Origin of the sequence: Streptomyces sp. NPDC046805, assembly GCF_040645355.1 — a bacterium.
Taxonomy (GTDB): Bacteria; Actinomycetota; Actinomycetes; order Streptomycetales; family Streptomycetaceae; genus Streptomyces.
In genome coordinates, this window is sequence record NZ_JBEYYC010000025.1 from 1 (window position 1) to 56,161 (window position 56,161).

The 56,161-nt window shown below is 71.3% G+C and carries 51 protein-coding genes (1 of these 51 cut by a window edge); 18 read left to right on the forward strand and 33 right to left on the reverse strand.

The features are described 5' to 3' along the window. Window positions 1-640 precede the first annotated feature (640 nt). The gene (gene trpS / locus ABZ910_RS24860; protein WP_361368951.1) at window positions 641-1,642 is read left to right on the forward strand and encodes a tryptophan--tRNA ligase; all 1,002 of its coding nucleotides are present in this window, start codon (window positions 641-643) and stop codon (window positions 1,640-1,642) included. Between the two features lie 25 nt (window positions 1,643-1,667). On the opposite strand, the gene proC is transcribed toward trpS, so the two are convergent. The 4 genes from proC to ABZ910_RS24880 all read right to left on the reverse strand — a co-directional run bounded on the left by proC (window position 1,668) and on the right by ABZ910_RS24880 (window position 5,261). After that, complete coding sequence (proC, locus tag ABZ910_RS24865; protein WP_361368953.1) at window positions 1,668-2,480, reverse strand: pyrroline-5-carboxylate reductase; 813 nt, start codon at window positions 2,478-2,480, stop codon at window positions 1,668-1,670. Window positions 2,481-2,655: 175 nt separating this feature from the next. Further along, window positions 2,656-3,468, reverse strand: a complete 813-nt coding sequence (locus ABZ910_RS24870; protein ID WP_361368955.1) for an ABC transporter permease — start codon at window positions 3,466-3,468, stop codon at window positions 2,656-2,658. Beyond that, window positions 3,465-4,271, reverse strand: a complete 807-nt coding sequence (locus ABZ910_RS24875) for an ABC transporter ATP-binding protein (RefSeq protein ID WP_361368957.1) — start codon at window positions 4,269-4,271, stop codon at window positions 3,465-3,467. Before ABZ910_RS24875 ends, ABZ910_RS24870 begins: the two co-directional genes overlap by 4 nt. A 210-nt stretch (window positions 4,272-4,481) precedes the next feature. Further along, window positions 4,482-5,261, reverse strand: a complete 780-nt coding sequence (locus tag ABZ910_RS24880) for a class I SAM-dependent methyltransferase (RefSeq protein WP_361368959.1) — start codon at window positions 5,259-5,261, stop codon at window positions 4,482-4,484. 189 nt (window positions 5,262-5,450) lie between these two features. On the opposite strand from ABZ910_RS24880, the gene ABZ910_RS24885 reads away from it, so the two are divergent. Continuing rightward, window positions 5,451-5,930 carry an SAM-dependent methyltransferase gene (locus ABZ910_RS24885; RefSeq protein WP_361368961.1) on the forward strand — a complete coding sequence of 160 codons (480 nt, stop codon included), beginning with the start codon at window positions 5,451-5,453 and terminating at the stop codon, window positions 5,928-5,930. Window positions 5,931-5,972: 42 nt separating this feature from the next. On the opposite strand, the gene ABZ910_RS24890 is transcribed toward ABZ910_RS24885, so the two are convergent. The 5 genes from ABZ910_RS24890 to ABZ910_RS24910 form a co-directional block, all read right to left on the reverse strand. Further along, complete coding sequence (locus ABZ910_RS24890; protein ID WP_361368962.1) at window positions 5,973-6,491, reverse strand: EamA/RhaT family transporter; 519 nt, start codon at window positions 6,489-6,491, stop codon at window positions 5,973-5,975. 82 nt (window positions 6,492-6,573) lie between these two features. After that, complete coding sequence (gene ilvD, locus ABZ910_RS24895; RefSeq protein WP_361368964.1) at window positions 6,574-8,427, reverse strand: dihydroxy-acid dehydratase; 1,854 nt, start codon at window positions 8,425-8,427, stop codon at window positions 6,574-6,576. 152 nt (window positions 8,428-8,579) lie between these two features. Continuing rightward, window positions 8,580-9,191, reverse strand: coding sequence for a TetR family transcriptional regulator (locus ABZ910_RS24900; RefSeq protein ID WP_361368965.1), 612 nt, complete (start codon window positions 9,189-9,191; stop codon window positions 8,580-8,582). After that, window positions 9,188-10,018 (reverse strand): sugar phosphate isomerase/epimerase, encoded by an 831-nt coding sequence (locus ABZ910_RS24905; RefSeq protein ID WP_361368967.1) that lies wholly within the window; start codon window positions 10,016-10,018, stop codon window positions 9,188-9,190. The genes ABZ910_RS24900 and ABZ910_RS24905 overlap by 4 nt, the downstream gene beginning before the upstream one ends. Before the next feature lie 148 nt (window positions 10,019-10,166). Next, complete coding sequence (locus tag ABZ910_RS24910) at window positions 10,167-11,099, reverse strand: Ppx/GppA phosphatase family protein (protein ID WP_361368968.1); 933 nt, start codon at window positions 11,097-11,099, stop codon at window positions 10,167-10,169. A 71-nt stretch (window positions 11,100-11,170) separates the two neighbouring features. On the opposite strand from ABZ910_RS24910, the gene ABZ910_RS24915 reads away from it, so the two are divergent. Next, window positions 11,171-12,034, forward strand: coding sequence for a hypothetical protein (locus ABZ910_RS24915; protein ID WP_361368970.1), 864 nt, complete (start codon window positions 11,171-11,173; stop codon window positions 12,032-12,034). A 60-nt stretch (window positions 12,035-12,094) separates the two neighbouring features. Here the strand turns inward: ABZ910_RS24915 and ABZ910_RS24920 are convergent, their stop codons facing one another. Continuing rightward, a complete protein-coding gene (locus tag ABZ910_RS24920) occupies window positions 12,095-13,828 on the reverse strand; it encodes a hypothetical protein (RefSeq protein WP_361368972.1) in 1,734 nt (577 codons plus the stop codon). A 217-nt stretch (window positions 13,829-14,045) separates the two neighbouring features. Here ABZ910_RS24920 and radA point away from each other — a divergent pair, with 217 nt between their 5' ends. Both radA and disA read left to right on the forward strand, forming a co-directional pair. Next, window positions 14,046-15,455 (forward strand): DNA repair protein RadA, encoded by a 1,410-nt coding sequence (radA, locus tag ABZ910_RS24925; protein ID WP_361368974.1) that lies wholly within the window; start codon window positions 14,046-14,048, stop codon window positions 15,453-15,455. 117 nt (window positions 15,456-15,572) lie between these two features. After that, the gene (disA, locus tag ABZ910_RS24930) at window positions 15,573-16,697 is read left to right on the forward strand and encodes a DNA integrity scanning diadenylate cyclase DisA (protein WP_361368976.1); all 1,125 of its coding nucleotides are present in this window, start codon (window positions 15,573-15,575) and stop codon (window positions 16,695-16,697) included. Between the two features lie 57 nt (window positions 16,698-16,754). On the opposite strand, the gene ABZ910_RS24935 is transcribed toward disA, so the two are convergent. After that, window positions 16,755-17,591 carry a hypothetical protein gene (locus ABZ910_RS24935; protein ID WP_361368978.1) on the reverse strand — a complete coding sequence of 279 codons (837 nt, stop codon included), beginning with the start codon at window positions 17,589-17,591 and terminating at the stop codon, window positions 16,755-16,757. A 205-nt stretch (window positions 17,592-17,796) separates the two neighbouring features. On the opposite strand from ABZ910_RS24935, the gene ABZ910_RS24940 reads away from it, so the two are divergent. The 5 genes from ABZ910_RS24940 to cseC all read left to right on the forward strand — a co-directional run bounded on the left by ABZ910_RS24940 (window position 17,797) and on the right by cseC (window position 22,312). Next, entirely contained in the window at window positions 17,797-18,672 is an 876-nt protein-coding gene (locus tag ABZ910_RS24940; RefSeq protein WP_361368980.1) for an A/G-specific adenine glycosylase, read from the forward strand. A 188-nt stretch (window positions 18,673-18,860) separates the two neighbouring features. Further along, window positions 18,861-19,400 carry a SigE family RNA polymerase sigma factor gene (locus ABZ910_RS24945; RefSeq protein ID WP_361368982.1) on the forward strand — a complete coding sequence of 180 codons (540 nt, stop codon included), beginning with the start codon at window positions 18,861-18,863 and terminating at the stop codon, window positions 19,398-19,400. Beyond that, window positions 19,388-20,038 (forward strand): hypothetical protein, encoded by a 651-nt coding sequence (locus ABZ910_RS24950; RefSeq protein ID WP_361368984.1) that lies wholly within the window; start codon window positions 19,388-19,390, stop codon window positions 20,036-20,038. The genes ABZ910_RS24945 and ABZ910_RS24950 overlap by 13 nt, the downstream gene beginning before the upstream one ends. Window positions 20,039-20,152: 114 nt before the next feature. Beyond that, window positions 20,153-20,860, forward strand: a complete 708-nt coding sequence (cseB, locus tag ABZ910_RS24955) for a two-component system response regulator CseB (protein ID WP_361368986.1) — start codon at window positions 20,153-20,155, stop codon at window positions 20,858-20,860. A 12-nt stretch (window positions 20,861-20,872) separates the two neighbouring features. Beyond that, window positions 20,873-22,312, forward strand: coding sequence for a two-component system sensor histidine kinase CseC (gene cseC, locus ABZ910_RS24960; RefSeq protein ID WP_361368988.1), 1,440 nt, complete (start codon window positions 20,873-20,875; stop codon window positions 22,310-22,312). Between the two features lie 38 nt (window positions 22,313-22,350). On the opposite strand, the gene ABZ910_RS24965 is transcribed toward cseC, so the two are convergent. The 3 genes from ABZ910_RS24965 to ABZ910_RS24975 all read right to left on the reverse strand — a co-directional run bounded on the left by ABZ910_RS24965 (window position 22,351) and on the right by ABZ910_RS24975 (window position 25,072). Beyond that, window positions 22,351-22,794 carry a VOC family protein gene (locus ABZ910_RS24965; protein ID WP_361368989.1) on the reverse strand — a complete coding sequence of 148 codons (444 nt, stop codon included), beginning with the start codon at window positions 22,792-22,794 and terminating at the stop codon, window positions 22,351-22,353. A 58-nt stretch (window positions 22,795-22,852) separates the two neighbouring features. Then, window positions 22,853-23,275 (reverse strand): helix-turn-helix transcriptional regulator, encoded by a 423-nt coding sequence (locus ABZ910_RS24970; protein ID WP_361369148.1) that lies wholly within the window; start codon window positions 23,273-23,275, stop codon window positions 22,853-22,855. A 201-nt stretch (window positions 23,276-23,476) separates the two neighbouring features. Beyond that, entirely contained in the window at window positions 23,477-25,072 is a 1,596-nt protein-coding gene (locus ABZ910_RS24975; RefSeq protein WP_361368991.1) for an MDR family MFS transporter, read from the reverse strand. 123 nt (window positions 25,073-25,195) lie between these two features. Here ABZ910_RS24975 and ABZ910_RS24980 point away from each other — a divergent pair, with 123 nt between their 5' ends. After that, entirely contained in the window at window positions 25,196-25,816 is a 621-nt protein-coding gene (locus ABZ910_RS24980) for a TetR/AcrR family transcriptional regulator (RefSeq protein ID WP_361368992.1), read from the forward strand. Window positions 25,817-25,944: 128 nt separating this feature from the next. Here the strand turns inward: ABZ910_RS24980 and ABZ910_RS24985 are convergent, their stop codons facing one another. Then, a complete protein-coding gene (locus ABZ910_RS24985) occupies window positions 25,945-26,541 on the reverse strand; it encodes a M23 family metallopeptidase (RefSeq protein ID WP_361368994.1) in 597 nt (198 codons plus the stop codon). A 427-nt stretch (window positions 26,542-26,968) separates the two neighbouring features. After that, window positions 26,969-27,631 carry a deoxynucleoside kinase gene (locus ABZ910_RS24990; protein WP_361368996.1) on the reverse strand — a complete coding sequence of 221 codons (663 nt, stop codon included), beginning with the start codon at window positions 27,629-27,631 and terminating at the stop codon, window positions 26,969-26,971. Window positions 27,632-28,118: 487 nt separating this feature from the next. On the opposite strand from ABZ910_RS24990, the gene ABZ910_RS24995 reads away from it, so the two are divergent. From ABZ910_RS24995 to ABZ910_RS25005, 3 genes are all read left to right on the forward strand, one after another. After that, the gene (locus ABZ910_RS24995) at window positions 28,119-29,189 is read left to right on the forward strand and encodes a PDDEXK nuclease domain-containing protein (RefSeq protein WP_361368997.1); all 1,071 of its coding nucleotides are present in this window, start codon (window positions 28,119-28,121) and stop codon (window positions 29,187-29,189) included. 69 nt (window positions 29,190-29,258) lie between these two features. Then, a complete protein-coding gene (locus ABZ910_RS25000) occupies window positions 29,259-32,381 on the forward strand; it encodes an NACHT domain-containing protein (protein WP_361368999.1) in 3,123 nt (1,040 codons plus the stop codon). A gap of 138 nt (window positions 32,382-32,519) precedes the next feature. Then, window positions 32,520-33,140 (forward strand): HAD family acid phosphatase, encoded by a 621-nt coding sequence (locus ABZ910_RS25005; protein WP_361369001.1) that lies wholly within the window; start codon window positions 32,520-32,522, stop codon window positions 33,138-33,140. Between the two features lie 86 nt (window positions 33,141-33,226). Here the strand turns inward: ABZ910_RS25005 and ABZ910_RS25010 are convergent, their stop codons facing one another. After that, window positions 33,227-35,752: an ATP-dependent Clp protease ATP-binding subunit gene (locus tag ABZ910_RS25010; protein WP_361369003.1), complete on the reverse strand. Its 2,526-nt coding sequence runs from the start codon at window positions 35,750-35,752 to the stop codon at window positions 33,227-33,229. Between the two features lie 430 nt (window positions 35,753-36,182). On the opposite strand from ABZ910_RS25010, the gene ABZ910_RS25015 reads away from it, so the two are divergent. After that, window positions 36,183-36,866, forward strand: coding sequence for an SCO3374 family protein (locus ABZ910_RS25015; protein ID WP_361369150.1), 684 nt, complete (start codon window positions 36,183-36,185; stop codon window positions 36,864-36,866). On the opposite strand, the gene ABZ910_RS25020 is transcribed toward ABZ910_RS25015, so the two are convergent. The 10 genes from ABZ910_RS25020 to ABZ910_RS25065 all read right to left on the reverse strand — a co-directional run bounded on the left by ABZ910_RS25020 (window position 36,845) and on the right by ABZ910_RS25065 (window position 44,983). After that, a complete protein-coding gene (locus ABZ910_RS25020) occupies window positions 36,845-37,180 on the reverse strand; it encodes an Lsr2 family protein (protein WP_361369004.1) in 336 nt (111 codons plus the stop codon). The genes ABZ910_RS25015 and ABZ910_RS25020 overlap by 22 nt on opposite strands. Window positions 37,181-37,412: 232 nt before the next feature. Further along, entirely contained in the window at window positions 37,413-37,958 is a 546-nt protein-coding gene (locus ABZ910_RS25025; RefSeq protein ID WP_361369006.1) for an amino-acid N-acetyltransferase, read from the reverse strand. A 9-nt stretch (window positions 37,959-37,967) separates the two neighbouring features. Next, a complete protein-coding gene (locus ABZ910_RS25030) occupies window positions 37,968-38,381 on the reverse strand; it encodes a BlaI/MecI/CopY family transcriptional regulator (protein WP_361369008.1) in 414 nt (137 codons plus the stop codon). A gap of 183 nt (window positions 38,382-38,564) precedes the next feature. Beyond that, window positions 38,565-38,744: a hypothetical protein gene (locus ABZ910_RS25035; RefSeq protein ID WP_361369010.1), complete on the reverse strand. Its 180-nt coding sequence runs from the start codon at window positions 38,742-38,744 to the stop codon at window positions 38,565-38,567. A 52-nt stretch (window positions 38,745-38,796) separates the two neighbouring features. Further along, window positions 38,797-39,384, reverse strand: coding sequence for a hypothetical protein (locus tag ABZ910_RS25040; protein ID WP_361369152.1), 588 nt, complete (start codon window positions 39,382-39,384; stop codon window positions 38,797-38,799). A 152-nt stretch (window positions 39,385-39,536) separates the two neighbouring features. After that, window positions 39,537-40,334, reverse strand: coding sequence for a type III pantothenate kinase (locus ABZ910_RS25045; protein WP_361369012.1), 798 nt, complete (start codon window positions 40,332-40,334; stop codon window positions 39,537-39,539). 5 nt (window positions 40,335-40,339) lie between these two features. Next, the gene (nadC, locus tag ABZ910_RS25050; protein WP_361369014.1) at window positions 40,340-41,317 is read right to left on the reverse strand and encodes a carboxylating nicotinate-nucleotide diphosphorylase; all 978 of its coding nucleotides are present in this window, start codon (window positions 41,315-41,317) and stop codon (window positions 40,340-40,342) included. Between the two features lie 5 nt (window positions 41,318-41,322). Further along, window positions 41,323-43,041, reverse strand: a complete 1,719-nt coding sequence (locus ABZ910_RS25055; RefSeq protein ID WP_361369016.1) for an L-aspartate oxidase — start codon at window positions 43,039-43,041, stop codon at window positions 41,323-41,325. After that, window positions 43,038-44,039, reverse strand: a complete 1,002-nt coding sequence (gene panC, locus ABZ910_RS25060) for a pantoate--beta-alanine ligase (RefSeq protein WP_361369018.1) — start codon at window positions 44,037-44,039, stop codon at window positions 43,038-43,040. The genes ABZ910_RS25055 and panC overlap by 4 nt, the downstream gene beginning before the upstream one ends. After that, window positions 44,036-44,983 (reverse strand): DUF2520 domain-containing protein, encoded by a 948-nt coding sequence (locus ABZ910_RS25065; RefSeq protein ID WP_361369020.1) that lies wholly within the window; start codon window positions 44,981-44,983, stop codon window positions 44,036-44,038. The genes panC and ABZ910_RS25065 overlap by 4 nt, the downstream gene beginning before the upstream one ends. Before the next feature lie 194 nt (window positions 44,984-45,177). Between ABZ910_RS25065 and ABZ910_RS25070 the strand changes: the two genes are divergently transcribed. Further along, window positions 45,178-46,368, forward strand: coding sequence for a beta-eliminating lyase-related protein (locus ABZ910_RS25070; protein ID WP_361369022.1), 1,191 nt, complete (start codon window positions 45,178-45,180; stop codon window positions 46,366-46,368). A gap of 146 nt (window positions 46,369-46,514) precedes the next feature. On the opposite strand, the gene ABZ910_RS25075 is transcribed toward ABZ910_RS25070, so the two are convergent. The 3 genes from ABZ910_RS25075 to ABZ910_RS25085 are packed head-to-tail and all read right to left on the reverse strand — an operon-like array spanning window position 46,515 to window position 49,124. Continuing rightward, on the reverse strand, window positions 46,515-47,147 hold the full coding sequence (locus ABZ910_RS25075; protein ID WP_361369024.1) for an AAA family ATPase: 633 nt from the start codon (window positions 47,145-47,147) through the stop codon (window positions 46,515-46,517). A gap of 40 nt (window positions 47,148-47,187) precedes the next feature. Beyond that, on the reverse strand, window positions 47,188-47,859 hold the full coding sequence (locus ABZ910_RS25080; protein ID WP_361369025.1) for a response regulator transcription factor: 672 nt from the start codon (window positions 47,857-47,859) through the stop codon (window positions 47,188-47,190). A 59-nt stretch (window positions 47,860-47,918) separates the two neighbouring features. Beyond that, window positions 47,919-49,124, reverse strand: coding sequence for a sensor histidine kinase (locus tag ABZ910_RS25085; protein ID WP_361369027.1), 1,206 nt, complete (start codon window positions 49,122-49,124; stop codon window positions 47,919-47,921). Between the two features lie 247 nt (window positions 49,125-49,371). Between ABZ910_RS25085 and ABZ910_RS25090 the strand changes: the two genes are divergently transcribed. After that, window positions 49,372-50,304 carry an SAM-dependent methyltransferase gene (locus ABZ910_RS25090; protein ID WP_361369154.1) on the forward strand — a complete coding sequence of 311 codons (933 nt, stop codon included), beginning with the start codon at window positions 49,372-49,374 and terminating at the stop codon, window positions 50,302-50,304. A 59-nt stretch (window positions 50,305-50,363) separates the two neighbouring features. On the opposite strand, the gene ABZ910_RS25095 is transcribed toward ABZ910_RS25090, so the two are convergent. From ABZ910_RS25095 to ABZ910_RS25105, 3 genes are all read right to left on the reverse strand, one after another. Further along, window positions 50,364-51,515 carry an NADH-quinone oxidoreductase subunit D gene (locus ABZ910_RS25095; RefSeq protein ID WP_361369029.1) on the reverse strand — a complete coding sequence of 384 codons (1,152 nt, stop codon included), beginning with the start codon at window positions 51,513-51,515 and terminating at the stop codon, window positions 50,364-50,366. A 114-nt stretch (window positions 51,516-51,629) separates the two neighbouring features. After that, on the reverse strand, window positions 51,630-52,949 hold the full coding sequence (locus ABZ910_RS25100) for a hypothetical protein (protein WP_361369031.1): 1,320 nt from the start codon (window positions 52,947-52,949) through the stop codon (window positions 51,630-51,632). Between the two features lie 131 nt (window positions 52,950-53,080). Further along, complete coding sequence (locus ABZ910_RS25105; RefSeq protein WP_361369033.1) at window positions 53,081-54,211, reverse strand: alpha/beta hydrolase-fold protein; 1,131 nt, start codon at window positions 54,209-54,211, stop codon at window positions 53,081-53,083. Between the two features lie 229 nt (window positions 54,212-54,440). Here ABZ910_RS25105 and ABZ910_RS25110 point away from each other — a divergent pair, with 229 nt between their 5' ends. Beyond that, window positions 54,441-56,161: the 5' portion of a phosphatidylglycerol lysyltransferase domain-containing protein gene (locus ABZ910_RS25110; protein WP_361369035.1), read on the forward strand. The gene runs 166 nt beyond the window's last position; only the first 1,721 of its 1,887 coding nucleotides appear in the window; it begins with the start codon at window positions 54,441-54,443; its stop codon lies beyond the right edge, outside the window.

A 56,161-nucleotide genomic window follows, 5' to 3' on the forward strand; every position in this document is an offset into this window, starting at 1 on the left:
CACCCTCTCGGGCTTTCCTCCGGGCGCTTCCCTTCGGTGTTTCCGACTCTATCAGATCTTTTTCCGATCCGATTTCCTCGGTGCTTTCCAGGTTCCCACTCTCGCGTTTCCCTTTCCGGCGGTTCCGACTCTATCAGACTCTCTTTCGTGTCTGACCCCCGGTCAGCGGGGTTTGCCTTCCCGGCCTCGCGGCCGTTCCGACGAGTGAGACTTTAGCGGATTCCCGGCTCCGTTGCTAATCGGGGCCTGCGTCCTTTCGAACGCGGATTCCTCATTTCGCAAATACGCACGCCAAACGCACGACGACGGGTCGCCGATAGTGGGGCTGGTACTTGCGGAATGGCTGTCCGGGGACCGACTGGAATCGGCGCTCACGTCGGACAACTCGGAGTACTTTACGCACCGATGGGAGGCGTGTCAACCCCCCTCCGGAAGATCTCCTTCCGGCGTAGTGTGTGCGCCGTGATGACGCGTACGCGCACCCAGCAGTGGTGGGCCGCCTGACGGCGGCCGTACACGCGTATGCACTCAGCGGCCGCCCCCTCGGCGGCCGCTTCTCGTTTCTCCCTCCAGAGCTCCCGGGGGCCGGCCGACCGGGACGGCGGCTCGTCCAGCAGCTCGACCAGGAGATGGAGAAGAGATGACACGGGTCTTCAGCGGGATCAAGCCGACCGGGCACCTGACGCTCGGGAACTACCTGGGGGCCATGCGGCGGTGGGCCGACGTGGACCAGCACCAGTCGGACGCGCTGTTCTGCGTCGTCGATCTGCACGCGCTGACCGTGCACCACGATCCGGCGCGGGTGCGCAGACTCAGTCGGCAGGCGGCGACGCTGTTGCTGGCGACGGGGCTCGATCCGAAGCTGTGCACCGTGTTCGTACAGAGTCATGTGGACGAGCACGCGCGGCTGTCGTACGTGCTGGAGTGCGTGGCGACCGACGGTGAGATGCGGCGGATGATCCAGTACAAGGAGAAGTCGGCGCGTGAGCGGGCGCGGGGCGGGAGTGTGCGGCTGTCGCTGCTGACGTATCCCGTGCTGATGGTGGCGGACATCCTGGCGTACGGCGCGGACGAGGTGCCGGTGGGGGACGACCAGGCTCAGCACGTGGAGCTCGCGCGGGATCTGGCGGTGCGGTTCAACCAGCGGTACGGCCATACGTTCGTGGTGCCGAGGACGAAGCGTCCCGAGGTGGCGGCGCGGGTGATGAACCTGCAGGAGCCGGCGTCGAAGATGGGGAAGTCGGACGACTCGGGCCCCGGCATCGTCTATCTGCTCGACGAGCCGGACGTGGTGCGCAAGAAGGTCATGCGGGCCGTGACCGACAGCGGGCGGGACGTCGTGTACGACCGGGAGGCGCGGCCGGGCGTCGCGAACCTGCTGGAGATTCTGGCGGCGTGCACGGGTGGGGAGCCGGAGGCCTTGAGCGGTGCATATGCGTCGTACGGGGCGTTGAAGAAGGACACCGCGGAGGCCGTGGTCGAGCTCCTCGGGCCCGTACAGGCCAGGCACAGGGAGCTGTGCGCGGATCCCGCGTATGTGGAGGGGGTGCTGTGCGACGGTGCGGAGAGGGCGCGGGCGATGGCCCGGCCGACCGTTGACGCGGCTTACCGGGCGATCGGGCTCTTGCCTGCAGTGGTGTGATGCGCCGCTCGACCCCGCGCAGGGGTCAGTCCTTGTTGCCGGAGGCGAGTTCGCGGCTGCGGTCGCGGGCGGCTTCGAGGGCGGCGATGAGGGCGGCTCGTACGCCGTGGCTCTCGAGTTCGCGGATGGCGTTGATGGTGGTGCCCGCGGGGGAGGTGACGTTCTCCCGGAGCTTGACCGGGTGTTCGCCGCTGTCGCGGAGCATCACCGCGGCGCCGATCGCGGACTGGACGATGAGTTCGTGGGCCTTGTCGCGGGGCAGCCCCAGGAGGATGCCGGCGTCGGTCATGGCCTCGACCAGATAGAAGAAGTACGCCGGGCCCGAGCCGGAGAGCGCGGTGCAGGCGTCCTGCTGTGACTCGGGGACGCGGAGCGTCTTGCCCACGGCGCCGAAGATCTCCTCGGCGTGGGCGAGATGTTCGGCGGTGGCATGGGTGCCGGCGGAGATGACGGACATGGCCTCGTCGACGAGGGCGGGGGTGTTCGTCATGACGCGGACGACCGGAGTGCCCGCGGTCAGGCGCTCCTCGAAGAAGGAGGTGGGAATGCCCGCCGCTCCGCTTATGACCAGGCGGTCGGCGGGGATGTGCGGGGCGAGCTCGTCGAGAAGGGTGCCCATGTCCTGCGGCTTGACCGTGAGGATCAGGGTGTCGGCGGTCTTGGCGGCCTCGGGGTTGGTGACCGGGGTGACTCCGTAGCGCGCGCGGAGTTCCTCGGCTCGCTCGGGGCGGCGCGCGGTGACGAGGAGGTCGGCGGGGGCCCAGCCGGCCCGGAGCATTCCGCTGAGCAGCGCCTCACCGATCTTGCCGGTGCCGAGGACTGCGACTTTCTGGGTCATGGCTTGGGGTGCCCTCCGGGAGTTGCGACGTCCGGCTTCATCCTCGCATCGGCGGAGGGGGTGCGGGGTGTGTGTCCGGTGGGCGGACGGGCGCGCGTCCGACGGGCGAGCGTCGGGTGCGAGAGTCCCGGCGCTCGAACTCACCTCGCCTGCATGGCGTCCGTCGCTTCAGGGGTCATGTCGTACGTCGCCTCAGGGTCGCCGCTCCCAGGCACAGCACCAGTACGGCGCAGGCCCCCACGACCAGGACGTCCCGTACGAAGGTCGCTGTCATGTCGGTGTGGTGGAGGACCTCGTTCATGCCGTCGACCGCGTAGGACATGGGGAGCACGTCGGAGACGGCTTCGAGGACGGGGTGCATGTTGGAGCGCGGGGTGAACAGGCCGCAGAGGAGGAGCTGGGGGAAGATCACCGCGGGCATGAACTGCACCGCCTGGAATTCCGAGGCCGCGAAGGCCGAGACGAAGAGACCGAGGGCCGTCCCGAGCAGGGCGTCGAGGAGGGCGACCAGCAGGAGCAGCCAGGGCGAGCCGGTGACGTCCAGACCCAGGAACCAGACCGCCAGCCCGGTGGCCAGCGCCGACTGGATGATCGCGAGGGCGCCGAAGGCCAGGGCGTAGCCGGCGATGAGGTCGCCCTTGCCGAGGGGCATCGCCAGGAGCCGTTCGAGGGTGCCCGAGGTGCGTTCGCGCAGGGTGGCGATGGACGTGACCAGGAACATCGTGATGAGGGGGAAGACCCCCAGGAGGGATGCGCCGATGGTGTCGAAGACGTACGGGCTGCCGTCGAAGACGTAGCGCAGCAGGAACAGCATCACGCACGGGATGAGGATCAGCAGCGCGATCGTCCGCGGGTCGTGGCGGAGTTGGCGCAGGACGCGGGTCGCGGTGGCGGTGGTGCGGGAGGCACTCAGGGCGCGTGGCTTCGTGGGCGCCGGCGTCGGCGTGCCGGGGGTCGTCGTCGTGCTCGTCGTACGCGTCGTGCTCATCGGGTTGCCTCCTTTTCGCGGCCTGCTGCGGCCGCCTCGTCGACCAGGTGCAGGAAGGCCGCCTCGACGGTCTCGGCGCCCGTACGGGTACGGAGCGCGTCCGGGGTGTCGTCCGCGAGGATCTCGCCCTCGCGCATGAGCAGGAGGCGATGGCAGCGCTCGGCCTCGTCCATGACGTGGGAGGAGATGAGGAGGGTGGCGCCGCGAGTGGCGGCGATGGAGTGGAAGAGGTTCCACAGGTCGCGGCGCAGGACCGGGTCGAGGCCGACGGTGGGTTCGTCGAGGACGAGGAGCTCGGGGGTGCCGAGAAGGGCCACGGCGAGGGAGACGCGGCTGCGTTGGCCGCCGGAGAGGTTGCCGGCGAGCGCGTCGGCGTGGCTGGTGAGGTCGACGTCGTCGATGACCCGGGTGACGTCAGCCCGGCGGCGCTCGGCGGCGGCGCTGCCGGGGTCGAGTATCGCGGCGAAGTAGTCGAGGTTCTGGCGGACGGTCAGGTCGTCGTAGACGGAGGGGGCTTGGGTGACGTAGCCGATGCGGGTGCGGAGGGAGGGGTGGCCGGCGGGGCGGCCGAGGACGTCGAGGGTGCCGGTGACCTTGGCCTGGGTGCCGACGATCGCGCGCATGAGGGTCGACTTGCCGCATCCCGACGGGCCGAGCAGGCCGGTGATCTGGCCGCGCGGGACGGTGAAGTCGAGGTCGCGCAGGACGGTGTGGGGGCCGCGTACGACGGTGAGGGCGGAGGCGTTGACGGCCGGGGTGCTGACGGCCGGGGTCTCGGGCGGGTCGGCCGAGTAATTCATCATGCGATGAATAATGCTCCGGGTGGAAGGAGCCGTCAAGCGGTGCCGCCGAGCGACGTACCGACATGTGTGTGCGGCGGCAACGGAGTTGGGGGCGGCCACGCGGAACGGAGAGCGAGGCCGGGGAAGGTGAGGGAGACGGCCCTGCGGCCGGAGGGTGCGGAAGGTCCGGAGGACGGATGACGCTCCGGTCAGGTACGGATGACGCTCCGGTCAGGTGTTGAGGGCGACGAGCAGGAGGACGTCGTACGTCTCCTCGACGATGCCGTCCGGGAAGACCTTCAGCAGGTGGGCGCGCTCCTCGTCGAGGAAGGCGGTCCTGCGTTCCTCCGGGGTGACGAGGAAGAACGAGTGGCTGCCGATGTTGGCGAGGTGCGTGTCGACCGGGACGCGGCGGCTCCAGCGGACGGAGCGGCGGGTGAAGCGGAGGCGGCCGGTGGGGTCGGCGTGCTCCATGGGGCGGTCGGACTTGCGCCTCTCGGCGGCGATGTCGACACCGAAGAAGCGGCCGGAGCGTTCGGCGGCCTCGGCGATCCAGCCGATGTCGTGGGCGTCGGTGTTCCACCACAACGCCAGCGCGCCGCCCGGGCGCAGGACGCGCAGCGCCTCCGGCACCGAGCGGGCCGGGTCGGTCCAGTGCCAGGCCTGGGCGTAGGTGACGAAGTCGGCGCCGGCGTCGGCGAGAGGAAGCGCGTTGCCGTTGCCCCGGACGACGGGGACGCCGGGGAGAGCGCGGTGGAACTCGGCCGCCATGCCCGCGCCGGGCTCCACCGCGACCACGTCGGCACCGCGGGCGTGCAGGAGCGCGGTCGCGATACCGGTGCCGGCGCCGACGTCCACGACCCGGGCGCCGGCGAAAGCGCGGCCGGCGAGCTCCTCGACGGTGTCGAAAAGGGCGGGCGGGTAGGAGGGGCGGTTCGCGGCGTACTGGGACGCGGCGGCGTCGAAGGAGCGGGCCCGATCGGCGGCCGAGGGCCGAGGTGGGGTGGTCATGCGGCCATGGTGATGCGAGTGGGGCGGCGGCGACAGCGCTCGCGGAAACCGCTCGGGCCCGCCAGCAGCACGTACAACTGCTCGGGCACCGTTCCGCGCGAAGCGGGGGCGCAAGGGGGTCGTGCGTCGGTACGGTGCCGCCCGGGGTTCTTCCTTGATCCACTGATACGTGACGGAGGAGACGCGGGCATGACGGAGCGGGGCGGGAACGTGGTGGTGGCCGAGCCGGTGGGCCGGGTGGTCGGCGGACGGGCGGAGGTCCGCGACGACGAGTGGGGGGAGGTCAGGGCGGTGATACGCGTCGACGGCGAGCGGTTCGGCGCCGAGGCGCTGGCCGGTCTGGACACCTTCTCCCACCTCGAGGTCGTCTATCACTTCGACCGGGTGCCGGAGGAGAAGATCGAGACCGGGGCCCGCCATCCGCGCGGCAACACCGACTGGCCCGAGGTCGGCATCTTCGCCCAGCGCGGCAAGAACCGGCCGAACCGCATCGGGGTGTCCCGTTGCCGGGTGCTGCGGGTGGACGGGCTGGACGTGCACGTCGCGGGGCTGGACGCGGTGGACGGGACGCCGGTGCTGGACATCAAGCCGTACATGGCGGAGTTCGGTCCGCAGGGCGCAGTGAGTCAGCCGGAGTGGGCTACGGCCGTCATGCGGGAGTACTACTGACGCTGCTGACGCACCGCTGAACCGCTGACGCGGCCGCTTCGGCTAGCGCCGGCGCTTCTTCTTCGCCGGGTTCCCCGCGCGCCGGGCCGAGCGGCGTGCGTACTGCTCGCGCGCGCTGTCGTACTCGGCACGGTGGAGCCTCTCGCCGGGGGCCTCGGTGAGGGAGCGGACGAAGTACGCCAGGAGCGCGCCGACGAAGCCGATGGCGAGCAGGCCGCGGAGGGACGCCTGACGGTCGGGGTCCGGGCGCTTGCCGAAGCCCTGCCAGGTGTTGCGGAAGGCGAGCGCGCTGCAGATCGCGAACATCGCGACGATCAGTACGGCCACGAAGGGGCCGGTGTCCGCGATCTCCAGCCCCTCGTAGGCGAGGCTCAGGACGAGGCAGGCGGCGACGGCCGCGGCGAGCGAGCCCGCGGCCACGCCGACCCGGCGGGCCGCGTAGCCGTGGTCGCGGTGCACCCAGGACGTGCCGAAGAAGCGGAGGGGCTCGGGGCGGGGGCCGCTCGAGGCCGTGCCGGTGGAGCCCGCGGGGGAGTCCTGGGTGCCGGGTGCGTCGCTCACCGGTCGATTATGGCGGCGGGGTGGGAGCGGGCTTCCTGGGGGGGGTCAGGCGCAGCGGTCGGCCATGGAGCCGTCGCCGCGCTCAGCCCAGCTTGGAGACATCCCGCACCGCGCCCTTGTCCGCGCTGGTCGCCATCGCCGCGTACGCGCGCAGGGCCGCCGAGACCTTGCGGTCGCGGTCCCTCGGGGCGTACGTGCCGGCCAGCGCCTGCTCGCGCCGCGCCAACTCGGCCTCGTCCACGAGGAGTTCGATCGTGCGGTTCGGGATGTCGATGCGGATGCGGTCGCCGTCCTCGACGAGGGCGATCGTGCCGCCGGACGCGGCCTCGGGGGACGCGTGGCCGATGGACAGACCGGACGTGCCGCCGGAGAAGCGGCCGTCGGTGATCAGGGCACAGGTCTTGCCCAGGCCGCGGCCCTTGAGGAAGGAGGTCGGGTAGAGCATCTCCTGCATGCCGGGGCCGCCCTTGGGGCCCTCGTAGCGGATGACGACCACGTTGCCGTCGGTGACCTGCTTGTTCAGGATCTTCTCGACGGCCTCCTCCTGCGACTCGCAGACGACCGCCGGGCCCTCGAAGGTCCAGATCGACTCGTCGACGCCGGCCGTCTTCACCACGCAGCCGTCGACCGCCAGGTTGCCCTTGAGGACCGCGAGTCCGCCGTCCTTGGAGTACGCGTGCTCGGCGCTCCGGATGCAGCCGCCCTCCGCGTCCTCGTCCAGGGCCTCCCAGCGCTCCGACTGGGAGAAGGCCTCGGCGGAGCGGACGCAGCCGGGGGCCGCGTGCCACAGTTCCACGGCCTCGGGGGACGGGGAGCCGCCGCGGACGTCCCAGGTCTTCAGCCAGTCGTCCAGGGACGGGCTGTGGACCGCGTGCACGTCCTCGTTGAGCAGGCCCGCGCGGTGCAGCTCGCCCAGCAGGGCCGGGATGCCGCCGGCGCGGTGCACGTCCTCCATGTAGTACGTGCGGTCCTTGGCGACGTTGGGCGCGACCTTCGCCAGACACGGGACCCGGCGGGAGACCGCGTCGATCTGCTCCAGGCCGAAGGGGACGCCCGCCTCCTGGGCCGCCGCCAGCAGGTGCAGGATCGTGTTCGTGGAGCCGCCCATCGCGATGTCCAGGGCCATGGCGTTCTCGAAGGCCTGGAAGGTGGCGATGTTGCGGGGCAGGACGGTGTCGTCGTCCTGGTCGTAGTAGCGGCGGGTGAGGTCCATGACCGTGCGGGCCGCGTCCTCGTACAGGCGCTTGCGGGCCGTGTGCGTGGCGAGGACCGAGCCGTTGCCGGGGAGGGAGAGGCCGATCGCCTCGGTCAGGCAGTTCATCGAGTTGGCGGTGAACATGCCGGAGCAGGAGCCGCAGGTCGGACAGGCGTTCTCCTCGATACGGAGGATGTCCTCGTCCGAGATCTTGTCGTTCACGGCGTCGGAGATCGCGTCGACCAGGTCGAGCGTGCGGACCGTGCCGTCGACGAGCGTGGCGCGGCCGGACTCCATGGGGCCGCCGGAGACGAAGACCGTCGGGATGTCCAGGCGCAGCGCGGCCATGAGCATGCCCGGGGTGATCTTGTCGCAGTTGGAGATGCAGACCAGGGCGTCGGCGCAGTGGGCCTCGACCATGTACTCGACCGAGTCGGCGATGAGGTCACGGGAGGGGAGGCTGTAGAGCATGCCGCCGTGGCCCATGGCGATGCCGTCGTCCACGGCGATCGTGTTGAACTCGCGCGGGATGCCGCCCGCCTCCCTGATCGCCTCGCTGACGATCCGGCCGACCGGCTGGAGGTGGGTGTGGCCGGGCACGAACTCGGTGAAGGAGTTGGCGACGGCGATGATCGGCTTCCGGCCGATGTCCGCACCGGGTACACCGGAGGCGCGCATCAGGGCGCGGGCGCCCGCCATGTTGCGGCCGTGGGTGACTGTGCGGGACCTCAGCTCGGGCATCGTCGCTCGCTCCTTCGCGGTTCAGGGAGTGCGGTCACAGGTCGACGGACTCCTGATTGCTGACGAGCGTACGCCGCTGATCCAGGGTTCGGGACGAGGTGTCCGGAATGCGGGACGGTGGTCTCGTCCGCGCTGGGTTGACGATCGCCGGCTCAGGCGCCCGTCAGATGCCCCTGCACCACCGGCGCCACCCGCGCCACGATCTGCTCCAGGTCCGCCGAGGCCAGCGGCTCCACCTTGATGACGTACCGCAGCATCGCGCACCCCACCAGCTGCGCGGCCGCGAGCTCGGCGCGCAGTTCCGCGTCCGGCAGGTCCAGCTGTACGGCGATGCGGCGCAGCAGCTGGGAGGCGACCAGGCGGCGGAAGACGGCGGCCGCGGTCTCGTTGGTGACGGCGGAGCGCACGATCGCCAGCAGGGGCGTACGGGTGGTGGGGTTCTCCCAGATGCCGAAGACGAAGCGGGTGAGCCGCTCGCCGATCCCGTCCAGGGGACCGTCGGCGATCGCCGACGGTGCGTCCAGTGCGGGCGCGAAGGCGACCGAGACGGCCGCCTCGAAGATCTGCTCCTTGGTGCCGAAGTAGTGGTGGACCAGGGCGGAGTCGACGCCGGCGGCCTTGGCGATGCCGCGTACGGACGTCTTCTCGTAGCCGCGCTCGGAGAACTCCTCGCGGGCCGTGGCCAGGATGCGGTCGCGGGTGTCGGCGGACTCGGTGCGAGGGGGGCGGCCGCGGCGGCGCGCGCCGGCGCCGGCGCCGGTCATGGCCGGGGCACCTTCAGCGCGGAGGCCAGGTGCAGGCGCGTGAAGGCCAGGGCCTCCGCCAGGTCGGCCTCGCGCTCGGCGCTGGACATGGCGCGCCGGGTGTTGACCTCGATGACGACATGGCCGTCGAACCCGCTGAGCGCGAGCCGCTCCAGCAGTTCGGCGCAGGGCTGGTTGCCGCGGCCGGGGACCAGGTGCTCGTCCTTGGCCGATCCCCTGCCGTCGGCGAGGTGGACGTGGCCGAGGCGGTCGCCCATGCGGTCGACCATCTGGAGGGCGTCGGTGCGGGCCGTCGCCGTGTGGCTGAGGTCGATCGTGAAGTGGCGGTAGTCGTCCTTGGTGACGTCCCAGTCGGGGGCGTACGCGAGCATCTCGCGGTCGCGGTAGCGCCACGGGTACATGTTCTCGACGGCGAACCGCACGTCCGTCTCGTCGGCCATCCGCCAGATGCCGTTCACGAAGTCACGGGCGTACTGCCGCTGCCAGCGGAACGGCGGGTGGACGACGACGGTGCTCGCGTCGAGCTTCTCGGCGGCGGCGCGGGCTCGCTGGAGCTTGGTCCAGGGATCGGTGGACCACACGCGCTGGGTGATCAGCAGACAGGGGGCGTGGACGGCCAGGATCGGGATCCCGTGCTGGTCGGACAGGCGGCGCAGCGCCTCGATGTCCTGGCTGACGGGGTCGGTCCAGACCATGACCTCGACGCCGTCGTACCCGAGGCGCGCGGCGATCTCGAAGGCCGTCGACGTCGACTCCGGATACACGGAGGCCGTCGACAGAGCGACCTTCGCGTCCGGGATGCGGACGACGTCCCTTGGTTCTGCCACGAGGGAAAGAGTAACGGCGGGTCTTGGCAGGAGGGGGCGAGGACGCCGGAGGGTGGCAGGGGACACATTTCCCTGTCACTTGCCCCGCACCTCGTGCCGATCGTCGGCGCCCACCTCCCGGACCTGCTCGGACCTGCTCAGACCTGCCTCACGCCGGGCCCATGTGGTCCAGGCGGCGCAGGATCACGCCCTCGCGCAGCGCCCACGGGCAGATCTCGATCGTCTCCACGCCGAAGAGGTCCATCGCCGCCTCCGCGACCAGCGCGCCCGCCAGCAGCTGCCCCGCGCGCCCCTCGGAGACGCCGGGGAGTTCGGCGCGCTGCTCGGCGGTCATCGCGGCCAGACGCGGCACCCAGGCCTCCAGCGACGACCGCTTCAGGTCGCGCTGGACGTACAGGCCCTCGGCGGAGCGGGCGGCGCCGGCCAGGCGGGCCAGCTGCTTGAAGGTCTTGGAGGTGGCGACCACGTGGTCGGGGGCGCCGAGGCGGCTGAAGCTCGCCACCGTGCGGGCGATCTCGGCCCGTACGTGGCGGCGCAGGATGCGGATCGCCTCGGCGGTGGGCGGGTCCTCCGGCAGCCAGCCGGCGGTCAGCCGTCCCGCGCCGAGCGGCAGCGAGACCGCCGCGTCCGGCTCCTCGTCGATGCCGCACGCGATCTCCAGGGAGCCGCCGCCGATGTCGAGGACCAGCAGCTTCCCGGCGGACCAGCCGAACCAGCGGCGTACGGCGAGGAAGGTGAGCCGGGCCTCCTCGTCGCCGGTGAGGACCTTCAGCTCGACGCCGGTCGCCTCGTGCACGCGCGCGATGACCTCGTCGACGTTGGTGGCCTCGCGCACGGCGGAGGTCGCGAACGGCAGCAGGTCCTCGACGCCCTTGTCCTCGGCGATCTGCAGCGCCTCGCGGACGACGCCGATCAGTCTCTCGATCCCCTCCGGGCCGATCGCCCCGTCCTCGTCGAGGATCTGGGCGAGCCGCAGCTCCGTCTTGTGCGAGTACGCGGGCAGTGGGCGCGCGCCTGGGTGCGCGTCCACGACCAGGAAGTGCACCGTGTTGGATCCAACGTCGAGGACACCGAGTCTCATGTACGGCACGCTACTGCCAACGGCGCCGCGGGCCGTCCCCGGAGCCCCTCCTGGCGACTTACTCTGGACGGGTGCCAAAGACGAAAAAGGCGAAGGACCACAAGGCCGCCCAATCCGCCGAGGGATCTTCGCAGGCGAAGTCGGCCAAGAAGACGAAGAAGGCCCCCAAGAAGCGTGTGGCCGACGAGAAGGGGCTCGACTTCGCGCGCGCGTGGGTGGAGTTTCCTGATCCTGCGGACGACGAGCAGGTCTTCCGGTGCGATCTGACATGGCTGACCTCCCGCTGGAACTGCATCTTCGGCAGCGGCTGCCAGGGCATCCAGGCAGGCCGCGCGGACGACGGGTGCTGCACGCTGGGCGCGCACTTCTCCGACGAGGACGACGAGAAGCGGGTCGCGCAGTCTGCGGCGCGGCTCACTCCCGAGATCTGGCAGAACCACGGCGAGGGCACGGAGCACGGCTGGATCTCGGAGGACGAGGACGGCGACCGGCAGACGCGCCCGTACAACGGCTCCTGCATCTTCCAGAACCGGCCCGGCTTCGCGGGCGGCGCGGGCTGCTCGCTGCACATCCTCGCCCTGAAGGAGGGCCGCGAGCCGCTGGAGACCAAGCCGGACGTCTGCTGGCAGCTGCCGATCCGGCGGACGTACGACTGGATCGACCGCCCCGACGACACACGGGTGCTGCAGATCTCCATCGGTGAGTACGACCGCCGGGGCTGGGGTCCGGGCGGCCACGACCTGCACTGGTGGTGCACGTCGGCGACGTCGGCGCACGGCGCGGGCGATCCGGTGTACGTCTCCTACCGGGCCGAGCTGACCGAGCTGATGGGCAAGGCCGGCTACGACCGCCTCGTCGAGCTGTGCGAGGAGCGCCTGGCGTCCCGCCTGCCGCTGCTGGCGCCCCACCCGGCGGATCCGGATCCGGCGGACTGACCGGAGGCCACCCGGCCCGCGGTGTCCCGACCGCGGGCGGACGGGCCGAGCCCACCTGCCCTACCCGCCCGACGGGCTCGGCTCCCCGCTGTCGGTCGGCGGGGCCGACGTCCCGGGATCGGACGGGGACGGCTCGGTGGGGGTCGGCGTCGGCGATCCGGGCGGGGTGCTGGGCGGCGGGTCGGCGGGAGCCGAGGTGGTGGGCGTCGGGTCCGGCCCGGACGAGGAGGGCGGGGGCGGCCCTGAGGGGTCCGACGGGTGGGTCGGAGCGGGGCCGTAGCCCGCGATCGAGACGGCGGCGCCCGCCGGTGACACGGCCAGCCGTGCCCTCCAGTACCCGGACGGCTCGCGCAGGCGGTCGACGTACACCTTGATCGTCAGCGATTCGCCGGGCCTGAGCGTTCCCGAGCGTCTGCTGAGGTAGAGCCAGTCGGCCGTGGTGGACGCGGACCAGTGGACCTGGGAGGGGCCGGACGCGGTGAGGGTGACGAGCGTGATGTCGCCGACGTTGCGGGCCGCCACCGCGAGTTCCCCCGCGCGCTTCTTCCCGGCGCCGTGTCCGGTGCCGTCTCCGGTGCCGGAGATGCTGACGACCTCCACGGAGACGTCGGGGCTGCCGTCCTTCGTGAAGCGGGGGCCCGGCCTGGCGTCGACGTTCCCGGGATCTGCGACGGTCCCGGCGTTCTCGTAGTCGCCGACCGGGTCGCCGCCGAGGCTGCCGGGGCTGCGCGCCTCGCCCGCCGTGGCCGTGGGCCCGTCCGGGTCGGCTCCGGCCGGCGTGCCCCGGTAGGCGGCCCACAGGGCGAGCACGGGAGCGGCGACGACGGTAGCGACGACGGTCGTCGTCACGGCACGCGCGCGGAGCCGGTCCCGGCGGGCGGCGCGGTCCTTGGGGTCCATCGGGAAACCGCGCCGGTCGAAGCGCGGGACGGCGGCGCCCCGCGCGCGCGGGTGGTGGGCCACGGCGGCGTGCAGCTCCGCGCGCGGGGCCTCCAGGACGGGCAGGCCGGCGGGGGTGACGGTGGCGCCGGGCCAGCGGCCGGGGACCGCGCGCTCGGCCGTGCGGCGGCAGTGAGGGCAGTCGTCGACGTGCCGTACGAGCTCGCGCCGCACGATGGCGCTGAGCACGAACTGGCTGTCCCCGGTGAGGCGGGCCACGCCCGGACAGCCGCCGGTCTCGGCGACGGCGAGCGCGGCACGCGTGCGCTCGACCTCGCAGGCGGCGGAGGCGAGCAGCTCACGGGCGGCGGCCGGCTCCATGCCGAGGACGGCGGCGACCTCGGGGCCGGTGAGGTGGTGGCGGACGGAGAGTTCGAGCGCCTCGCGCTGCTCGGGGGTGGTCCCGGCGGCCTCCGGCCAGGCGAGCAGGGCGAGTTCGCCGCGGCGCCGCTCCTGGACCTCCTCGGGGAGGGGCGGCTCGGCGACGGGGGGCTTCCCGGCCGCCTGGCGCCCGGCCGCGTGCGTGGTCTGACGTTTCTGCTTGGCCTCGGCCAGCTTGCGCAGGCACGCCCAGCGGGCCAGGGCGTACAGCCAGGCCCTGAGGTCCCCGGCGGCCTCCGGCCCGCGCTGCCCGCGCCGTTCGGCCAGGCTGAGGACGTCGCTCAGGGCGGCGGTCGCCGTGTCGTGGTCGCACAGCACCGACAGGCAGTAGGTGAACAGGCCGTCCAGGTACGGCTCGTAGCGCGCCGGCGGCCGCTGTGCCAGCGCCCGCGCCGCGGCGCGGTCACGCGCCTCCCCGTGCGCCCGCTGTGCGCCGATGGTGCGGGCCGAGGTCTCCGTACTGCTGCTCGTCATCTGTGCGACCGTAGGCGGCGACGGACGGCCCCTCCGTCCCACTTGAGCACATTTAATTCGTACGGGTGAAACGATCCCTCATAAGGGGACACCAACTCTTCATCCCCTGGCTCGTGCGTGACGGCCGGTGGCCGCACCCGCCCCTCCGGCCCCCGTCTCCGCGCCCCCTCCGGCCACCCGCCCCCGCGTTGTCGGTGCCGGCGGCTACGGTTTCCGCATGGCTGCCCGTACCAAGACCTCCAAGGACCGACCGTCCTACCGCTGCACCGAGTGCGGCTGGCAGACGGCCAAATGGCTCGGCCGCTGCCCCGAGTGCCAGGCCTGGGGGACGATCGAGGAGTACGGCGCGCCGGCGGTGCGGACGACGGCGCCGGGGCGCGTCACCACCTCCGCCGTGCCCATCGGCCAGGTCGACGGCCGCCAGGCCACCGCCCGCACGACCGGCGTGCCCGAACTGGACCGGGTGCTCGGCGGCGGGCTCGTGCCCGGCGCGGTCGTGCTGCTCGCGGGCGAGCCCGGCGTCGGCAAGTCGACCCTCCTGCTCGACGTGGCAGCCAAGTCCGCGAGCGACGAGCACCGCACCCTCTACGTCACCGGTGAGGAGTCCGCGAGCCAGGTCCGGCTGCGCGCCGACCGCATCAAGGCCCTCGACGACCACCTCTACCTCGCCGCCGAGACCGATCTGGCCGCCGTACTCGGCCACTTGGACGCGGTGAAGCCGTCCCTGCTGATCCTCGACTCCGTCCAGACCATCGCCTCCCCCGAGATCGACGGCGCCCCCGGCGGCATGGCGCAGGTGCGCGAGGTGGCGGGCGCGCTCATCCGCGCCTCCAAGGAGCGCGGCATGTCCACGCTCCTGGTGGGCCATGTCACCAAGGACGGCGCGATCGCCGGCCCGCGGCTGCTGGAGCACCTCGTGGACGTCGTCCTCCACTTCGAGGGCGACCGGCATGCCCGGCTCCGTCTCGTACGGGGCGTCAAGAACCGGTACGGCGCCACGGACGAGGTCGGCTGCTTCGAACTGCACGACGAGGGCATCACGGGCCTCGCCGACCCGAGCGGACTTTTCCTGACACGACGGGACGAACCGGTCCCGGGTACGTGTCTGACGGTGACCCTGGAGGGCCGCCGCCCGCTGGTCGCCGAGGTGCAGGCCCTCACCGTCGACTCGCAGATCCCCTCCCCGCGCCGTACGACGTCCGGTCTGGAGACGTCCCGGGTGTCGATGATGCTCGCGGTGCTGGAGCAGCGGGGCAGGATCAGCGCGCTCGGCAAGCGGGACATCTACTCGGCGACGGTCGGCGGCGTGAAGCTCTCCGAGCCGGCCGCCGACCTCGCCGTCGCCCTCGCCCTCGCATCGGCCGCCAGCGACACTCCGCTGCCGAAGAACCTCGTCGCGATCGGCGAGGTGGGACTCGCGGGCGAGGTGAGACGGGTCACGGGCGTCCAGCGCAGGCTCGCGGAGGCGCACCGCCTCGGCTTCACGCACGCGCTCGTGCCGGGCGACCCGGGCAAGACCCCTCCCGGCATGAAGGTCCTGGAAGTCGCCGACATAGGGGACGCGCTGCGGGTCCTGCCGCGGTCGCGTCGGCGAGAGGCCCCCCGGGACGCGGAGGACCGCCGGTAGACTTTGCCCAGGTCTCACCCGTCCGTACGAACCGAGTGTGCGAAACGGGAGCGCCCCGGAACCTGCGACGAGCGAGCCGTAGGGGCGGCGAACGAGCAATCAAACCGGAGGAGTGCAGTGGCAGCCAACGACCGGGCAGCAGCTCCCGGAAAGTCCGGTGGGAGTGCCGGTGCCGATGGCCTGATGCGCGCTTCCCTGAGTGCCGTGGCACCCGGTACGGCCCTGCGTGACGGCCTGGAGCGGGTGCTGCGCGGCAACACCGGCGGCCTGATCGTGCTCGGCTCCGACAAGACCGTCGAGGCGATGTGCACCGGCGGCTTCGTCCTGGACGTGGAGTTCACGGCCACCCGGCTGCGCGAGCTGTGCAAGCTGGACGGCGGCATCGTGCTCGCCTCCGACCTGTCGAAGATCCTGCGGGCCGGCGTCCAGCTGGTGCCGGACCCGACGATCCCCACCGAGGAGACGGGCACGCGGCACCGCACGGCGGACCGGGTCTCCAAGCAGGTCGGCTTCCCGGTGGTCTCGGTCTCCCAGTCCATGCGCCTGATCGCCCTGTACGTCGACGGCCAGCGCCGCGTCCTGGAGGACTCGGCGGCGATCCTGTCCCGGGCCAACCAGGCCCTGGCCACGCTGGAGCGCTACAAGCTGCGCCTGGACGAGGTCGCGGGCACGCTGTCCGCGCTGGAGATCGAGGACCTGGTGACGGTCCGTGATGTCTCGGCCGTCGCCCAGCGCCTGGAGATGGTGCGCCGTATCGCCACCGAGATCGCCGAGTACGTGGTCGAGCTGGGCACCGACGGACGCCTTCTGGCGCTCCAGCTGGACGAGTTGATCGCCGGTGTGGAGCCCGAGCGCGAGCTGGTCGTGCGGGACTACGTCCCCGAGCCGACGGCGAAGCGCTCCCGCACGGTCGAGGAGGCCCTCGCCGAGCTGGACGCGCTCACCCACGCCGAACTCCTCGAACTCGCCACGGTGGCACGCGCGTTGGGCTACACCGGTTCCCCGGAGACCCTCGACTCGGCGGTCTCCCCGCGCGGCTTCCGTCTCCTGGCCAAGGTCCCGCGCCTCCCGGGCGCGATCATCGACCGTCTGGTGGAACACTTCGGCGGCCTGCAGAAGCTCCTCGCCGCGAGCGTGGACGACCTCCAGACGGTGGACGGCGTCGGTGAGGCGCGTGCGCGCAGCGTGCGGGAGGGCCTGTCGAGGCTGGCGGAGTCATCGATCCTGGAGCGCTACGTCTGACCCTCGGTCAGCGGCGGTCCCGCCGGGCACAGGCCCGACGGACGGCACTCGCCCCGATCAGTCGGCGGCCAGCACGAACGAGGTCTGCGCCTTGGCCAGCCCCGGAGCCGCCGCCTCCACCAGATACGTGCCCGCCCCGGCCGATCCCGCCGGAGGCGTCGCGCAGTGCGTCGCGCTCGGCCTGCGGTCCCACGTCACGGTGTAGGTGACGCTGCTGCCCGCCGGCACCCGGTACAGCAGGCTGCTCGGGCCCTCCGGGCAGTCGGACGAGTCCCAGTACTCGTCGTCGGCGTCGGCCTGAGTGATCGTCAACACCGTGCCCTTGGGCCCGAGATCGATCTTGCAGTCGCCCGAGGACGCGTTCTTCGCGGTGAGTTCGAAGGCCGGCCTCTGGTCGGGCGAGTACGAGTTCTGTTTGCTGCGCACCTTCAACGAGACCGAGCCGCTCGTGCAGTTGGGCAGTCCGGAGGACGCCGCGATCGTGGCGCCCGTACCGGTGCCGCTTCCGCCGGACCCGCCGGATCCCTCGCCGGAGCCGTCACCCGAGCCGTCCCCGGACCCCGAGGAACCGTTCCCGCCGGTCGCGTCCGAGCCGCCGTCACCCGACCCGGACCCGTCGCCGCCGCCTCCGCCGGAGCCACCCCCGCCCGACTCGTCGCGGCCGCCCGGGTGTTGGCTGATCACCGGCCCGGACTCGGACGGACCCGGCGTGATCGTGGACGCGGGATCCTTGCCGTTGGACCCGTCGGCGCCGTTCTTGCCGCCACCGCCGCCGGCGGTGACGATCCACGTGGTCAGCAGCGCCAGGACGGCGACCACCGACAGCATGACGGCCCTCCGCCGCCAGTAGATGGACGAGGGGAGCGGCCCGACCGGATTGCGCAGAGATCCCACGGCGCAAACTGTACGAGAGATCGGCGCGCTTGCTTGCGTCACCCGCCGCCCTCCGTACAACTTTTCCGGATCATCATCCCGGCAACTGCCCTTGGGGGGCGCGCTCTTCGCCCCGCCGCACGCTCCGCCACGCGCCCCTGAGCAGGTCCGCCCCGGCGCCGCCACGGACCACGCCCGCCTCTGCCGTGGCAGGATCGGAAGGGACATGACTGAGATGCTCCACGCCCCCGTGATCGCCTGGTTCGACACTCACGCCCGCGACCTCCCCTGGCGGCGCCCGGAAGCGGGCCCGTGGGGCGTGATGGTCAGCGAGTTCATGCTCCAGCAGACCCCGGTCAACCGGGTCCTGCCGGTGTACGAGCAGTGGATGGCCCGCTGGCCGCGCCCCGCGGACCTCGCCGAGGAGCCCCCCGGCGAGGCGGTCCGCGCCTGGGGACGGCTCGGTTACCCGCGCCGCGCCCTGCGCCTGCACGGCGCCGCGGTCGCCATAACGGAGCGCCACGGCGGCGACGTACCGACGGACCACGCCCAGCTGCTCGCGCTGCCCGGCATCGGCGAGTACACGGCCGCCGCGGTGGCCTCCTTCGCCTACGGACAGCGGCACGCGGTGCTCGACACCAACGTCCGCCGGGTCTTCGCGCGGGCGGTCACCGGCGTGCAGTACCCGCCGAACGCCACCACGGCGGCCGAGCGCAAGCTCGCCCGCGCCCTCCTGCCCGAGGACGAGAAGACCGCAGCCCGCTGGGCCGCCGCCTCCATGGAGCTCGGCGCGCTGGTGTGCACGGCGAAGAACGAGACCTGCCAGCGCTGCCCGATCGCCACGCAGTGCGCCTGGCGGCTCGCGGGCAAGCCGGAGCACGAGGGGCCCCCGCGCCGCGGCCAGACGTACGCGGGCACGGACCGCCAGGTCCGCGGCAAGCTCCTCGCCGTACTGCGGGAGGCGCACGCCCCGGTGCCGCAGACCGCCCTGGACCGGGTGTGGCACGAGCCGGTGCAGCGCGCCCGGGCGCTGGACGGACTCGTCGCGGACGGTCTGGTGGAGCCGCTGGCGGGCGGCCTCTATCGGCTCCCGCTGGGCTGACACGCAGGAACAAATCCGCCATACCACACCAAACAAGCCCTGACCTTTACCCAAGGCCTACTTCCGTTACACAACCGACGGACAGCCGATCGCTGTCCGTCGGCTGCCGCGCACAGCCTCGTGACAACGCCTCCGTAGCTTCCTTGTCATGCCCGGACACGGGCCGGACAGGAACGGAGGCGGTTGGCATGGCGCAGGGTGAGGTGCTCGAGTTCGAGGAGTACGTGCGCACCCGGCAGGACGCGCTGCTGCGCAGCGCCCGCCGGCTGGTCCCGAACCCGGTCGACGCCCAGGACCTGCTCCAGACGGCGCTGGTACGGACGTACGGCCGCTGGGAGGGCATCGCGGACAAGCGGCTCGCGGACGCCTATCTGCGCCGCGTCATGATCAACACGCGGACCGAGTGGTGGCGGGCCCGGAAGCTGGACGAGATCCCGACCGAGCAGGTGCCGGACGCCTCCGTGGAGGACTCCACCGAGCAGCACGCGGACCGGGCGCTGCTCATGGACGTCATGAAGGTGCTCGCTCCGAAGCAGCGCAGTGTCGTCGTCCTGCGACACTGGGAGCAGATGTCCACGGAGGAGACGGCCGCGGCCCTCGGCATGTCGGCCGGAACGGTCAAGAGCACGCTGCACCGGGCGCTCGCCCGGCTCCGCGAGGAGCTGGAGGCGCGCGACCTGGACGCACGCGCGCTGGAGCGTGAGGAGCGGGAGCGTTGCGCGGCCTGACCTGCGCCGGGCCCAGGGCCCGACGGAGCGCGCGGGCGGCGATCGCGGCGACGGCCGTGTTCGCCGCTCTCGCCCTCTCCCTCACCGCCTGCGCCACCGGCGGCACCGGCGCCCGCGACGAGGGCCCGGCGCACGCCGACTCGGTGGGGGGCACGGCCGCCTCCCCCGCGCCCAGCCCCTCCGACAGCTACCGCCGGGTGGACGCGGTCAGGCTCGTCCGCGACGACCCGGAGGTCTCGGACGCGGTCAAGCGGGACCTCAAGCCGTGCGCGGGGGACGACTACCCGATCGACGTGTCGTACGGCCATCTGACCGGCGGATCGGCCGTCGACGTCGTCGTCAACGTGCTGACCTGCCGCGACGCGGTGGGCGTCGGCTCGTACGTGTACCGGAAGTCGGGCGGCGGCTACCGGAACGTGTTCAAGGCCGAGGAGTCCCCGGTCTACGCGGAGATAGACCGCGGCGACCTGATGGTGTCGCGGCAGGTGTACGAGAAGAGCGACTCGGTCTCGAGTCCGTCCGGCGAGAACGTCACCACGTACTCCTGGACGTCGGGCCGCTTCGTCGAGGAGTCCTACCACCACACCGACTACGGCAAGGCGATCGGCGGCGGCGCCAGCGCCTCACCGGCCGGCTGACGTGAACACAGCGGACGGCCCATACGTCACACGTGAGTGAGGGCCCCGGCGATGAGCCGGGCCCCGCATCACGGCACGAGAACCACACGAGGCACGAGGACTGAGAGCACCGGGATGGCAGACCAGACCCACGTCCTGTTCGTCGAGGACGACGACGTCATCCGCGAGGCCACCCAGCTCGCCCTGGAGCGGGACGGCTTCGCGGTCACCGCCATGCCCGACGGGCTGTCGGGCCTGGAGGCGTTCCGCGCCGACCGACCCGACATCGCGCTCCTCGACGTCATGGTCCCGGGCCTGGACGGGGTGAGCCTGTGCCGGCGTATCCGCGACGAGTCGACGGTGCCGGTGATCATGCTGTCGGCGCGCGCCGACTCCATCGATGTCGTCCTGGGCCTGGAGGCGGGCGCGGACGACTATGTGACCAAGCCCTTCGACGGCGCCGTGCTGGTCGCCCGCATCCGCGCCGTGCTGCGCCGCTTCGGGCACGCCGCCGGCGCGGCGCAGGCGGCCGGGGCGTCGGGCCCGTCGGCCGCCGACGGCGTCCTGGCCTTCGGCGACCTGGAGATCGACACCGAGGGCATGGAGGTGCGCCGGGCGGGGCAGCCGGTGGGGCTCACGCCGACCGAGATGCGGCTGCTGCTGGAGTTCTCCGCCGCGCCCGGCACGGTGCTCTCGCGCGACAAACTCCTCCAGCGCGTGTGGGACTACGGCTGGGGCGGGGACACCCGCGTCGTCGACGTCCATGTGCAGCGGCTGCGTACGAAGATCGGCCAGGAACGGATCGAGACGGTCCGCGGCTTCGGCTACAAGTTGAAGGCCTGAGCGGAGTTGGGCATGCGGGGGATCATTCGACGCCCTGGTGGCAGGCGCACGGCGGAAGCCGACCACCGTACGGAGCTGTTGACCGACAGCCGTACGGGGCTCGGCGCGGACAGCGGCACGGAGCCCGGGACCGGCGGCCCCACGGGGCTCAGGACCGGCATCCGTACCGGACTCAGATGGAAGCTCAGCGCGGCCATCGCGCTCGTCGGCGCGCTGGTGGCGGTCGCGCTCAGCCTGGTCGTGCACAACGCGGCCCGGGTCTCGATGCTGGACAACGCGCGCGACCTCGCGGACGAACGGGTCCAGATCGCGCAGCGCAACTACGAGCTGTCCGGGCGCCCGAACTTCCCCGGCATCAAGATCGACGACCCGCGGCTGCCGCACGCGCTGCACGCGAAGGTCGAGGCGGGGCGCCGCGCGACGTTCGTGACCGAGAGCAGCGGGAACGTCCCGGACATCTGGGCCGCGGTCCCGGTCAAGGGCGGGCACGTCCTGTCGCTCCACACCCACCTCACCGACCGCAGCACGGACGTGATGAAGGACCTCGACCAGGCCCTGGTCATCGGCTCGATCACGGTCGTCCTCGGCGGCAGCGCGCTCGGCGTGCTCATCGGCGGGCAGCTGTCGCGCAGGCTGCGCAAGGCGGCGGCCGCGGCGAACCAGGTCGCCAAGGGCAAGACGGACGTGCGGGTGCGGGACGCCATCGGCGGGGTCGTACGGGACGAGACCGACGATCTCGCGCGGGCGGTGGACGCCATGGCGGACGCGCTGCAGCAGCGGCTGGAGGCGGAGCGGCGGGTCACCGCCGACATCGCGCACGAGCTGCGCACCCCGGTGACCGGACTGCTGACCGCCGCCGAACTGCTGCCCCCCGGCCGCCCCACGGAGCTGGTCCTGGACCGGGCCAAGGCCATGCGCACCCTCGTCGAGGACGTCCTGGAGGTGGCCCGGCTCGACAGCGCCTCCGAGCGCGCCGAGCTGGAGGACATCATGCTGGGCGAGTTCGTCACCCGGCGCGTGGCCGCCAAGGACCCGGAGATCGCCGTGCGCGTGGTGCACGAGTCGGCGGTCACGACCGACCCGCGGCGCCTGGAGCGGGTGCTGTTCAACCTGCTCGCCAACGCCGCCCGGCATGGCAGGCCGCCCATCGAGGTCACCGTCGAGGGCCGGGTCATCCGGGTCCGCGACCACGGCCCCGGCTTCCCCGAGGACCTGCTCGCCGAGGGGCCGAGCCGCTTCCGCACCGGCAGCTCGGACCGCGCCGGGCAGGGGCACGGTCTCGGGCTGACCATCGCGGCGGGGCAGGCCCGGGTGCTCGGCGCCCGTCTGACCTTCCGCAACGTCCGGCCCGCGGGCGCGCCGGAGCACATCCCGGCGGAGGGCGCGGTGGCCGTCCTGTGGCTCCCGGAGCACGCCCCGACCAACTCGGGCAGCTACCCGATGCTGCCCTAGGGCCTCCTGCCTTCCCGGCCGCCCCGCGGCCGGTCCCGTCAGGCCCAGTCCTTGTCCATGTCGAGGCCGTCCGCACGGGGCTGCGTGAACGAGAACCAGTTCCCCGAGTCGTCGCGCAGCAGCGCCTCCGTGCCGTACGGACGCTCCTGCGGCTCCTGCAGGAACTCCACGCCGCGGTCCTTGAGCTTCTTGTAGTCGCCGTGGATGTCGTCGGTGGTCAGCACTCCGGCGCCGAGCACGCCCTTGGCCACCAGCTTCTTCACCATCTCGGCGGATTCGGGGTCCATCGCGGGCGCGCCGGGCACCATCAGCGTCAGCTCGACGTCGGGCTGCTCCGGGGAGCCTACGGTGAGCCAGCGCATCCCGCCGTCGCCCATCGTCATGTCCGTACGGACCTCGAGGCCCAGCTTCTCGGTGTAGAACTCCTTCGCCCGGTCCTGGTCCAGTACCCAGACGGTGGCGATCTTGAGTCCCTTGATCATGGCGTGCTCCTGTCCGCAGCGGTCTGCATCGTCCTCGTCACCGTAGGCAGCCGCGCCCTCAGTCCGCTTCTCCGGAATTGCGCTGTGCGCCGCCGGGGCCGCTGCGGAACCCGCCCGCCCACAGCATGGCGTAGCACCCGGGTATGAGCGCGGCCCCGCGGCCCACGTGCTTGGTCCGGTACTCGCTGGGTGTCAGACCGGTCCACGCCTTGAACCGGGTCGAGAACGTGCCCAGGCTGCTGAAGCCGACCAGGAGGCAGATCTCGGTCACCGACAGGTCGGCGGTGCGCAGCAGGTCCTCCGCCCGCTCTATCCGGCGGTGGGTCAGATACTGGCCGGGCGTCTCGCCGTACGCCTCCTTGAAGGCGCGGACGAAGTGGAAGCGCGAGTAGCCGGCGTGCGCGGCCACCGCGGCCAGGTCGAGCCCCGGATCGGCCCAGTCGCGATCCATGGCGTCCTTGGCCAGGCGCAACTGGCGCATTTTGTCCATGCCCACGATGCTGACACGCGCCACTGACAATCCCCACCACGGCCGCAACCATCAATTGAGGAAGCCCCACGGCGGGCAACCACGTCCGCGAGAGCGGCGCCGGTTTAAGGCGCAAAAAAGAGCCCCCCGGGGCGGACACTGGCCGGGGGGCCTTCGGCTTCAGGACTCAGACGGTCGATTCAGGCGGTCGACTCAGACGGTCTCGGCGACCGCCATCGGCGCCTCGTCGGCGGTCTCGTCCGCCGCGGGCTTCTGCGGGGCGCCCCTGAGCGGCACCTCCTTCACGAACAGCGCCGCGAGCAGCACGCTGACCGCGATCACTGCGCCCAGCAGGAACGCCGAGTGTGTACCGGCGGACACCGCGTGCTGGTACGCCTCGCGCACCGGCTGCTGCAGCTTGGCGAGGCTGGCCGCGTCCAGCGAGGCGGAGCGCTCGGTCACCTTGGAGCCCAGGGCACCGGCCCGCTCGGCCATGACGTGCTGGACCCGGTCGTTGAACAGGGCGCCCATGACGGCGACGCCGAAGGAGCCGCCGAGCGTGCGGAACAGGGTGGCCGACGAGGACGCGACGCCCATGTCCTTCATCTCCACGCTGTTCTGCGCGACCAGCATGGTGACCTGCATCAGGCAGCCCATGCCGAGACCGACGACGGCCATGTACACGCCGGAGGTGAACCGGGTGGTGTCCGTGTCCATCAGCGACATCAGATACAGGCCGACGATCATCAGCGCGCCGCCGAGGATCGGGAAGACCTTGTAGCGGCCGGTGCCGGTGGTGACCCGCCCGGCGATCATCGACGTGACCAGCATCGCGCCGAGCATCGGCAGGAGCAGCAGTCCGGAGTTGGTCGCGGACGCGCCCTGCACCGACTGCTGGTACAGCGGCAGGAAGAGCGTGGCGCCGAACATCACGAAGCCGGTGACGAAGCCGATGACCGAGGTCAGCGTGAAGTTGCGGCTGCGGAAGATGTGCAGCGGCAGGACCGGCTCGGCGGCCTTGGTCTGCCGGAACACGAACCCGATCAGCGCGGCGACGCCGATGGCGATCAGCTCCATGATCCGCGCGGACGTCCAGGCGTACTCCGTGCCGCCCCAGGTCGTCACCAGCACGATCGCGGTGATGCCGACGGTCAGCAGCGCGGCGCCGAGGTAGTCGATGCGTGCCTTGGTCCGCTTCTTCGGCAGGTGCAGTACGGCACTGATGGCGGCCAGCGCGACCACGCCGAGCGGCAGGTTGATGTAGAAGGCCCAGCGCCAGCCCCAGTTGTCGGTGATGGTGCCGCCGACCAGCGGGCCGCCGATCATCGCGAGCGCCATGACGCCGGCCATCATGCCCTGGTACTTGCCGCGCTCGCGCGGGGGAATGAGGTCACCGATGATCGCCATGACGCCGACCATCAGACCGCCGGCGCCGAGGCCCTGGATCGCGCGGAACCCGATCAGCTCGCCCATGTTCTGGGCCATGCCGCCGAGCGCGGAGCCGATCAGGAAGAGCACGATCGAGGTCATGAAGGCGCCCTTGCGCCCGTACATGTCGCCGAGCTTGCCCCAGATCGGGGTGGAGGCCGCGGTCGCGAGCGTGTACCCGGTCACGACCCAGGACAGGTGCTCCAGGCCGCCGAGCTCGCCGACGATCGTCGGCATCGCCGTACCCACGATCATGTTGTCGAGCATCGCGAGCATCATCGCGATCATGAGCGCGAGCAGGACGACTCGCACGCTCCTGGGCTGTTTGCCCTGGTCATCCGGTATCTGCTGGCCCGCCTGGGCCGGCTGTGTGTCCGCCATCGTTCCCTACTCCCCCCGACGCGGCCACTTACCTGCCGCCCGGCTAGTTCACTACAATGGGAAGGTAGCCTTTTACTAGCCGGGCGTCAAGTAAGTTTCCGCGGGAGCGCGAGGAGTACGAGGATGGGCGTCACCATGGACGGCACCAAGCAGCAGCGCCGCGGCAACACCCGCCAGCGCATCCAGGACGTGGCGCTCGAACTCTTCGTCGAGCAGGGCTACGAGAAGACTTCCCTGCGCGAGATCGCCGAGCACCTCGGCGTCACGAAGGCGGCGCTCTACTACCACTTCAAGACCAAGGAAGAGATCATCGTCAGCCTCTTCGAGGACCTGACGAGACCGGTCGAGGAGCTGATCGAGTGGGGCAAGCAGCAGCCTGACACGCTGGAGACGAAGCAGGAGATCGTACGGCGCTACAGCCAGTCACTGGTCGACGCGGGACCGCTGTTCCGCTTCATGCAGGAGAACCAGGCGACCGTACGGGAACTGCGCATCGGCGACACCTTCAAGGACCGCATGGGCCGCCTGCGCGACATCATCATCGACTCCGACGCCGAGCTGGTCGACCAAGTGCGCTGCATCAGCGCCCTGTTCACGCTCCACGCGGGGATGTTCGTCATGCAGGACCTGGAGGGCGATCCCGAGAAGAAGCGGGAGGCGGTTCTGGAGGTCGCCATGGATCTGGTGACCCAGGCGCACGAGCGCGCCCGGGGAGCCGAGGGCATCGCGGCGAGCAAATCCTGAAAGAACGGGCGACAGAAGCCCGTTCGGGATCGGCCACCCGCCGGAAAAACGACAAGCCCGCGGCCGCGACGTCATGATGACGCCGCGGCCGCGGGCTGTGACGACTTCCCCGAAGAAGTGGTGCTACCTCAGACGGTCACGCCCTGGGCGCGCAGGAAGACGACCGGGTTGATCGCCGAGCCGTAGTTCGGGGTCGTACGGACCTCGAAGTGCAGGTGCGGGCCCGTGGTGTTGCCGGTGTTGCCGGACAGGGCTATGTGCTGGCCTTCGGCGACGATCTGGCCGACCTTCACGTCGATCCGCGACAGGTGGGCGTACTGCGTGTACAGCCCGTTGGCGTGCTTGATGACGATGGCGTTGCCGTAGGCGGGACCGTCACCGCCGCCCCAGGGGCCGGCCTTGACGACGGTGCCACCGTGCGCGGCGACGACGTCGGTGCCGATCGGCACGGCGTAGTCCTGACCGCTGTGCTTGTGCATCCAGTGACTGCCCGCCTGGTCGAAGCCGGCGGTGAGCGTGTAGTTCTTCACCGGGTCCATCCAGGACACGGTGGGCTTGGCGGCGGCGACGGCCTTGGTCGCGACGGGGGCGGCCTCGACGCCGGCCTGCGCGGGGGCGGCGGATGCGATCCCGGCGCCGAGGGCGGCCGAGATGCCGACACCCGCGGCCACGACGGCGGCACGGTTACGAATCAGGGAAGAGCGGGACATGGCGCGCTTGAACATCCAAACCTCATGCTTTCGGGGACGAAGAAGCCCCGCGACGCACAGCCGTTCGCCGGTGGGGCCATACCTTGGTAACCCGAGGCCCCAGATGCACTCAATCCCCCCCATCTACGACATGGGGCAGTAGGCGCCCGGGCGGACTCCACCCCCTTGACAAGCCCCCGAGCGGCCGAGCAGGGCTCTGACGAGGCGGAACCCGTGGTCACCCGATCCCCGAAATGCCCGCTTTGAGCCTAATTCGCCCCTTACACACCACTATCGGGGCTAGTAACAGCCATATCACCTGTGCCGCATATCACCGCACACCAAGATCCAACAGCCTTGGAATGTGACCGCCGTTACGCCGACATACCCCCACAATCGAGTCGGACTGAACGCCTGAACCGTCGAAATCATGGCCGCAAACGCCCCCCGCAGGGAACATGCTTCAGACCCGGCACCCGACCGTCGCCAGGGCGTCCTTGACCTCCCGCGCCACACGGGCCGCGTCCTCGGGGTTGTTCACCACGTCTGTGCGGTTCATGTCGATGACGAGGACCTCGCTGGCCGAGTAGTGCTTGTGCACCCAGTCGTCGTAGCCGGACCACAGCGTCCGGTAGTACTCGATGAGGGCCTCGTCCTGTTCGAAATCGCGGCCCCGCAGCCCGATACGGTGCAGCACCGTGTCGAAGTCCGCCTTGAGGTAGACCATGAGATCGGGCGCCTTGCGGTACGGAAGGCCGTCGATCTCGCGCATCATCTCGTCGAGCAGACCCTCGTACACCTGCATCTCGAGGGAGCTGATCCGGCCCAGGTCGTGATTGACCTTGGCGAAGTACCAGTCCTCGTAGATGGACCGGTCGAGGACGTTGTCGCCCTGCTTGTACGCCTCCTTGATCGCGGCGAACCGCGTCTGCAGGAAGTAGAGCTGGAGCAGGAAGGGGTAGCGCTTCGCCTGGATCTCCTCGAGGCTCGCCGTGTAGAAGAGCGGAAGGATCGGATTGTCGTCCACGCTCTCGTAGAAGACTTCGCTGCCCAGCTCCTTGGCGAGCAGTTCGGCCACACTCGTCTTGCCGATCCCGATCATGCCTCCGACGCAGATCACTGGCATACCTCACTTCTCCCCGGGGGTCTTCTGTTCGTGGGCGGGTGGGATGGGCGCCCCACGCCGCTGAGACACACGTCGGCGGCCACGCGATTCCCCGGGATCTTCATGATCAGCGTCATGCGGTCCCCGTCCGGACCAAGGCCCTGACACAGACCGCTCACCTCGACTGGCCGGCCTGACCGTTCCTCAGTCGCCGCGCGCAGCGACGAGCCATAGCCCTGCGGCCGTCTTGAAGCTTAAATGACGATTCACCCAACGCCGTCCACAGCGCCGGCACCCGCCTCGCCGACCCCGCTCAGCCCAACAGGATCTTCGAACGACGGCACCTCCGCGTGTACGCCGCCGTACGCTCCCCGTCGACCTCCTCATCGGCAGCCGCAGACACTGACTACGGCGACACGCGCCCGCGATCGAGCCTGAACCACACCCGTTCGGATGACCTGATCACATTCCGGCACCCGCAAAGATCGCCCTGCGCAACGCTCGCCCCATGACCTTGCGCAAGAACTCCGAGACGTTCGACGCCACCGTCCCCGCCCAGCTGGGTTCCCTGCCCTCCTGGTACGGCGATCTGCTCGGCGACGTCAAGGAGACGGTGGCCGGGGCGCGCCTGCGCGCGCAGCGGGCCGTGAACACCGAACTCGTCCAGATGTACTGGCAGATCGGCAAGCTGATCCTCGCCCGCCGGGAGCAGGAAGGCTGGGGCACGAAGGTCGTGGCCCGGCTCGCGGCGGACCTGAAGGCCGCCTTCCCCGGGCAGCGCGGATTCTCTCGCCGCAACCTGATGTACATGCAGAAGCTGGCCCGGACCTGGCCGCAGCCAATCGTGCAACAGGCTGTTGCACAATTGCCCTGGGGCCACATCACCGTCCTCATGGACAAACTCGAAACCCGCGCCGAGCTGGACTTCTATGTCACCGAGGCCGTTCGCAAGGGGTGGTCCCGCGCCCTGCTGGACCGCTTCATCCACCAGGGTCTCCATCTCGCCCAGGGCTCAGCTTCGACCAACTTCGAGCTGACCGTCCCTGATGACTCCGCGGTCCTCAAGGAGCTCGCCCGGGACCCGTACCGCCTCGATTTCCTCGGCCTCGACAAGGAACACGCCGAGCATGAGCTCGAAGAGGCGATCGTCGCCAACATGGTCCGCTTCCTCACCGAACTCGGTGTCGGATTCGCCTTCGTCGGCCGCCAGTACCCCGTGCTCATCGGCGGCGATCAATACCGCATCGACTTGCTCTTCTACCACCTCAAGCTGCACCGCTACTTTGTCTTCGAGCTGAAGACAAAGGACGTACGCCCCGAGCACGTCGGCAAGCTCAACTTCTACGTCAGCGTGGTCGACCAGTTGGTCCGCGACCCGCAACGTGATGACGCGACCATCGGCTTCCTCATCGGGGCCCACCACAACAAGGCGGCCGTACAACTCGCCCTCGACGCCAGCAACAACCCGCTGGCCGTGACCAACTACTCGAATCTCTCCCCTACGGAGCGCGAACTCGTCCCCACGGAAGAGGACTTGTCCCGTGTGGTCCAGGACGCCATCGACTCCGTAAGGCCATGACCACGCGCGACCGAATGACCGTACGCTGACAGGCAAAAGGCCAACCACAGCCGCGGGGGATCGAGCGACATGGAACCGGCGTCCATCGGCGTCAAGTTGGCATCCGGCGTGGTCACGCCACTGGTCAAGAAGCTTTTCGTCAGCGAAGGAGCGGGCGCCGGGCTGGTCGACAAGCCGGTGCGGATTTCGGGGTTCGTCTCCTTCAAGGGCGAGAAGCGTACGCTCGCGAAGCCGGACCTGCACAAGCTGTCCACGGGCTTGGTCAGGCAGGCCATGAAAAGCGGGGAGCGGCCCATAGCCCCGGACGAGGAGGAGGCCGTCGCCTACGCCCTCGCCGACACCCTGTACGCCCTCGGCGACCTCACCATGACGGACGTACAGGCGGTCGAACTCGGGCACGACGCCCTCGCCGACGCCCTCCGCGCCGCGAGCGGACACCCGGACCGCGATCTCTCGCTGGACGGGGGCCTGTTGTGCCGGCGGCTGCTCGGCACGGCCTGCCTGCACATCCTGCACTTCTTCACCCAGCGCTCCACCTTCGTTCCCCGCACCCTGGTCGAGCAGTCGCGCCGCCAGAGCGAACTCATCGCGAAGATGGACGCGTTGATCGTCAGGACGCCGCCGCCCGGCGGCACAGACACGGCCTTCGAGCAGCGCTACCTCGCGTACGTTGCCACAAAGCACAGCCACCTCACCATCTACGGCATCGACCTGGTCAACTCCCCCGAGCGCTGGCCCCTCGACGCCGCCTACCTCAGCCTTGAGGCGCTGTGCGCGGCCGAGGACGGCGAGGCGGCCGGCCCGGACGGGACGCCCATGGCCTCGGCCACGACCGCGCTTCCCGCCGAACAGGCCCTCTCCGAGCACGACTTGGTGCTGCTGCGCGGAGTCGCCGGCTCCGGCAAGACGACGCTCGTGCAGTGGCTCGCGGTCACCGCTGCCCGAGGCGAGCGGGGTGATCGCGTGCCTTTCGTCCTCCCCCTCCGTACCCTGGTCCGCCGCCCCGACGGCCTCCCCGCCCCCGACGCCTTCCTGTCCGCCGTACGAGTCCCCTTCCACGCCACCACGCCGCCCAGCTGGGCGGACCGCGTGCTCACCGCCCGCCGCGGGCTGCTCCTGGTCGACGGCATCGACGAGATCCCGGAGCGGGAGCGGGAGCGCACCCGCCGCTGGCTGCGCGACCTGCTGGACGTGTACCCCGGCAACCAGTGGCTGGTCACCTCCCGGCCCTCCGCCGTACGGGAGGACTGGCTCGCCGCTGACGGCTTCACGGAGCTGGCGCTCACGCCGATGAGCCGCGACGACGTGTCCGCGTTCATCACCCGCTGGCACACGGCGGCCCGCATCGACGCACCCGACCCCGACCGCCTCGACGGCTACCAGCGCTCCCTCCTCCACGCCGTCCAGACCAAGCCCGACCTCGGTCGCCTCGCCACCAACCCCCTGATGAGCGGCCTGATCTGCGCACTGCACCGCGACCGGCGCGGCTATCTCCCGAACGGACGTCAGGAGTTGTACGACGCCGCCCTGTCCATGCTCCTCGCGCGGCGCGACGAGGAACGGGACATGTTCTCCGGCGGAGACGGCGACGTACGCCTCGGTGAACTCCCCCAGATCCAGCTGCTCCAACGGCTCGCGTACTGGCTGATCCGCAACAACCAGTCCGAGATGGACCGGGAGCGAGCGGAGCGCATCATCGCCGACATGCTGCCGTCCCTGCCGGCGGCCGCTCAGGGCGACGCCCACCGCATCCTGAACCACCTCCTCCTCCGCAGCGGCCTGCTGCGCGAACCCACCGTCGGCACCGTCGAGTTCGTCCACCGCACCTTCCAGGACTACCTCGGCGCGAAGGCGGCCGTGGAGGACGGCGACTTCGGGCTGCTGGTGCGGGGCGCGGCGGACGAGCAGTGGGCGGACGTGTTCCGGCTGGCGGTCGCCCACGCCCGACCTCGCGAACGTGCCGAGCTGCTCAGTGACTTGACCGACTCGGCACGGCATCTGACAGGCGCCGCGGCCACGCGCGTACGACTCCTCGCCCTCGCCTCACTGGAACACGCGACGCAACTCGACCCCACCGTCCGAGCCACCGTGCAGCAAAACGCCGCCGCCCTCATCCCGCCCCGGACGACCGACGAGGCCCGCGCCCTCGCCTCCGCCGGACCGATCACCCTGGAGCTGCTGCCAGGCCCGGAGGGGCTGAGCGACGAGGAGGCCCGGGCCGTCGTCATCACCGCGTCGCTCATCGGAACGGAGGCGGCCGTGCCGGTGCTGGCCCGGTTCCGGGACCATCCGGCGCTGCCCGTGCGCGCTCAACTGACGTGGACCTGGGACCGGTTCGCCACACGGAGGTACGGACAGGAGGTCATCGCCCACCTGCGACAGGACGGCCTCTTCTTCACCGCCCGCTCGGCGCAGCAGCTGCGCTTTCTGCGCGAGCTGGGCGGCCGCCGGTTCCACCAGGTCGTCGGCGACATCGATCCGTCCGAGGTGAGCACCGGGCTCGCGCCGGACCAGGTGACCCGGTTGAACCTGCGCGACAACGAGCGGCTGCCGGACCTGACCGGCCTGTCGGCCCTGCGGCGGCTCACCTATCTGGACCTGAGCAAGTGCCCCTTGGTGGACGACCTCACTCCGATCTCCCACCTTCCGCTGGACTGGCTGTCGTTGAGCATGCTGCCGGGGCTGACGAAGCCCGGCGCGCTCGCCCCGCTCTCCGGCTCGGCGAGCCTGCGCTCACTCGACCTGGGCATCCTCCTGCAGGCCGACAGTCTCGATGACGCCCTCCCCGGGGACGTCCCCCTGCGCCATCTGCGCTTCGCCAAGAACGCCCTGCGGCACACCGGTCTGCGCGGCCTGAACCGCGTCGCGTCGCTGAGGCAGCTGAGCCTGGCCAACCTCGTCACGCCCCTCTCCCCCGAGGACTACGAGGAGATCGCCCGGTTGCCCGGGCTGGAGGAACTGCGGATCATCTGGGACGTCGCCGGCTGGGAGGGGCCGCCCCTGCCGGGCATCCGCGGCCTCCGACTCAACCAGTTCACGGGGGACGAGGACCTCTCGGAGCTCGCCGTACTGTTCCCGAGCCTCCGCACGATCGAGATCACGCTCGCCCCGGGGAGCACCGGCGTACCGGACCACACCCTGGCGACGCTCCCCGTCACCCCCACCATCACCAGGCCGCACAGCGTGGTGTGACGCACACCTCTGTACGACTACCCATCAGTAACCCTACGGTTCCCCTCGCGCCACCCTCGCTCAAGAGCATGTCCCTGACACAGGAACGTACGGCACACACATGACCATGCCGTACGGACGGGAGAGGACCCCCCACCGATGACCAGTCGCCATTGGGCGCGCCGCATGTCCGTCACCGTCGTCTCCGTGGCCGCCCTGGCCGCGACGTCCGCGCCCGCCGACGCCGCGACGACGAGCAGCACATCCACGTCCGCGACCTCCGCCAAGGTCGACTACGCCACCTGGCAGAAGGACTGCCAGGCGGTGATGGACCAGGCCCTGCCGTATCTGAAGGACCGCATCGCCGCCGCCGGGCCGGGCGAGAAGCAGGCGATCGTCTTCGACATCGACAACACCACGCTGGAGACCGACTTCGGCTTCAGCTACCCGCAGCCGGCCAACAGGCCGGTCCTGAACGTCGCGGAGTACGCCCAGGAGCACGGCGTCTCGCTCTTCTTCGTCACCGCCCGCCCGGGCATCGTCTACGGGCCCACCGAGTACAACCTCGAGTACGACGGTTACGACGTCACCGGTCTCCGTGTCCGCGGACTGTTCGACCTGTTCAAGGACGTCGCCGACTACAAGACGGCCCAGCGCGCGGACATCGAGGACAACGGCTACACGATCATCGCGAACATCGGGAACAGCGCCTCCGACCTCTCGGGCGGCCACGCCGAGAAGACGTTCAAGCTGCCGGACTACGACGGGCAGCTGTCGTAGCCCCAGCCGGGTACGCGAAAGGGGGCCGGTGCTCTTGAAGAGCACCGGCCCCCTTTCGTTCAGCCTTCAGACGAGCACCCGAAGGGTCACGCGTCCTTGCTCAGGTTCGGCCCGGCACCGCCGGCCGCCTGCTCGATCGGCGGGACGTCGGGCAGCGCCGACTTCTCCTCGCCGCGGAAGGTGAAGGTCTTGTTCTCGCCCTCGCCCTCGGTGTCCACGACCACGATGTGGCCGGGGCGCAGCTCGCCGAAGAGGATCTTCTCGGACAGGGTGTCCTCGACCTCGCGCTGGATCGTGCGACGCAGCGGACGCGCACCCAGGACGGGGTCGTAACCCTTCTTGGACAGCAGCTCCTTGGCGGACTGGGAGAGCTCGATGCCCATGTCCCGGTCCTTCAGGCGCTCGTCCACCTTGCTGATCATCAGGTCGACGATCCGCAGGATGTCCTGCGGCGTCAGCTGCGGGAAGACCACCACGTCGTCGACGCGGTTGAGGAACTCGGGCCGGAAGTGCTGCTTGAGCTCGTCCTGGACCTTGTTCTTCATGCGCTCGTAGTTGCTCTTCGTGTCACCCGTGGCCGCGAAGCCCAGGTTGAAGCCCTTCGAGATGTCCCGCGTGCCGAGGTTGGTCGTCATGATGATGACCGTGTTCTTGAAGTCCACGACCCGGCCCTGGGAGTCGGTCAGGCGACCGTCCTCCAGGATCTGCAGCAGCGAGTTGAAGATGTCCGGGTGGGCCTTCTCGACCTCGTCGAACAGGACCACGGAGAACGGCTTGCGGCGGACCTTCTCGGTCAGCTGGCCGCCCTCTTCGTAGCCCACGTATCCGGGCGGGGAACCGAAGAGACGCGAGACCGTGTGCTTCTCGCTGAACTCCGACATGTCGAGGGAGATCAGCGCGTCCTCGTCGCCGAAGAGGAACTCGGCGAGCGCCTTGGACAGCTCGGTCTTACCGACACCGGACGGGCCGGCGAAGATGAACGAGCCACCGGGGCGCTTCGGGTCCTTCAGACCGGCACGCGTACGGCGGATCGCCTTCGACAGCGCCTTGACGGCGTCGACCTGGCCGATGACCCGCTTGTGGAGCTCGTCCTCCATGCGGAGCAGGCGGCTGGACTCCTCCTCGGTCAGCTTGAAGACCGGGATGCCCGTGGCCGTGGCGAGGACCTCGGCGATCAGCTCGCCGTCGACCTCGGCGACGACGTCCATGTCGCCGGCCTTCCACTCCTTCTCCCGCTTGGCCTTCGCGGCGAGGAGCTGCTTCTCCTTGTCGCGCAGGGAGGCGGCCTTCTCGAAGTCCTGCGAGTCGATCGCGGACTCCTTGTCCCGGCGGACACCGGCGATCTTCTCGTCGAACTCGCGGAGGTCCGGCGGCGCGGTCATCCGGCGGATGCGCATCCGGGAGCCGGCCTCGTCGATCAGGTCGATCGCCTTGTCCGGCAGGAAGCGGTCCGAGATGTAGCGGTCGGCCAGGGTGGCGGCCTGGACCAGCGCCTCGTCGGTGATCGAGACGCGGTGGTGCGCCTCGTACCGGTCGCGCAGGCCCTTGAGGATCTCGATCGTGTGCGGCAGCGACGGCTCCGCGACCTGGATGGGCTGGAAGCGGCGCTCCAGGGCCGCGTCCTTCTCCAGGTGCTTGCGGTACTCGTCCAGCGTGGTCGCACCGATGGTCTGCAGCTCACCGCGGGCCAGCATCGGCTTCAGGATCGAAGCGGCGTCGATGGCGCCCTCGGCGGCACCCGCACCGACCAGCGTGTGCAGCTCGTCGATGAACAGGATGATGTCGCCGCGGGTGCGGATCTCCTTGAGCACCTTCTTCAGGCGCTCCTCGAAGTCACCGCGGTAGCGGGAGCCGGCGACCAGGGCGCCGAGGTCCAGCGTGTAGAGGTGCTTGTCCTTGAGCGTCTCGGGCACCTCGCCCTTGACGATGGCCTGGGCGAGGCCCTCGACGACGGCGGTCTTACCGACGCCGGGCTCACCGATCAGCACCGGGTTGTTCTTGGTACGGCGGGACAGCACCTGCATGACCCGCTCGATCTCCTTCTCGCGCCCGATGACCGGGTCGAGCTTGGACTCACGAGCGGCCTGGGTGAGGTTCCGGCCGAACTGGTCGAGGACCAGGGACGTCGAGGGCGTGCCCTCGGCAGGGCCGCCGGCGGTGGCGGTCTCCTTGCCCTGGTAGCCCGACAGCAGCTGGATGACCTGCTGACGGACACGGTTGAGATCGGCACCCAGCTTGACCAGGACCTGGGCGGCGACGCCCTCGCCCTCACGGATCAGGCCGAGCAGGATGTGCTCGGTGCCGATGTAGTTGTGGCCCAGCTGAAGGGCCTCGCGGAGCGACAGCTCCAGGACCTTCTTGGCACGGGGGGTGAAGGGGATGTGCCCGGACGGGGCCTGCTGGCCCTGACCGATGATCTCCTCCACCTGCTGGCGGACCGCCTCGAGCGAAATCCCGAGGCTCTCAAGGGCCTTGGCGGCGACACCCTCACCCTCGTGGATCAGGCCCAGGAGGATGTGCTCGGTGCCGATGTAGTTGTGGTTGAGCATCCGGGCTTCTTCCTGAGCCAGGACGACAACCCGCCGCGCGCGGTCGGTGAACCTCTCGAACATCGTTAATCGCTCCTCAGAGCGGTCAGGCAGTGGGGGGAACTTCCCCTCCCTGTCCTTCCGCAGCTTAGTCCCGCAAGCGGGGACCGCTCATTCCAACTGCCGACACCGTCGATGGCCTCCTGACCCCGAACGCCGACATCTGCTCCAACCCGATGGTGCGAGACGATGTTCCCGCAGGCCAAGCGGTTACCCCTGTCTCCAGTACGCCGATGGCGAACGTGAGACGGCCCACCCTGCGTGTCGCCCCCTCCCACTAGGGATGTCTTACCCGCACGCACTGACACTCCATACCGCGCGCGCCGGTTCCCTCCGCTATGGGCGAACAACCTTGCGCCTCCCCGAGCCCCCACGCGCCCCTTTTATGGGCGCGCTGCGCAATTGCCGAAATACCCAGCGTAACTTGCGGGCGTATTCGGTGGTTGCACTGGGCATGGTCGGCTCGGTGTCCACGACGCCCCTTCCTCGCCTTCCTCGTCGTCCGCCCGGCCCCGGCGGCCCCGGCGGTACGGCCGGTCCGGAGTTTCCGGGTCGTCCGGTCGCCCGGATCCGGCGCTGGTACGAGAACGAACTGGGGTGGACGACCGTGCCCGGTGAGCCGCTCCGGCTTGTCACGGGCCTGCGTTTCGACGTCCTGGACGTGCCGGCGGAGGCGGGCACGGCGGCGCTGAGGCATCTGACGGGGGCGTCTCCGGTGGCTCTGCGAGGCGACCGGATGCTGATCCTGGTGGCCGCGGGCAGCGCGGAGGAATTGCCGGGGCTGCTGGACTGGCTGGAGTGGGGCGCGCTGGCGCTCGACCTCACAGCCCTCGGCGCGGACGGCCGCATGGCCGCACCGCTGCCCCCTGAGCCCCCGGGGCTCCCCGGACAGAGCTCGCCCGGAACCCGGCCGCCTCGTTCCCCGCGTCCCGCACAGGGGGCCGCCGTATGGCTGCGGCCCCCCGAACCGGGGTACGAGGTCGAGGCCTCGTTGCCGACGCTGTCGGCCGTGGGGGGCGTGGGGGGCGCCCCCGATCTCGTACGTCTTGTGGACACGGTGGCCACGGGGTGTCACCGGATCCGGCTGCGGCGCGCGTGCGCGCGTCCGCCGCTTTCTCAGCCGTTGGCCTTCTCGTAAGCCTCGCGGATGCTGGCGGGAACACGGCCGCGGTCATTGACCTCGTAACCGTTCTCCTTGGCCCACGCACGGATCTGCGCGGTGTCCTGGCTGCCACCGGAAGCGGCACGAGCCTTTCCACGCCCGCCCGAAGCACGGCCTCCGGTACGACGACCACCCTTCACATAGGGATCGAGAAGTCCCCGCAGCGTGTCCGCATTGCCGGTCGTGAGATCGATCTCGTACGTCTTGCCGTCCAACGCGAACGTAACGGTCTCGTCCGCCTCGCCGCCGTCGAGGTCGTCGACAAGAAGGACCTGAACCTTCTGTGCCACCGGATTTCCTTTCATCGATAACGTGAGGGTCTGGGGTCTGCGGCGTCCGCCGTTTCACCGCCCCCTGTTATATGCAGTACTGCAGTACGTCGGAAAGCAAACCGCTTTTGCCGGAAAAACACAAACCCCTGGCAGAGACTCAGCGACCGCCCCCGACCGGAAAGATGCGCGTTTCGGACATAGGGAACCGGGGCAGGGTCGGAGCGCCGGAATACCGGGCGCATCTAGGCGATCACAGATGCAGAAGCATCCGGCTGTTGCCCAAGGTGTTCGGTTTCACTCGTTCGAGACCGAGGAACTCGGCGACGCCCTCGTCATAGGAACGCAAGAGCTCCGCGTACACATCGGCGTCCACAGGCGTCTCGCCGATCTCCACGAAGCCGTGCTTCGTGAAGAAGTCCACTTCGAAGGTCAGGCAGAAAACGCGGCGAACGCCGAGCAGGCGGGCGGTCTCCAGCAACTTCTCCAGCAAGTGGTGGCCGACGCCCGCTCCCTTCAGTCCCGGCTTCACCGCGAGAGTGCGGACTTCCGCAAGGTCTTCCCACATGACGTGCAGCGCACCGCAGCCGACCACCTCGGCGCCATTGCCGTTGCCGGCGTCGCGTTCCGCGACCCAGAACTCCTGGATGTCCTCGTAAAGCGTCACGGTCGCTTTGTCGAGCAGGATGCGCTCGCGGGCGTAGGCGTCAAGGAGGCGGCGCACGGCCGGGACATCGCCGGTCCGGGCCCGTCGGACGGTGACGGCTTTTGCGGTGACTTCGGGGCGGTCTCCTGCCATGGGCGGACGTTATCGCCCCTGGGCGTCCTGCGCGGAGCCGGGGTTCTCGTCTTCCGGGGTTTGCGGGCCCTGGACGATGCGTACGGCATCCCTCAAGGACTGGCGCTGTTCGTCGCTCATCATCCCGAAGAAGGCGACGAGAGCGGCCGCCGGGTTGTCGCTCTGGGACCAGGCGTCGTTCATCAGGGCGGCGGCGTACGCGGCGCGCGTGGAGACGGCCTCATATCGATAGGCCCGGCCTTCCGCCTCGCGTCGCACCCAGCCCTTCTGATGGAGATTGTCCAAAACGGTCATGACCGTGGTGTACGCGATGGAGCGTTCCTGTCGGAGGTCTTCCAGGACTTCTCGAACGGTCACCGGGCGGTTCCACTTCCACACGCGCGTCATGACCGCGTCTTCGAGTTCTCCCAATGGGCGAGGCACAGCTCAGAACAATACTGGGAGATCCCGGCAATGGCGTGCCGAACGTGCATCTTCATCGGTAAACCCGAACAAAAAGGGCGTACGACTCGGAAAGCACAGGGTGCGTGAGTCGTACGCCCGGGCGCCGGGAGGCGCCCCGATGCGGCTTGCCGCCGGTCGCGAGCTGCTTGCCGCCGGCCGGCTTCAGACGTCGGAGCCGGCGGACGCCTGCCGTACGCCTTCCGCGCGCGCGAGGGCGGCATCGACGGCGGCGTCCTCCTTGGCCTTGGCGGCCCCGCCCTGGGTCTTCACGATCACCCTGACCACACCGATGAACAACGCGGCCATGACGACCGGGGGCACGAGCGCGGAGACATAGTCCATGCCCCCAGGGTAGCCACGGGGGCAGGGACGGCAGGGCCGGGGTGCCCGGGCCTCACCCCGCGGCGAGCCGCTGCCGGGGCGGGTTGGGGCCGGAGGGGGACGTGGGGGGCTTGCGGCGCGGGAAGACCTCGCCCGGGGTGGGGATCGGCCGGGACGGCTTCTGCGGGGCGGGCTGGGGGGACGGGCGCTCGGTGGGCTTCTTGTCCTGCCCGTCGCCCGCACTGCCCCCGGGGAGGGCCAGCAGCCGGATGCACCCCCGAGAGGCGGGCACGCCCGGGGCGGCGTCGCGGTTCGCGCGGCGGTCCAGGCGGTCCAGGCGCTCCAGCAGGGCCGCCGCAGTGGGATTGCCGCGCAGGGCCCGCAGCGCGGCGAGGTCGTCGGCGGTCGGCCGGTACCCGGCGCCCAGCACCTCGTCCAGGAGCGCCAGATACCCGGCGGCGGTGCCGGGGAGGGCGGCGCGATACCGGCCGAGGTCGGCCACGACGAAGGCCCGCAGCCGGGCCCCCTCGCGCAGCGCCTCGTCGAGCGACTCGGCGAGGCGGAGGCAGTCCTGGACGTCCTCGGCCGAGGCGGGGCCGGGGTGGAGGGCGAGGGCGAGGGCACGGCGGAGCACACACAGCTCCTCCGCGCCGAACGCCATGCCGCCGCGGGATCCGTATGGCGTGGGCATGCGGTGACGCTACCGCTAATCGGACAAAACAGACGGTTCGGGCTGCCGTGTCGGCCGTGTCGCGTCCGGGTTTCCCTCAGCTGGGGTGATGCGGCTGCCCGGACGACCCGGGCAGCCGCGCCTCACATGCGGGAGACGTTCCGCTCGTACACCAGCCGCAGCCCGATCAGCGTCAGCCACGGCTCGTGCTCGTCGATGACCGACGCCTCGCCCAGCACCATCGGCGCCAGGCCGCCCGTGGCGATGACGGTCACGTCGTCCGGGTCGTCGGCCAGCTCCCGGGCCATCCGGCTCACGACGCCGTCGACCTGCCCTGCGAACCCGTACACGATGCCCGCCTGCATCGCCTCGACCGTGTTCTTGCCGATCACGCTCCGCGGCCGGGCCACCTCGATCTTCCGCAGCTGGGCGCCCTTGACGCCCAGCGCGTCGACCGAGATCTCGATGCCGGGCGCGATGACCCCGCCGACGTACTCCCCGCGCGCGGACACCGCGTCGAACGTCGTCGCCGTACCGAAGTCCACGACGATCGCCGGCCCCCCGTACAGCTCGACGGCCGCGACCGCGTTGATGATGCGGTCCGCGCCGACCTCCTTGGGGTTGTCCGTCAGGATCGGCACGCCCGTCTTCACGCCGGGCTCCACCAGCACGGCGGGCATGTCGCCGTAGTAGCGCCGCGTCACCTCGCGCAGCTCGTGCAGCACCGACGGCACGGTCGCGCAGATCGCGACCCCGTCGATGCCCTCGCCGAGTTCGTCCCCGAGCAGCGGGTGCATGCGCATGAGGCCCTGCAGCAGCACCGCCAGCTCGTCCGCCGTGCGGCGCGCGTCGGTGGAGATGCGCCAGTGCTCGACGATGGTGTCGCCGTCGAACAGGCCGAGGACCGTGTGCGTGTTGCCTACGTCGATCGTGAGGAGCATGGCCGTTACTCCGCCTCGCGCAGGTCCAGGCCGATGTCCAGGATCGGCGAGGAATGGGTCAGGGCTCCGACGGCCAGGAAGTCCACGCCGGTGTCCGCGTACGCGCGCGCGTTGTCCAGCGTCAGCCGGCCGGAGGCCTCCAGCAGCGCCCGCCCGTGGACGATCGCCACCGCCTCCTCGCACTCGCCGGGTGTGAAGTTGTCCAGCAGGATCAGGTCGGCGCCCGCGTCCACGGCCTCGCGCAGCTGGTGCAGGGTGTCGACCTCGACCTCGACCGGCACGCCCGGGAAGGCCTCCCGTACGGCCTTGAAGGCCTGCTCCACGCCGCCCGCGGCGACCACGTGGTTGTCCTTCACCAGGGCCGCGTCCGAGAGCGACATGCGGTGGTTGACGCCCCCGCCGCAGCGCACCGCGTACTTCTCCAGCGACCTCAGGCCCGGCGTCGTCTTGCGGGTGTCGCGCACCTTCGCGCGCGTGCCCTCCAGTACGTCCGCCCACGCGCGCGTGGTCGTCGCGATGCCGGACAGGCGGCACAGGATGTTGAGCGCGCTGCGTTCGGCGGTCAGGAGGTCGCGCGTCCGCGTGGTGACCGACAGGAGCTTCTGCCCGGCCTCCACCCGGTCGCCGTCCTCCACGTGCCGCTCGACCTCGAACTCGTCGGTGCAGACCACGGAGAGCACGGCCTCGGCGACGCGCAGGCCCGCCACGACGCCCGCCTCGCGCGCGGTGAAGTCGGCGGTGGCCACGGCGTCCTCGGCGATGGTCGCGACGGTGGTCACGTCCACGCCGTGGGCGAGGTCCTCCTGGACGGCGACGTTCGCGACGTCCTCGACCTCCACGGGGTCGAGTCCGGCGCCGGACAGCAGCTCGGCGAGCGCGGGATCGAGCCCGCACTCCAGGTACGCCTCGTCGCCCTCGGCGCCGCAGCCGCAGCCGTCGCCGCAGCCGCCGGCGGGGGTGAGGGGAAGGTCGGGGGTGCTCACTTCTGTCACTGCTCCTGGGGACGGTGCTGCCGGGTAGGGGGGAAGTCGGCGGTGTCGGTCGCGTGCACGGCCGGCGTCCGGTCCGGATTCAGCCGTACGACGATGTGGCGCCGCCAGTTGGCGTCGTCGCGGCCCGGCCGGTCCTCGCGCCAGTGGCAGCCGCGGGTCTCCTCGCGCTGCCGGGCGGCGGCGACCAGGACGCGGGCCACGCACAGGAGGTTGGTGGCCTCCCAGGTGTCGACGCCGGGCTCGGCGGTCTTGCCGTTCTCGTCGAGGGACTCGCGTGCCTCGGTGTGCAGCCGCCGGAGCCGGTCGGCGGCCTTGTCGAGGGACTCGGCCGAGCGCAGCACGCCCGCGCCCTCGGTCATGATCCGCTGGATCGCGAAGCGGGCCTCGGGGCCGAGCAGGGGGTGCGCGGCCGGCTCGGGGTGGGCGGCCGGGGCGGGCACGCGCGCGTGGAGGCGGTCGTCCGCCTTGAGCGCGGCGATGTCGGCGGCGATGCGCTCGGCGTAGACCAGGCCCTCCAGCAGGGAGTTGGAGGCGAGCCGGTTGGCGCCGTGCACGCCGGTGCAGGCGACCTCGCCGCACGCGTACAGCCCGGGGACGGTCGTACGGCCGTGGGCGTCGGTGCGGACGCCGCCGGAGGCGTAGTGGGCGGCCGGGGCGACCGGGATGGGCTCGGTGACCGGGTCGATGCCGTTGGCGCGGCAGGCGGCCAGGATCGTGGGGAAGCGGCGCTCCCACATCTGGGCGCCGAAGTGACGGGCGTCGAGGAACATGTGCGCGGCGCCCTGCTCCTGCATACGGCGCATGATGCCCTTGGCGACGATGTCCCGGGGCGCGAGCTCGGCGAGTTCGTGCTGTCCGGCCATGAAGCGCACGCCGTCGGCGTCGACCAGGTGGGCGCCCTCGCCGCGCACGGCCTCGGAGACCAGCGGCTGCTGGCCCTCCGCGTCGGCGCCGAGGAACAGCACGGTCGGGTGGAACTGCACGAACTCCAGGTCGGAGACCTCCGCGCCCGCGCGCAGGGCGAGCGCCACACCGTCGCCGGTCGACACCGACGGGTTGGTGGTCGCGGAGAAGACCTGGCCCATGCCGCCGGTCGCGAGGACGACCGCGGGGGCGAGCACGGCGCCCACGCCGTCGTGCTGGCCCTCGCCCATGACGTGCAGGCTCACACCCGCGGTACGGCCCTCGGCGTCCGTCAGCAGGTCCAGCACGAGCGCGTTCTCGACCGTGCGCACGCCCCGCGCGCGTACGGCCTCGACGAGCGCCCGGGAGATCTCCGCACCGGTCGCGTCGCCGCCGGCGTGTGCGATGCGGTCGCGGTGGTGGCCGCCCTCACGGGTCAGCGCCAGTCCTCCTCCGGAGGACTCGTCGAAGTGCGCGCCGGTGTCGATGAGGCGCCTGACCGCGTCGGGGCCCTCGGTGACGAGGATCCGTACGGCCTCCTCGTCGCACAGGTCCGCGCCCGCCACCAGGGTGTCGTCCAGGTGCTGCTGCGGGCTGTCACCGTCGCCCAGGGCCGCCGCGATGCCGCCCTGCGCCCAGCGGGTGGAGCCGTCGTCGAGGCGGGCCTTGGTGACGACGACCGTCTTCAGGCCCGCGGCCTCGCAGCGCAGGGCCGCGGTCAGGCCGGCGACGCCGGAGCCGACGACCACCACGTCCGCGGAGACGGACCACCCGGGGGCGGGCGCGTACAGCCGTATGCCTGTGCCGGTCACGAGGCGGCTCCGAAGGATCCGAAGGTGAGGGGGATGTTGTCGATCAGCCGGGTCGAGCCGACCCGGGCGGCGACGGCGAGGACGGCGTCCCCGGTGAAACCGTCCTCGATCTCGGTGAAGTCGGACGGGTCGACCAGCGCGAGGTAGTCCAGTTCGAGCGGCGGATCGAAGCGGACCGCCTCGTCCAGGACGAGACGGGCGGCGGCGCGGACGGCGGCCGGGCCACCGGGCGCGGCCTTGGCCACGGCGTGCGCGTCGGCCGCGGCGCGGGACTCGCCTATGGCGCTGAGCGCCTCGGCACGCGCGCGCGTGGCGGGCACTTCGCGGGCCCGCGCGCGCAGCGCCTCCTGCGCGGCGTGCCGGTCGCGGCCCGCGAACAGGGCCCGCGACAGGGAGAGGGCGGTGCTGCGCTCGTCGGGCGAGAGGTAGCGGTTGCGGCTGGACAGGGCCAGGCCGTCCTCCTCCCGCACGGTCGGTACGCCGACGATGTCGACGCCGAAGTTCAGGTCCCGCACCATGCGCCGGATCAGCGCGAGCTGCTGGGCGTCCTTCTGGCCGTACAGGGCGACGTCGGGGCGGGCGAGGTGCAGCAGCTTGGCGACGACGGTGAGCACACCGTCGAAGTGCCCGGGCCGCGAGGAGCCCTCCAGACGCTCGCCCATGGGGCCCGCGGAGACCTGCACCTGGGGCCGGCCGCCGGGATAGACCTCGTCCGCGGAGGGGGCGAACACGACGTCCGCGCCCGCCTGTTCGGCGATCTTGAGGTCGGCCTCCAGGGTGCGCGGGTAGCGGTCGAGGTCCTCTCCCGCGCCGAACTGCAGCGGGTTGACGAAGACGGTGACGACGACCTCGCCGTCGGGCCCGGCGATCGCGCGCGCGGCGCGGATCAGCGTGGCGTGGCCCTCGTGCAGGGCACCCATGGTCATCACGACGGCCCGGCGCCCGTGCCGCACGCGCGCGTGCAGCTCTTCGGCGGTGCTCAGCAGGGTGGTGGTCATCGGGCGTTCCCCTCGGGGCCGTTCGTATCGTTGGTTTCGTCGCGCCCGTCGGCGAGCACCCCGAGGAGGTCCTCGGCGAGTTCCGGCTTCAGCAGCCCGTGGGCGAGGGCCCGGTCGGCGGTCGCGCGGGCCATCGCCACATAGCCCGCGAGGGTCTGCGGGGCGTGCTTGCGCAGCTCGGTGACGTGCGCGGCGACGGTGCCCGCGTCCCCGCGCGCGACGGGCCCGGTCAGCGCCGCGTCGCCGGAGCGCAGGGCGTTGTCCAGGGCGGCGCCGAGCAGCGGGCCGAGCATCCGGTCGGGGGCCTCGACACCGGCCGTGCGCAGCAGCTCCATGGACTGGGCGACCAGGGTCACCAGATGGTTGGAGCCGAGGGCGAGGGCCGCGTGGTAGAGCGGGCGGTTCTCCTCGGCGATCCACTCGGGCTCGCCGCCCATCTCGATGACGAGCGCCTCGGCGGCCAGCCGCAGCTCCTCGGGGGCGGTCACGCCGAAGGAGCAGCCGGCGAGCCGCTCGACGTCCACCGGGGTGCCGGTGAAGGTCATCGCGGGGTGCAGGGCCAGCGGCAGCGCGCCCGCGCGCAGGGCGGGGTCCAGGACCTTCGCGCCGTACCGCCCGGAGGTGTGGGCGAGGAGCTGTCCGGGCCGTACGGCGCCGGTCTCGGCGAGCCCCTGCACGAGGCCGGGCAGGGCGTCGTCCGGGACGGTGAGCAGGACCAGCTCGGCGCGCTGGAGGACCTCGGCGGGCGGGACGAGCGGCACGTCGGGCAGCATCAGCTCGGCGCGCCGTCTGGAGGCGTCGGAGACCCCGGAGACGGCGACCGGGCGGTGTCCGGCGAGTTGGAGGGCCGCGGCCAGGGCGGGGCCCACGCGACCGGCGCCGACGACGCCTACGCTGAGCCGCGCGGGGCGGTCCTTGAGGTCTGGCTGTTGGTCTGTACTCACTCGACGGTGGCCTTCCCGTTCCAGTCCGCTCGGGGTACCGGACGATTTCTCGTCATGTTAACGCGATCGGGTCTGGGGCCGACCGGTTGTCCACAGGCTGTGGGTTTCCGTGCGCCGTGACCGACAGGCAGGGTGCGCGGCGCCGCGCGGAAAACCGGCTGACCGCGCGCAGGGGGCACGGCATCATCCCCCGCATGAGCGATACGGCGGTACACGAGGACGAGCGGTCGGCGCGGGAGCGGATGCGGGAGCGCCGGGCGGCGGCCCAGCGGGCGGCGCGGCGCGTGCTCTCGCGCGCGGGCTGGCGCGGCACCCTCCGCGAACGGCTCACGCTGCTCATGGAGGCGGCGCCCGAGGTGTACGACCTGGACGAGCCCTCGGACGTCTACGGCAACCGGGTCGTGGCGTCCCTGGAGGAGCGGGTCGCCGGGCTGCTGGGCACGGAGGCCGCCGCGTTCTTCCCGACGGGCACGATGGCCCAGCAGGTCGCCCTGCGCTGCTGGGCGGCCCGCACCGGCAACCCCACGGTCGCCCTGCACGCCCTCGCCCACCCCGAGGTGCACGAGCGGAACGCGTTCAGCGAGGTCAGCGGCCTGCGCCCGGTCCGCGTGACGAGTGAGCCGCGGCTGCCCACGGCCGACGAGATACACGACTTCGAGGAGCCCTTCGGAGCGCTGATGCTGGAACTGCCCCTCAGGGACGCCGGCTTCGTGCTGCCCACCTGGGAGGAGCTGACGCGGACCGTCGAGGCGGCACGCGAGCGCGACGCGGTGGTGCACTTCGACGGGGCGCGCCTGTGGGAGTCCACCGAGCACTTCGGCCGCCCCCTGGACGAGATCGCGGCCCTGGCGGACAGCGTCTACGTCTCGTTCTACAAGTCCCTCGACGGCTTCTCCGGCGCCGCGCTCGCCGGCCCGAAGACCCTCGTGGACGAGGCGAAGACCTGGCGGCACCGGTACGGCGGCATGGCCTTCCAGCAGTTCCCCGCCGCGCTGTCGGCGCTCGTCGGACTGGAGCGGGAACTGCCCCGCCTGCCCGAGTACGTGCGCCACGCGCGCGTGGTCGCCGCCGCGCTGCGCGAGGGGTTCGCCGCGGCCGGTGTGCCGTGGGCACGCGTCCACCCCGAACAACCGCACACGCACGAGTTCCAGGTCTGGCTGCCGTACGACCCGGACGTCGTCGCGGAGGCGGCGGTGCGCCAGGCCGAGGAGACGGGGATGCTGCTCTTCGCCAACGAGTGGGACGCCCGGGGGCCGGGCCTGGCCGTCACCGAGGTCACCGTCCGCTCCCCCGGCCTGGAGTGGACCGCCGACGACGTACGGGCGGCGGTCGCGGACTTCGTGGCCCGGCTGACCGGGGCGGGCGACGCGGAGGTCAGCCGGTAGCGCTCCGCTGCGGGCGCGGCACCGGCGAACCGGCCGACGCACACGGCGCGTCGGCCCACCTGTCCGCGGTGGCCCGCCCGGGCAGCGACGTCATCGAGGGCGTGCTGCACTGACGGGGCGGGGGCGGGACGAGGCGTCGGCCGACGTCAGTCGAACCGGATGTGCCCGGCGGCTACCTTCGCCTGCCGCAGGCGCGTGCGCAGCGCGCCCTCGCGGTTGGGCCGCAGCGTCAGCCCCGCCAGAACGGCGATGCGATCCGCCGTCTTCGGGACGGTCGACTGGTCCGTCCACAGATGCTCGGCGAACTCCGGCTCGCTCAGCCGCTCCAGACAGCGGTCGAGCTGCTGGAGCGCCCAGGTCTCCCTGCGCAGACCGGCGTTCCTGCCGACGACGTACTGCAGGAGGTGCCCGAGCCCGCGCTCACGCAGCCGCCCGACGACCGTCTCACGCTCGGCGAGGAGGGTGAAGTGCCGGACGTCATGGCCGAGTTCGCGCAACCGGCCGACCGTCTCCTCGAAATGGCCGGAGTGGGTGACGGTCATGGGCGCGATCACCACGCCGTCGTGCTTGGCCACGGCCAGGTCGAGAACCTCGACGACACCCTGCCGCCATGCCGTCAAGTCCTGGAAGTCGCCGCGCAGTTCGGGCGGGAGCATGCGGCGCAGGCCGAAGCCGGGATGCTCGGGGTCGCAGATCACGCTGCCCGGCAGGCGACGCCGTATCTCGTGTGCGGTCTGTGTCTTGCCGCCCCCGAAGGGGCCGTTGATCCACAGGAGCATGCGCAGACCCTACCGGCGTCCCGCGCGCGGGTCAGCCCGTTCAGCCGTGACCGCCGGCCCGCACCAGACCCGTCTCGTACGCCAGGACCACCACCTGCACCCGGTCCCGCAGTCCGAGCTTGGTCAGGATGCGGCCCACGTGGGTCTTCACCGTCGCCTCGGACAGCACCAGCCGGGCGGCGATCTCGCCGTTGGACAGACCCTGCGCGACCAGCACCATGACCTCGCGCTCGCGGTCGGTGAGCCGCGCCAGCTCCCGGTGGCGGGGCTCCTTGCCGGCGGTCGGCAGCATCGGCGCGAAGCGGTCGAGAAGGCGGCGGGTCGTGGACGGCGCGACGACGGCGTCGCCGCTGTGCACGGCGCGGATGGCGGCCAGCAGTTCGCCGGGCGGCACGTCCTTGAGCATGAACCCGGAAGCGCCCGCCTTCAGCCCGGAGAACGCGTACTCGTCCAGGTCGAAGGTCGTCAGGATCAGCACCTTCGGCGGGTCGGGCTCCGCGCAGACGCGGCGGGTGGTCTCCACCCCGTCCAGCTTCGGCATGCGCACGTCCATCAGGACGACGTCGACGGCGGTGGAGCGCAGCGCCTGGAGGGCCTCGACGCCGTCGCCCGCCTCGGCGACGACCTCCATGTCCGGCTGGGCGGCGAGCACCATCCGGAAGCCGGTGCGCAGCAGCACCTGATCGTCGACGAGCATCACGCGGATCGGCATCGGGTCCTCTTCCTTCACAGGGCATGGGGAGCGTGCGGCGGCCGTGGGGAACGCCGGCGTCAGTGCGCCGGCTTGAGCGGGAGCAGGGCGCTGATGCGGAAGCCTCCACCCGGGCGGGGGCCCGCGTCGAGGGTGCCGCCGACCATGCCGACGCGCTCGCGCATGCCGATCAGGCCGTGGCCCCGGCCGTCGGCGCCACCGTCCTCGTACAGCTCGTGCGGGGCCCCCTTGCCGTCGTCCTCCACGAGCAGCCCGAGGCCGTCGTCGAAGTAGACCAGGCGCACGCTCGCCCCGGTGTTGGGGCCCCCGTGCTTGCGGGTGTTGGTCAGCGCCTCCTGCACGATGCGGTACGCGGTCAGCTCCACGCCGCTGGGCAGCGGGCGCGGCGTGCCCTCGACCTTGAAGTCGACGGGCAGACCGGCGCTGCGGCACTGCTGGACGAGGTCGTCGATCTGCTCGACGTCGGGCTGGGGGACGTACTCGCCGCTCTCCCGGTGCTCGCCGGTGCGCAGCACGCCCAGCAGGCGGCGCATCTCGGCGAGGGCCTGACGGCCGGTGGAGGAGATCGTCTCCAGGGCGTTCCTGGCCTGGTCGGGCGCGGAGTCGAGGACGTAGGCGGCGCCGTCGGCCTGCACCACCATCACCGACACGTTGTGGGCGACCACGTCGTGCAGCTCGCGCGCGATCCGGGCGCGCTCGGCCGCGACCGCGACCTTGGCCTGCGCCTCGCGCTCCTTCTCCAGCCGGGCGGCCCGCTCCTCCAGCTGCGCGAAGTAGGCGCGGCGGGTGCGCATGGAGTCGCCGAGCACCCAGGCGAGCGCGAACGGCACCGTCTGGAACACCGTTATCCCGACCCTGCCCAGGAGACTCGCGTGCTCGGCCGGCCAGCGGAGCTGCGCCAGCGTGGCCGCGGCGAGACCGGCGGTCAGGGCGAACCGGGAGGCCCAGCGCGCGCCGGTGGCGGCGACCGTGAAGCTGATCACCAGCAGGGCGAAGTCGGCGACGGTCGGCTCGACGTCCAGGACCGTCTGCGCGAGGCCGGCCGCGGCGGCCAGCATCAGCATCGGTTCCGGCAGCCGGCGACGCAGCGCGACCACGACGCACAGCACGGCGCTCACGGCCAGCGCCGCCGCGAGCGATCCGTGGTGACCCGGCGCCCGCGCGAGGTGCACCACACTCACGCAGGACATCCCGAGCAGGACGACGGCCCACGAGGCGTCCACCCATGTCGGGTGCCTGCGGAGGAAGTCATAGAGGCGCTGCACCCAACCCAGAGTAGGGAAACGTGATGTGGGCAGGGGTCAACCGGAGGGCCGATCCCGGCCCGGCGCGCGTACTCCGCAAGGTGGAGGCCGTCCTCGCCCGTGTGCCTAGGCTGTCCCGGTGAGGGACGACGAGACGGTGGGCGGTACGGCGGCGGACGCGGGGGACGCGGCGGACGAGAAGCAGGACGGTACGGCGGGCGGTCCGGCGCACGCATGGCGTGGCTGGCGGGCGGCCACGGAGGCGGCCCTGTACGGTCCCGGCGGCTTCTACCGGCGCCTCGAGGGCCCGGCCGGTCACTTCCGTACGTCCGTCCACGCGTCGCCGCTCTTCGCCGGCGCCGTGGCCCGGCTGCTGTGCCGGGTCGACGAGGCGCTGGGGCGGCCCGGCACGCTCGACTTCGTCGACATGGGGGCCGGACGGGGCGAGCTGGTCACCGGTGTGCTCGCCGCGCTGCCCGCCGAAGTGGCCGCCCGCGCGCGTGGGTACGCCGTCGAGCTCGCCGACCGTCCGGCGGGCCTGGACGACCGCATCACCTGGCTGAGCGAGCCCCCCGAGAACGTCACCGGGTTGCTGTTCGCCAACGAGTGGCTGGACAACGTACCGGTGGAGGTCGCCGAGGTGGACGCCGAGGGCGTGGCGCGCCTGGTGCTCGTACGCGAGGACGGGACCGAGCGGCTCGGGAAGCCCGCCGGCGGGGCGGAGGCGCAGTGGCTCGCGCGGTGGTGGCCGCTGCCCGCCGAGGAGGGGCTGCGCGCCGAGATCGGCCTGCCGCGGGACACCGCGTGGGCGTCCGCCGTCTCCCGGCTCGAGCGGGGCATGGCGGTGGCCGTCGACTACGCGCACACGGCGGACGCGCGCCCGCCCTTCGGGACGTTGACCGGCTTCCGGGAGGGGCGCGAGACGGCGCCCGTGCCGGACGGGTCGTGCGACATCACGGCGCACGTCGCGCTGGACGCCTGCGCACTCCCCGGCGCACGCCGCCTCACGCAACGCGAGGCGCTCCGCGCCCTGGGCATCACGGCCGCACGCCCGCCGCTCGCCCTGGCCTCCACGGACCCCTCGGCGTACGTACGCGCCCTCGCGCGCGCCGGCGAGGCAGCCGAACTCACCGCGCCGGGCGGCCTCGGGGACTTCGGCTGGCTGCTCCAGCCGGCGGGCATCGCGGACGTACCCCTCTAGAGAGCCCAACACGCTTGTAGAGAGCGCTGGTTGCCCTAGTTGTCAGAGCGCTGATTGCCCTACTTGTCGATGTCCCCGACCACGAAGAACATCGACCCGAGGATCGCCACCATGTCGGCCACCAGCGTGCCCGGCAGCAGCTCGGTCAGGGCCTGGATGTTGTTGTACGAGGCCGAGCGCAGCTTCAGCCGGTACGGCGTCTTCTCGCCCTTGCTGACCAGGTAGTAGCCGTTGATGCCGAGCGGGTTCTCGGTCCACGCGTAGGTGTGGCCCTCGGGCGCCTTCAGGACCTTCGGGAGCCGCTGGTTGATCGGCCCGGGCGGCAGCTCGGCGAGCCGGTCGAGGCAGGCGTCGGCGAGCTCGAGGGAGTTGTGGGTCTGCTCCAGGAGGCACTCGAAGCGGGCGAGGCAGTCGCCCTCCTGCCTTGTCACGACCCGCAGGGTGTCCTGCAGCTCGCCGTACGCCAGATACGGCTCGTCGCGCCGCAGGTCGAAGTCGACGCCCGAGCCGCGCGCGAGGGGACCGCTCACGCCGTAGGCGTGCACGATCTCCGGCGCGAGCAGCCCCACGCCCCGCGTACGCCCCCGGAAGATCTCGTTGCCGAGGACCAGGTCGTCGAACACGTCCATGCGGGACCGTACGGCGGCGACGGCGGCGCGCGCGCGTGAGGCCCATCCGGCGGGCAGGTCCTCCTTGAGGCCGCCGACGCGGTTGAACATGTAGTGCATGCGCCCGCCGGAGACCTCCTCCATGACGTTCTGGAGGACCTCACGCTCCCGGAACGCGTAGAACACCGGGGTGATGCCGCCCAGCTCCAGCGGATAGGACCCCAGGAACATCAGGTGGTTCAGCACCCGGTTCAGCTCGGCGAGCAGCGTGCGCGTCCACACCGCGCGCTGCGGGACCTCCATGCCGAGCATCCGCTCCACGCCGAGGACGACGCCCAGCTCGTTGGAGAAGGCCGACAGCCAGTCGTGACGGTTGGCGAGCATGATGATCTGGCGGTAGTCACGCGCCTCGAAGAGCTTCTCCGCACCGCGGTGCATGTAGCCGATCACCGGCTCGGCGTGCACGATGCGCTCACCGTCCAGCACGAGCCGCAGCCGCAGCACGCCGTGCGTGGACGGGTGCTGGGGGCCGATGTTGAGCACCATGTCGGTGCTCTCCGCGGCGCCGCCGATCCCGACCGTGGTCTCCGTCGTAGGCGTCATGCACACAGTCTCCCCTACGTTCGCCGACCGCAGGGAAAGAGGGAGCCCGGGGATGGGGCGGAGGGAGGCGGGCCGCCCTGCCGGTGGCCGGCGTGAGCAGCCCGTCCGCCCGCCTCAGGAGGCCGCGCTGCGCAGCCCCTGCAGGTCGATCGATTCCGTCTCGTCGTGGGCCGTCAGATCGATGACCTGCCCGGCGTCGCCCGGCTCCGCGTCGGCGGGCTTGTACGCGGTCTCGGACTCGGCCTTGTGCAGGGCGAGTGCCTCCTGGCCGACCACGTCGGCGAGGTCTTCGTTGTGTACGGCGTCCAGAGCGCCCGACGAGTCGTCGCCCTTGTGCGTACCGAAGAAGTCGAAGCCGCCCCCGGCCGCCGGACGCCGCACGGGAGCGGCCGGCGCGACGGCCACCGCGGTCGGCACCGTGAAGTGCCCCGCGGGCTGCTGCGCGGGCTGGGCCGACGGCGCGGACGGTGCCTGCGCGGTCGTCGTGCCGGCGGCCGCGTGCTCGTGCCCGTCGGCCGCCTCGTGCTGCCCCTCGGCTTCGTCCTCCTGCGCGGGCTCCTTCTGCGCGGAGAGCTCCTCCGCGGGCTCCTTCTGCGCGGGCTCCTCGGCGCGTGCCGTCTTCGCGCCGCTCGCCCCGGCTTCGGCGACCGCTTCCGTCACGCCGTCCCCTTTGGGGACGGACCTGTCCGCGGACGACGCCGTGGACGACGCCTCGTGCCCCTCGTCGGAGTCGCCCTCGTCGGATTCCCCTTCGCCGAAGTCGCCCTCGCCGAACCGGGACAGCGCCACCTTGGCCCGCAGGAACAGCTGGGACCCGTCGGGGGAGAACACCGCCGGAGCAGCCGACTCCTCGTCGGTGGGGGTGGGTTCGGCGGTGTCGGCCGAAGCCGAGGCCGCCACCGCGGCAGACTCCGCCTCCGCCTCCGCATCGGCATCCGGCGTCGTGGTCGACCCGGGCGGCAGCGCGCGCGACGGCGTGACCGCCTCCAGTTCGAGCAGCCGGCGTCCTTCCAGGGCGCTGGCGCGCTCGGTCTCCGCCGTGGCGTACCGCCGCAGCAGGGCGGCGTGTTCGTTGCGCAGGCCCGTCAGCTCCGTGCGCTTCGCACGCAGCCGCTGTTCGAGCTTGAGGCGCAGGTCGCGCGACTCGTCGAGGTCGGCCTCCAGCTCGGCGATCCGCTCCTCGTGACGCCACTCGTCGCTGGCACGCGCGCGCGTGAGGTCGGCGACCTGCTTGCCCGCCTGAGTGTCCCAGCGACGCATGACGACCGCACCGACGACCGCCGTCGCCGCGGCGGCCGCGGCGAGGGACCGGAGCACCATCGTTTCGGAGAAAACCCAGGGACTCAGCGCGCAGACCAGGGAGAGGCCTGCTATCGCGGAAGGCGGCAACAACCTGTGCAGTGGGGGGGAATGGCGATGACGTCCACGTGGCATGGCCAGAAACTTACCGCGCGTAGGCGAATCGCGGTGCCCCGCCCCGTAAAAACAAGACGTTACTGATGAGTTCACATGCCGTCAGGAACGGCATGCCCGCTCAACCGGCCGCCGAATTCCACAAGATCGTTTCAGCGGTCGGTGAGACGGCCGCTCAACCACTGCAACGCCCCGGGGATCTCGCGCCGCCAGGTGTTGAAGTTGTGCCCACCGCTCTGAAGGATGATCGACGAGATCAGGGTGCGGTTCGTGGCCCGCACACGGCTGATGAATTGCAGTGTGTCCTTGTAGTTGGATTCACCGATCCTGCTGCTGCTGACGAGCAGTGAGGTCTGCGGCGCGGGTTCGTGCTTGAGCAGCCACCACAGGTCGGAACGGTTCCGCAGCGCAGTGGAGCCACGGAAGAGATCACCGGTCGTGGGGTCGGTCGGCGCCTTGTAGTAGGCGGACAGACCCGCGGCCGCCGCGTACACACCGGGGTGGCGCATGGCGAGCTTCAGCGCGCAGTAACCGCCCGTGGAATCGCCGATGATCCCCAAGCTGCCGGGATTTCTGCCCACTCGGTAGTGGGCGAGTACGGCTTGGGGCAGATCCTTGGCGAAGAACGTCTCGGTCCGCGGGCCGCCGGGGATGTCCACGCATTCCGTGTCGCGCGGCGGCGCCACGGTCGGCCGCATCATCACGAGGATCATCGGCTGCATGCGCCCGTCCTTGGCGAGTTTCCGTGCCGTACTCGGGTACTGCAGTTTGTCCACCAGCGCCTGCGCGGTGCCGGGATAACCGGTGAGGACGACGGCAGCGGGGAACGTACGCGTGCGGTACTGGGGCTGGAAATACTCCGGCGGCAGGTACACGTACGCCGACGTGGCGATGCGGGTCGTACGACCGACGATGTCCACCTTCTGGACCTGCCCCGCCGTCTGCGGCCGCTGCCCGTTCGCGCCGCCCTGCACGCGCGTGACGGCGAGCACCTGGAGCGGACCGCCGCTGCCGCCGTGGACGCCGTGGTCGACGACGACACCCTGGTCCGTCTCCTTGCCGAACAGGTCGGCCCAGCTGGAGTAGAAGCCGAAGGCCTGGTTGGCGGCGACGCCCAGGGAGGCGATCAGCGCGAGCTGGGTCGCCAGAAGCAGGCCGACGCGTCCGCCGACGGCCCCCCAGCCCGTGCGGGCCAGGCGCGGCCACAGCCACACCGTGGCGATGAACAGCAGGATGGCGAACACGATCGCCAGCACCAGCACTTTGTTGCTCGTGAGACCCATGGGCTGCTTCCTACCTGCGCTTTCCCGCCCGCGACCGCCCACGCTTTCGTAGCGCGGACTTGCCCCGGGCTTTCCCTGCCCTTTGAACCGGCTTTCCGGTGGGGAGTGAACCTCTCTCCCCTAGACACCGTCCTAGAGGGCGCAATGTCGCCGGATGCCCGAATCGGCACCGGGTTCAAGGTCTCTCGCACAACTACGGGATGCGATGTCTGCCAGGATAGATGGGGAAATGTCGGGCCGGGTTCCGCGCCGGCCGAGTGCGGCACGCCGACTGCTGCGCGGGCCGTCCCCCGAAGTGGTCCCCCTCCTGGCCGGCCGGGCGTGCGCCCTCGTCGGTCTCCTGGACATCGCCGCGGGCGTCTTCCCGCGCTTCCGTCACAGCCGTATGCACGCCCTCGCCGAGGTGCTGCCCGGCGCGCTCGGTCCGTTCGCCGCGGCGCTCTCCCTCAGCACCGGCGTGCTGTTGCTGCTGCTCGCGCACGGGCTCAAGCGGCGCAAGCGCCAGGCGTGGCGCGCCGCGGTCGCCCTGCTGCCGGCCGGTGCCGTGGCGCAGTTCGGGTACCGGCACTCCCTCGCCGGCGTCCTCGTCTCGCTGGCGCTGCTGCTGCCCCTGCTGCGCCACCGCGGCGAGTTCGCGGCCCTGCCCGACCCGCGCAGCCGGTGGCGCGCGCTCGCCAACTTCGTCCTCATGGGCGCCGGTTCGCTCGCCCTCGGGCTGATCGTCGTCAGCGTTCACCCGCAGCGGACGATCGGCGACCCGAGCCTGGCCGACCGCCTCGCCCACGTCCTGTACGGCCTGTTCGGCTTCGAAGGCCCGGTGAGCTACCGGGGCGACACCTCCTGGACGGTCGCCTTCTCCCTCGGCGCGCTCGGCCTGCTCACCGCCGTCACCACCGTCTATTTGGCCTTCCGCCCCGAGCACCCGGCCGCCCGGCTCACCGAGGAGGACGAGGCGCGGCTGCGCGACCTGCTGGAGAAGCACGGCGCCCGCGACTCCCTCGGCCACTTCGCCCTGCGGCGCGACAAGGCGGTCGTGTTCTCGCCCAGCGGCAAGGCGGCGGTGACGTACCGGGTCGTCTCCGGCGTGATGCTCGCCAGCGGTGATCCGATCGGCGACGTCGAGGCCTGGCCGGGCGCCATCGAGCGCTTCATGGACGAGGCCAAGGCCCACTCCTGGACCCCCGCCGTCATGGGCTGCTCGGAGACGGGCGGCGAGGTGTGGACCCGTGAGACCGGCCTGGACGCCCTCGAACTGGGCGACGAGGCGGTCGTCGACGTCGCGGATTTCTCGCTCGCCGGACGCGCGATGCGCAACGTGCGCCAGATGGTCAGGCGCATCGAGCGGGCCGGCTACGAGACCCGGGTACGGCGCATCCGTGACCTCGGCGAGGCTGAACTGGAGCGCATACGGCGCGCCGCGGACGACTGGCGCGGCACCGACACCGAGCGCGGCTTCTCGATGGCCCTCGGCCGCATCGGCGACCCGTTCGACGGCGACTGCCTGGTCGCCACCGCGCACCGGACGGACGACCGGCCCGATCCGCACGGCGAGCCGTACGGCGATCTGAAGGCGATCCTGCACTTCGTGCCCTGGGGCACCGACGGCGTCTCCCTGGACCTGATGCGGCGCGACCGCTCGGCCGACCCCGGCATGAACGAACTGCTGATCGTCGCCGCGCTCGAGGCGGCCCCGAACCTCGGCATCACCCGGATCTCGCTCAACTTCGCGATGTTCCGCTCGGCGCTCGCGCGCGGCGAGAAGCTCGGCGCGGGGCCAGTGCTGCGCGCCTGGCGCGGACTGCTGGTGTTCCTGTCCCGCTGGTTCCAGATCGAGTCGCTGTACAAGTTCAACGCCAAGTTCCGACCGCGCTGGGAGCCGCGCTTCGTCGTCTACCGCGCCTCGGCCGACCTCCCTCGCATCGGCTTCGCCGCCATGCAGGCAGAGGGCTT

Coding starts and splice junctions, on each gene's coding strand:
- trpS (WP_361368951.1), top strand. CDS start 641: ATGACACGGGTCTTCAGCGGGATCAAGCCGACCGGGCACCTGACGCTC.
- proC (WP_361368953.1), bottom strand. CDS start 2,480: ATGACCCAGAAAGTCGCAGTCCTCGGCACCGGCAAGATCGGTGAGGCG.
- ABZ910_RS24870 (WP_361368955.1), bottom strand. CDS start 3,468: ATGAGCACGACGCGTACGACGAGCACGACGACGACCCCCGGCACGCCG.
- ABZ910_RS24875 (WP_361368957.1), bottom strand. CDS start 4,271: ATGATGAATTACTCGGCCGACCCGCCCGAGACCCCGGCCGTCAGCACC.
- ABZ910_RS24880 (WP_361368959.1), bottom strand. CDS start 5,261: ATGACCACCCCACCTCGGCCCTCGGCCGCCGATCGGGCCCGCTCCTTC.
- ABZ910_RS24885 (WP_361368961.1), top strand. CDS start 5,451: ATGACGGAGCGGGGCGGGAACGTGGTGGTGGCCGAGCCGGTGGGCCGG.
- ilvD (WP_361368964.1), bottom strand. CDS start 8,427: ATGCCCGAGCTGAGGTCCCGCACAGTCACCCACGGCCGCAACATGGCG.
- ABZ910_RS24900 (WP_361368965.1), bottom strand. CDS start 9,191: ATGACCGGCGCCGGCGCCGGCGCGCGCCGCCGCGGCCGCCCCCCTCGC.
- ABZ910_RS24910 (WP_361368968.1), bottom strand. CDS start 11,099: ATGAGACTCGGTGTCCTCGACGTTGGATCCAACACGGTGCACTTCCTG.
- ABZ910_RS24920 (WP_361368972.1), bottom strand. CDS start 13,828: ATGACGAGCAGCAGTACGGAGACCTCGGCCCGCACCATCGGCGCACAG.
- radA (WP_361368974.1), top strand. CDS start 14,046: ATGGCTGCCCGTACCAAGACCTCCAAGGACCGACCGTCCTACCGCTGC.
- ABZ910_RS24940 (WP_361368980.1), top strand. CDS start 17,797: ATGACTGAGATGCTCCACGCCCCCGTGATCGCCTGGTTCGACACTCAC.
- ABZ910_RS24945 (WP_361368982.1), top strand. CDS start 18,861: ATGGCGCAGGGTGAGGTGCTCGAGTTCGAGGAGTACGTGCGCACCCGG.
- cseB (WP_361368986.1), top strand. CDS start 20,153: ATGGCAGACCAGACCCACGTCCTGTTCGTCGAGGACGACGACGTCATC.
- cseC (WP_361368988.1), top strand. CDS start 20,873: ATGCGGGGGATCATTCGACGCCCTGGTGGCAGGCGCACGGCGGAAGCC.
- ABZ910_RS24965 (WP_361368989.1), bottom strand. CDS start 22,794: ATGATCAAGGGACTCAAGATCGCCACCGTCTGGGTACTGGACCAGGAC.
- ABZ910_RS24970 (WP_361369148.1), bottom strand. CDS start 23,275: ATGCGCCAGTTGCGCCTGGCCAAGGACGCCATGGATCGCGACTGGGCC.
- ABZ910_RS24975 (WP_361368991.1), bottom strand. CDS start 25,072: ATGGCGGACACACAGCCGGCCCAGGCGGGCCAGCAGATACCGGATGAC.
- ABZ910_RS24980 (WP_361368992.1), top strand. CDS start 25,196: ATGGGCGTCACCATGGACGGCACCAAGCAGCAGCGCCGCGGCAACACC.
- ABZ910_RS24985 (WP_361368994.1), bottom strand. CDS start 26,541: ATGTTCAAGCGCGCCATGTCCCGCTCTTCCCTGATTCGTAACCGTGCC.
- ABZ910_RS24990 (WP_361368996.1), bottom strand. CDS start 27,631: ATGCCAGTGATCTGCGTCGGAGGCATGATCGGGATCGGCAAGACGAGT.
- ABZ910_RS24995 (WP_361368997.1), top strand. CDS start 28,119: ATGACCTTGCGCAAGAACTCCGAGACGTTCGACGCCACCGTCCCCGCC.
- ABZ910_RS25000 (WP_361368999.1), top strand. CDS start 29,259: ATGGAACCGGCGTCCATCGGCGTCAAGTTGGCATCCGGCGTGGTCACG.
- ABZ910_RS25005 (WP_361369001.1), top strand. CDS start 32,520: ATGACCAGTCGCCATTGGGCGCGCCGCATGTCCGTCACCGTCGTCTCC.
- ABZ910_RS25010 (WP_361369003.1), bottom strand. CDS start 35,752: ATGTTCGAGAGGTTCACCGACCGCGCGCGGCGGGTTGTCGTCCTGGCT.
- ABZ910_RS25015 (WP_361369150.1), top strand. CDS start 36,183: ATGGTCGGCTCGGTGTCCACGACGCCCCTTCCTCGCCTTCCTCGTCGT.
- ABZ910_RS25025 (WP_361369006.1), bottom strand. CDS start 37,958: ATGGCAGGAGACCGCCCCGAAGTCACCGCAAAAGCCGTCACCGTCCGA.
- ABZ910_RS25035 (WP_361369010.1), bottom strand. CDS start 38,744: ATGGACTATGTCTCCGCGCTCGTGCCCCCGGTCGTCATGGCCGCGTTG.
- ABZ910_RS25040 (WP_361369152.1), bottom strand. CDS start 39,384: ATGGCGTTCGGCGCGGAGGAGCTGTGTGTGCTCCGCCGTGCCCTCGCC.
- ABZ910_RS25045 (WP_361369012.1), bottom strand. CDS start 40,334: ATGCTCCTCACGATCGACGTAGGCAACACGCACACGGTCCTCGGCCTG.
- panC (WP_361369018.1), bottom strand. CDS start 44,039: ATGACCACCACCCTGCTGAGCACCGCCGAAGAGCTGCACGCGCGCGTG.
- ABZ910_RS25070 (WP_361369022.1), top strand. CDS start 45,178: ATGAGCGATACGGCGGTACACGAGGACGAGCGGTCGGCGCGGGAGCGG.
- ABZ910_RS25075 (WP_361369024.1), bottom strand. CDS start 47,147: ATGCTCCTGTGGATCAACGGCCCCTTCGGGGGCGGCAAGACACAGACC.
- ABZ910_RS25080 (WP_361369025.1), bottom strand. CDS start 47,859: ATGCCGATCCGCGTGATGCTCGTCGACGATCAGGTGCTGCTGCGCACC.
- ABZ910_RS25095 (WP_361369029.1), bottom strand. CDS start 51,515: ATGACGCCTACGACGGAGACCACGGTCGGGATCGGCGGCGCCGCGGAG.
- ABZ910_RS25100 (WP_361369031.1), bottom strand. CDS start 52,949: ATGCCACGTGGACGTCATCGCCATTCCCCCCCACTGCACAGGTTGTTG.
- ABZ910_RS25105 (WP_361369033.1), bottom strand. CDS start 54,211: ATGGGTCTCACGAGCAACAAAGTGCTGGTGCTGGCGATCGTGTTCGCC.